Annotated in this window: 45 protein-coding genes and 1 pseudogene (1 of these 46 cut by a window edge); 24 read left to right on the top strand and 22 right to left on the bottom strand. The window is 71.7% G+C overall.

Annotated elements, in window-relative coordinates; translation table 11 throughout:
- The 6 genes in view from AB0J87_RS36465 to AB0J87_RS36440 are tightly spaced (at most 38 nt apart) and all read left to right on the top strand, a layout consistent with a single transcriptional unit that may run on beyond the window.
- Positions 1-1,410, top strand: the 3' portion of a protein-coding gene (locus AB0J87_RS36465) for a tripartite tricarboxylate transporter permease (protein ID WP_363972774.1). 102 nt of this gene lie to the left of the window's left edge; the window shows 1,410 of its 1,512 coding nt (coding positions 103-1,512); the start codon falls outside the window, past its left edge; it ends in the stop codon at positions 1,408-1,410.
- Between the two features lie 27 nt (positions 1,411-1,437).
- On the top strand, positions 1,438-2,442 hold the full coding sequence (locus AB0J87_RS36460; RefSeq protein ID WP_363972771.1) for a tripartite tricarboxylate transporter substrate binding protein: 1,005 nt from the start codon (positions 1,438-1,440) through the stop codon (positions 2,440-2,442).
- A 12-nt stretch (positions 2,443-2,454) separates the two neighbouring features.
- Entirely contained in the window at positions 2,455-3,045 is a 591-nt protein-coding gene (locus tag AB0J87_RS36455) for an RraA family protein (protein ID WP_350739434.1), read from the top strand.
- 37 nt (positions 3,046-3,082) lie between these two features.
- Entirely contained in the window at positions 3,083-3,844 is a 762-nt protein-coding gene (locus AB0J87_RS36450) for an IclR family transcriptional regulator (protein ID WP_363972768.1), read from the top strand.
- 37 nt (positions 3,845-3,881) lie between these two features.
- Positions 3,882-4,655 carry a DUF1932 domain-containing protein gene (locus AB0J87_RS36445; RefSeq protein ID WP_363972765.1) on the top strand — a complete coding sequence of 258 codons (774 nt, stop codon included), beginning with the start codon at positions 3,882-3,884 and terminating at the stop codon, positions 4,653-4,655.
- 38 nt (positions 4,656-4,693) lie between these two features.
- Positions 4,694-5,278, top strand: a complete 585-nt coding sequence (locus AB0J87_RS36440) for a putative glycolipid-binding domain-containing protein (protein ID WP_363972762.1) — start codon at positions 4,694-4,696, stop codon at positions 5,276-5,278.
- A gap of 15 nt (positions 5,279-5,293) precedes the next feature.
- Here the strand turns inward: AB0J87_RS36440 and AB0J87_RS36435 are convergent, their stop codons facing one another.
- Complete coding sequence (locus tag AB0J87_RS36435) at positions 5,294-6,223, bottom strand: slipin family protein (protein WP_363972759.1); 930 nt, start codon at positions 6,221-6,223, stop codon at positions 5,294-5,296.
- Between the two features lie 791 nt (positions 6,224-7,014).
- On the opposite strand from AB0J87_RS36435, the gene AB0J87_RS36430 reads away from it, so the two are divergent.
- Positions 7,015-7,356: an Lsr2 family protein gene (locus AB0J87_RS36430; RefSeq protein WP_185077364.1), complete on the top strand. Its 342-nt coding sequence runs from the start codon at positions 7,015-7,017 to the stop codon at positions 7,354-7,356.
- 78 nt (positions 7,357-7,434) lie between these two features.
- On the opposite strand, the gene AB0J87_RS36425 is transcribed toward AB0J87_RS36430, so the two are convergent.
- On the bottom strand, positions 7,435-8,625 hold the full coding sequence (locus AB0J87_RS36425) for a serine hydrolase domain-containing protein (RefSeq protein WP_363972756.1): 1,191 nt from the start codon (positions 8,623-8,625) through the stop codon (positions 7,435-7,437).
- Between the two features lie 122 nt (positions 8,626-8,747).
- Here AB0J87_RS36425 and AB0J87_RS36420 point away from each other — a divergent pair, with 122 nt between their 5' ends.
- Entirely contained in the window at positions 8,748-9,299 is a 552-nt protein-coding gene (locus tag AB0J87_RS36420; protein ID WP_363972753.1) for a helix-turn-helix domain-containing protein, read from the top strand.
- Between the two features lie 269 nt (positions 9,300-9,568).
- On the opposite strand, the gene AB0J87_RS36415 is transcribed toward AB0J87_RS36420, so the two are convergent.
- On the bottom strand, positions 9,569-10,666 hold the full coding sequence (locus AB0J87_RS36415) for a hypothetical protein (protein WP_363972750.1): 1,098 nt from the start codon (positions 10,664-10,666) through the stop codon (positions 9,569-9,571).
- 97 nt (positions 10,667-10,763) lie between these two features.
- On the opposite strand from AB0J87_RS36415, the gene AB0J87_RS36410 reads away from it, so the two are divergent.
- On the top strand, positions 10,764-13,268 hold the full coding sequence (locus AB0J87_RS36410; protein ID WP_363972747.1) for a LuxR C-terminal-related transcriptional regulator: 2,505 nt from the start codon (positions 10,764-10,766) through the stop codon (positions 13,266-13,268).
- A 7-nt stretch (positions 13,269-13,275) separates the two neighbouring features.
- Here the strand turns inward: AB0J87_RS36410 and AB0J87_RS36405 are convergent, their stop codons facing one another.
- The 7 genes from AB0J87_RS36405 to AB0J87_RS36375 all read right to left on the bottom strand — a co-directional run bounded on the left by AB0J87_RS36405 (position 13,276) and on the right by AB0J87_RS36375 (position 24,634).
- Positions 13,276-14,634 (bottom strand): hypothetical protein, encoded by a 1,359-nt coding sequence (locus AB0J87_RS36405; protein ID WP_363972744.1) that lies wholly within the window; start codon positions 14,632-14,634, stop codon positions 13,276-13,278.
- The gene (locus tag AB0J87_RS36400) at positions 14,634-15,638 is read right to left on the bottom strand and encodes a hypothetical protein (RefSeq protein WP_363972741.1); all 1,005 of its coding nucleotides are present in this window, start codon (positions 15,636-15,638) and stop codon (positions 14,634-14,636) included. The genes AB0J87_RS36405 and AB0J87_RS36400 overlap by 1 nt, the downstream gene beginning before the upstream one ends.
- Complete coding sequence (locus AB0J87_RS36395) at positions 15,635-16,612, bottom strand: hypothetical protein (RefSeq protein WP_363972738.1); 978 nt, start codon at positions 16,610-16,612, stop codon at positions 15,635-15,637. Before AB0J87_RS36395 ends, AB0J87_RS36400 begins: the two co-directional genes overlap by 4 nt.
- Positions 16,602-18,437, bottom strand: coding sequence for a hypothetical protein (locus tag AB0J87_RS36390; protein ID WP_363972735.1), 1,836 nt, complete (start codon positions 18,435-18,437; stop codon positions 16,602-16,604). Before AB0J87_RS36390 ends, AB0J87_RS36395 begins: the two co-directional genes overlap by 11 nt.
- Before the next feature lie 2 nt (positions 18,438-18,439).
- Positions 18,440-21,550 carry a tubulin-like doman-containing protein gene (locus tag AB0J87_RS36385; RefSeq protein ID WP_363972732.1) on the bottom strand — a complete coding sequence of 1,037 codons (3,111 nt, stop codon included), beginning with the start codon at positions 21,548-21,550 and terminating at the stop codon, positions 18,440-18,442.
- Between the two features lie 7 nt (positions 21,551-21,557).
- Positions 21,558-23,654: a vWA domain-containing protein gene (locus tag AB0J87_RS36380; protein WP_363972729.1), complete on the bottom strand. Its 2,097-nt coding sequence runs from the start codon at positions 23,652-23,654 to the stop codon at positions 21,558-21,560.
- 362 nt (positions 23,655-24,016) lie between these two features.
- Entirely contained in the window at positions 24,017-24,634 is a 618-nt protein-coding gene (locus AB0J87_RS36375) for a TetR/AcrR family transcriptional regulator (RefSeq protein ID WP_363972726.1), read from the bottom strand.
- A 74-nt stretch (positions 24,635-24,708) separates the two neighbouring features.
- Here AB0J87_RS36375 and AB0J87_RS36370 point away from each other — a divergent pair, with 74 nt between their 5' ends.
- The 3 genes from AB0J87_RS36370 (at position 24,709) to AB0J87_RS36360 (ending at position 29,097) form a co-directional block, all read left to right on the top strand.
- Positions 24,709-26,187 (top strand): FAD-dependent monooxygenase, encoded by a 1,479-nt coding sequence (locus AB0J87_RS36370; protein WP_363972723.1) that lies wholly within the window; start codon positions 24,709-24,711, stop codon positions 26,185-26,187.
- A gap of 100 nt (positions 26,188-26,287) precedes the next feature.
- Positions 26,288-26,818 (top strand): hypothetical protein, encoded by a 531-nt coding sequence (locus tag AB0J87_RS36365; protein WP_363972720.1) that lies wholly within the window; start codon positions 26,288-26,290, stop codon positions 26,816-26,818.
- Positions 26,815-29,097 carry a bifunctional polysaccharide deacetylase/glycosyltransferase family 2 protein gene (locus tag AB0J87_RS36360; RefSeq protein WP_363972717.1) on the top strand — a complete coding sequence of 761 codons (2,283 nt, stop codon included), beginning with the start codon at positions 26,815-26,817 and terminating at the stop codon, positions 29,095-29,097. Before AB0J87_RS36365 ends, AB0J87_RS36360 begins: the two co-directional genes overlap by 4 nt.
- A 6-nt stretch (positions 29,098-29,103) precedes the next feature.
- Here the strand turns inward: AB0J87_RS36360 and AB0J87_RS36355 are convergent, their stop codons facing one another.
- The gene (locus AB0J87_RS36355; RefSeq protein ID WP_363972714.1) at positions 29,104-29,628 is read right to left on the bottom strand and encodes a helix-turn-helix domain-containing protein; all 525 of its coding nucleotides are present in this window, start codon (positions 29,626-29,628) and stop codon (positions 29,104-29,106) included.
- A gap of 82 nt (positions 29,629-29,710) precedes the next feature.
- Between AB0J87_RS36355 and AB0J87_RS36350 the strand changes: the two genes are divergently transcribed.
- The gene (locus AB0J87_RS36350; RefSeq protein ID WP_363972711.1) at positions 29,711-31,078 is read left to right on the top strand and encodes an MFS transporter; all 1,368 of its coding nucleotides are present in this window, start codon (positions 29,711-29,713) and stop codon (positions 31,076-31,078) included.
- 97 nt (positions 31,079-31,175) lie between these two features.
- Here the strand turns inward: AB0J87_RS36350 and AB0J87_RS36345 are convergent, their stop codons facing one another.
- On the bottom strand, positions 31,176-32,111 hold the full coding sequence (locus tag AB0J87_RS36345; protein ID WP_363972704.1) for an NADP-dependent oxidoreductase: 936 nt from the start codon (positions 32,109-32,111) through the stop codon (positions 31,176-31,178).
- A gap of 313 nt (positions 32,112-32,424) precedes the next feature.
- On the opposite strand from AB0J87_RS36345, the gene AB0J87_RS36340 reads away from it, so the two are divergent.
- From AB0J87_RS36340 to AB0J87_RS36320, 5 genes are all read left to right on the top strand, one after another.
- A complete protein-coding gene (locus AB0J87_RS36340; protein ID WP_363972701.1) occupies positions 32,425-33,792 on the top strand; it encodes an ATP-binding protein in 1,368 nt (455 codons plus the stop codon).
- 131 nt (positions 33,793-33,923) lie between these two features.
- Positions 33,924-34,124, top strand: a complete 201-nt coding sequence (locus AB0J87_RS36335) for a hypothetical protein (RefSeq protein WP_350739375.1) — start codon at positions 33,924-33,926, stop codon at positions 34,122-34,124.
- 143 nt (positions 34,125-34,267) lie between these two features.
- On the top strand, positions 34,268-35,119 hold the full coding sequence (locus tag AB0J87_RS36330) for a redoxin domain-containing protein (RefSeq protein ID WP_363972698.1): 852 nt from the start codon (positions 34,268-34,270) through the stop codon (positions 35,117-35,119).
- Positions 35,029-35,562 carry a hypothetical protein gene (locus AB0J87_RS36325; protein ID WP_363972695.1) on the top strand — a complete coding sequence of 178 codons (534 nt, stop codon included), beginning with the start codon at positions 35,029-35,031 and terminating at the stop codon, positions 35,560-35,562. The genes AB0J87_RS36330 and AB0J87_RS36325 overlap by 91 nt, the downstream gene beginning before the upstream one ends.
- Positions 35,563-35,625: 63 nt before the next feature.
- Entirely contained in the window at positions 35,626-35,961 is a 336-nt protein-coding gene (locus tag AB0J87_RS36320) for a hypothetical protein (protein ID WP_363972692.1), read from the top strand.
- A 17-nt stretch (positions 35,962-35,978) separates the two neighbouring features.
- On the opposite strand, the gene AB0J87_RS36315 is transcribed toward AB0J87_RS36320, so the two are convergent.
- The gene (locus AB0J87_RS36315) at positions 35,979-37,499 is read right to left on the bottom strand and encodes a serine/threonine-protein kinase (protein ID WP_363972689.1); all 1,521 of its coding nucleotides are present in this window, start codon (positions 37,497-37,499) and stop codon (positions 35,979-35,981) included.
- Between the two features lie 117 nt (positions 37,500-37,616).
- On the opposite strand from AB0J87_RS36315, the gene AB0J87_RS36310 reads away from it, so the two are divergent.
- Both AB0J87_RS36310 and AB0J87_RS36305 read left to right on the top strand, forming a co-directional pair.
- Positions 37,617-38,057, top strand: a complete 441-nt coding sequence (locus AB0J87_RS36310; RefSeq protein ID WP_363972686.1) for a hypothetical protein — start codon at positions 37,617-37,619, stop codon at positions 38,055-38,057.
- A gap of 39 nt (positions 38,058-38,096) precedes the next feature.
- A complete protein-coding gene (locus tag AB0J87_RS36305) occupies positions 38,097-38,825 on the top strand; it encodes a winged helix-turn-helix domain-containing protein (protein WP_363972683.1) in 729 nt (242 codons plus the stop codon).
- A gap of 3 nt (positions 38,826-38,828) precedes the next feature.
- Here the strand turns inward: AB0J87_RS36305 and AB0J87_RS36300 are convergent, their stop codons facing one another.
- The 7 genes and pseudogenes from AB0J87_RS36300 to ligA form a co-directional block, all read right to left on the bottom strand.
- Positions 38,829-39,491 (bottom strand): class I SAM-dependent methyltransferase, encoded by a 663-nt coding sequence (locus AB0J87_RS36300; protein ID WP_363972680.1) that lies wholly within the window; start codon positions 39,489-39,491, stop codon positions 38,829-38,831.
- Positions 39,492-39,809: 318 nt separating this feature from the next.
- Positions 39,810-40,748, bottom strand: a complete 939-nt coding sequence (locus tag AB0J87_RS36295) for a cyclase family protein (RefSeq protein WP_363972677.1) — start codon at positions 40,746-40,748, stop codon at positions 39,810-39,812.
- Positions 40,749-41,147: 399 nt separating this feature from the next.
- Entirely contained in the window at positions 41,148-43,496 is a 2,349-nt protein-coding gene (locus AB0J87_RS36290) for a WD40 repeat domain-containing protein (protein ID WP_363972674.1), read from the bottom strand.
- 406 nt (positions 43,497-43,902) lie between these two features.
- On the bottom strand, positions 43,903-44,244 hold the full coding sequence (locus AB0J87_RS36285) for a hypothetical protein (RefSeq protein WP_350739345.1): 342 nt from the start codon (positions 44,242-44,244) through the stop codon (positions 43,903-43,905).
- A 71-nt stretch (positions 44,245-44,315) separates the two neighbouring features.
- Positions 44,316-44,420, bottom strand: a pseudogene (locus tag AB0J87_RS36280) (SAM-dependent methyltransferase); the annotation flags it as partial.
- 671 nt (positions 44,421-45,091) lie between these two features.
- Positions 45,092-45,748 (bottom strand): HNH endonuclease family protein, encoded by a 657-nt coding sequence (locus AB0J87_RS36275; protein ID WP_355198033.1) that lies wholly within the window; start codon positions 45,746-45,748, stop codon positions 45,092-45,094.
- 525 nt (positions 45,749-46,273) lie between these two features.
- The gene (gene ligA, locus AB0J87_RS36270) at positions 46,274-48,349 is read right to left on the bottom strand and encodes an NAD-dependent DNA ligase LigA (protein WP_363972670.1); all 2,076 of its coding nucleotides are present in this window, start codon (positions 48,347-48,349) and stop codon (positions 46,274-46,276) included.
- Positions 48,350-49,164: 815 nt separating this feature from the next.
- Between ligA and AB0J87_RS36265 the strand changes: the two genes are divergently transcribed.
- A complete protein-coding gene (locus tag AB0J87_RS36265; protein ID WP_363972667.1) occupies positions 49,165-49,935 on the top strand; it encodes a hypothetical protein in 771 nt (256 codons plus the stop codon).
- Positions 49,936-50,569: 634 nt separating this feature from the next.
- Here the strand turns inward: AB0J87_RS36265 and AB0J87_RS36260 are convergent.
- The gene (locus AB0J87_RS36260; RefSeq protein ID WP_363972664.1) at positions 50,570-53,215 is read right to left on the bottom strand and encodes an AAA family ATPase; all 2,646 of its coding nucleotides are present in this window, start codon (positions 53,213-53,215) and stop codon (positions 50,570-50,572) included.
- Between the two features lie 187 nt (positions 53,216-53,402).
- Between AB0J87_RS36260 and AB0J87_RS36255 the strand changes: the two genes are divergently transcribed.
- The 3 genes from AB0J87_RS36255 to AB0J87_RS36245 all read left to right on the top strand — a co-directional run bounded on the left by AB0J87_RS36255 (position 53,403) and on the right by AB0J87_RS36245 (position 55,999).
- Positions 53,403-53,633 (top strand): hypothetical protein, encoded by a 231-nt coding sequence (locus AB0J87_RS36255; RefSeq protein ID WP_363972661.1) that lies wholly within the window; start codon positions 53,403-53,405, stop codon positions 53,631-53,633.
- Positions 53,634-53,857: 224 nt separating this feature from the next.
- Positions 53,858-54,538, top strand: coding sequence for a hypothetical protein (locus AB0J87_RS36250; protein ID WP_363972658.1), 681 nt, complete (start codon positions 53,858-53,860; stop codon positions 54,536-54,538).
- A 225-nt stretch (positions 54,539-54,763) separates the two neighbouring features.
- Positions 54,764-55,999 carry a hypothetical protein gene (locus AB0J87_RS36245; protein ID WP_363972656.1) on the top strand — a complete coding sequence of 412 codons (1,236 nt, stop codon included), beginning with the start codon at positions 54,764-54,766 and terminating at the stop codon, positions 55,997-55,999.
- Between the two features lie 631 nt (positions 56,000-56,630).
- On the opposite strand, the gene AB0J87_RS36240 is transcribed toward AB0J87_RS36245, so the two are convergent.
- Positions 56,631-57,386, bottom strand: coding sequence for a hypothetical protein (locus tag AB0J87_RS36240; protein ID WP_363972653.1), 756 nt, complete (start codon positions 57,384-57,386; stop codon positions 56,631-56,633).
- Positions 57,387-57,671: the final 285 nt, after the last annotated feature.

Genomic DNA, 57,671 nt, shown 5'->3' with positions numbered 1-57,671 from the left:
GTGCTGCCGGGCATCGGGCCCGTCGCCGGGGTGGCGCTGCTCATCCCGCTCACCCTCAACCTGGACCCGACCAGCGCCATCATCATGCTGGCCGCCATCTTCTACGGCACCCAGTACGGCGGCACCATCACCAGCGTCCTGCTCAACACCCCGGGCGAGGCCGCCTCCGCGATCACCACGATCGACGGCTACGCCATGACCAAGCAGGGCCGCGCGGGGGTGGCGCTCACCATCGCGGCGGTCGGGTCGTTCGTCGGCGGCACCGTCGCCACCGTCGGGCTCGTCGTCGCCGCCAAGCCGCTCGGCGACCTGGGCCTGCGGATCGGGCCGCCGGAGTTCTTCGCGCTCATGGTGCTCGGCATCTCCCTGCTCGTCGCGCTCGCCGGCCGCTCGATGACCAAGGCGCTCATCTCCGGCGTCCTCGGCCTGCTGATCTCGATGGTCGGCATCGACCCGGTGGCCGGGGCGCCGAGGTTCACCTTCGGCAGCGAACGCCTGCTCGACGGCATCAGCTTCGTCGCCGTCATCATCGGGCTCTTCGGCCTGTCGGAGATCCTCGTGGCGGCCAGGGGCGGCACCGCCCAGGCGGTGGCCCCAGGGCTGCGGGCGCTCCTGCCGGGCCGTGCCGACCTGCGGCGCAGCGTTCCGGCGATCGCCAGGGGCACCGGGATCGGGTTCGCGCTCGGGCTCGTCCCCGGGATGACCGGCTCGGTCTCCTCGCTGCTCGCCTACGGCGCGGAGCGCAGGTTCAGCAGGCACCGCGCCGAGCTGGGGTCGGGCGCGGTGGAGGGCGTCGCGGGGCCGGAGACGGCCAACAACGCGCACGCGAACGGCGCGCTCGTGCCCCTGTTCACCCTCGGCATCCCGGCCTCCCCGACGATCGCCGTGCTCATGGGCGCGTTCCTGCAGCAGGGGCTGACGCCGGGGCCGACCCTGTTCGCCGAGCACGCCGACGTCGCCTGGGGGATCATCGCCAGCCTGTTCGTCGGCAACGTCATCCTGCTGGTGCTCAACGTTCCGCTGGTCCGGGTGTGGACGTCGATCCTGCGCATCCCGTACCCGGTGCTGACCGCGCTGATCCTCACGTTCATGGTCGTGGGCGCGTACACGATCAACTTCTCCGTCTTCGACGTGTTCGTCATGGTCGCCTTCGGGCTGCTCGGCCTCGTGCTGCGCCGCCTGGACATCCCCCTGGCGCCCCTGGTGCTCACCCTCGTGCTCGGGCCCCTCATGGAGCGTTCCCTGCGCGAGTCGCTGGAGCTGTCGCAAGGCGACCTCACCGTCTTCCTGACCCGTCCGATCTGCGTCGTCCTGCTGGTGATCGCGCTCGCCATCGCCGTGAGCCCGCTGCTGAGCCGGCTGCTGGGGCTGCGCAAACCCGCCGTCCTGGCCGAGGACCCCGAGGCCTGAGGCCACCACCCCCCAGAAGGAGCCATCGTGAAAGTCAAGATCGCAGCCAGGGCCACCGTCACAGTCGTGGCCGTGGCGACGGCGCTCGCCGCGTGCGGCGCCCAGCAGTCCGGCGGCGCCGCGGGCGCCTGGCCGCGCAAGGGGAAGCCGGTCACGCTGATCGTCTCGTTCGCGCCCGGGGCGGCCGTCGACGCGGCGGCCCGCGTGGTCGCACCCGTCCTGGAGAAGGAGCTGGGTACGAACGTCGAAGTGCTCAACAAGCCGGGCGCCGGGGGACAGATCGGCTACACCGCGCTCGCCAAGGCCAAGCCCGACGGCTACACCATCGGCGCCACCGGCTCGCCGTCCGTCGTCGTCTCGCCCCTCGACCCGAGCCGGGGCGCCACCTACACCCGGCAGAGCTTCCTGCCGCTGGGCATGCAGGTGCTCGACCCGATGCTGGTGGGGGTCGCGCCCGGCAGCCCGTACAAGGACCTGAAAGCCCTGATCGAGGCCGTCAAGGCCAAGCCGAAGAGCGTCACCGCGACCACGACCGGGGTGCAGACCGGCGAGCACTTCGCCCTGGCCGACATCCAGCAGAAGACCGGGGCGGAGTTCGCGCCCGTGCACTTCTCGGAGGGTGCGTCGTCGGCGATCGCCGCCTTCCTCGGCAAGCACGTCGAGGCGTACGTCGGCAACGTCAGCGACGTCAAGGACCTCGTCGCCCAGGGCAAGATCCAGGTGCTCGGCGTCATGTCGGCCGAGCGGAGCCCGTTCCTGCCGGACGCGCCCACCTTCGCCGAGCAGGGCTACCAGGTCGAGGGGGCGACCGCCCGCGGCTACTCGGCGCCCGCCGGGCTGCCGGACGAGGTCCGCGTCAAGCTCGAAGGAGCCCTGAAGAAGGCGATCGAGGACCCGGCGGTCGTCGCCAAGATGAAGGACCTCGGCCTGGCCACCGCGTACAAGTCCGGCCAGGACTACAGCACGTACTGGGCCGACCAGGAGACCACGGTCAAGCAGGCCCTCCCCCTCGTCCGCAACACCAAGAGCTGAAAGGCGCCTTCAATGAGCGAGACCTCCCAGGACGCGCTGGCCCGGCTGGCCGCCCTGCCCACCGCCAACATCGGCGACGCCATGGACCGCCTCGGCGTCCTCGACTCCCGGATCCGCCCCATCTGGCCGGGCGCCCGCGTGGCCGGGCGCGCCTTCACCATCTGGACCCGATCGGGTGACAACGCGCTCATCCACCAGGCGCTCGACGTCGTCGAACCCGGCGACGTCATCGTGGTCAACGGCGGCGGCGACGAGTCCCGGGCGCTGATCGGTGAGCTGATCGGGCAGCGCGCCAAGAACAAGGGCGTGGCCGGGTTCGTCATCGACGGGGCCGTCAGGGACGCCGACGGGCTCGGGGAGATGGGCATGCCTGTCTTCGCCCGCGCGGTGACGCCCGCGGGGCCGTACAAGAACGGGCCCGGCCACCTCGGCCGCACCGTCGCGGTCGGCGGCGTCGCCGTCGCGCCGGGCGACCTGATCCTCGGTGACGCCGACGGCGTGGTCGTCGTCCCGCTCGCCGAGGCCGAGCGGGTCGCGCAGGCGGCCGAGGCCGTCTTCGTGACCGAGGAGGGCAAACGGGCTGCCATCCTTGAATCCGCGTGACGACAGGTTCATCCGCGTGCGAGAAAGGGTTCCGCCGATGACCGCCGGACAGCCGCAGCCGTCCATGCGCTCGGTCGAGCGCGCGTTCGACGTGATCGAGGTGCTGGAGCGCAGCGACAAGCCGCTTCGGCTGTCGGAGGTCGCGCGGCGGGCCGGGCTGTCCCCGGCCACGACGCTGCGCCTGCTCGGGGTGCTGCAGCGGCGCGGGTTCGTGGTCGCCGGGCAGCAGGCCTACCACCTCGGCCCGGCCGCCCTCGCCATCGCCCACGGCTTCCTCGTCACCGACGGCCTCAGCCGCGCGGCCACCCCCGTGCTCCAGGAGCTGGCCGCCACCACCGGCCTGACCACGACGCTGCACATCAGGTCGGGCCTGGAGCGCATCGTCATCGCCCGCGTCGACGGCGCCGACCCGCTGCGCTACCAGCTCCCCATCGGCCGCCGGCTGCCGCTGCACCTGGGCGCGGGCAAGGTGCTCGCGGCGGCCATGCCGGACGACGAGCTCGACGCCCTGATGGCCGCGGTCCGCGACCTGGGCACCGCGGGCGGCAAGCCGGTCAGCGAGGCCGACCTGCGGGCCGAGCTGGAGCAGATCAGGGAACGCGGCTACCACTTCTCCATGAACGAACGCGTGCTCGGGAGCTCGGGCATCAGCGCGCCCGTGCCGGCCCCGGACGGCCACTCCATGGCGTCCGTGGGCATCTCCGGCCCCGCCGAGCGCCACCCCGAGAGCGAGATGCTCGGCTGGGTGCCCGAGCTGCGCCGCGCCGCCGCCGCGCTCGGCCGGGCGCGCGACCTTTAGCCATGGTTCACATATAAGAGGACTGAAGAGATTGATCATGCGTTGCGCCGTCATCGGACTGGGCGAGGCGGGCGGCGTCTATGCCGCCGCGCTCGCCGCCGCCGGGCACGAAGTGCTCGGGTACGACCCCGGCGACACCCCCACCCCCGAAGGCGTCACCAGGACGGCGACCCTGCGGGAGGCCGTCGAACAGGCCGCGTACGTGCTCGTCCTGACGGGGGCCGCCGCGGCTCCCTCCGTGGCCGAGCAGTGCCTGCCCCACCTGGCGCGGGGCGCCTGCTACGCCGACTTCACCTCGGCCTCCCCGGAGGTCATGGAGCGGCTCGGCCGGATGGTCGGCGAGCGCGCCGACTTCGCCGACGTGGCGATCCTGGGCCCGGTGCCGTTGCACGGGCACCTGGTCCCGCTGCTGGCCAGCGGGCCGGGGGCGGGCGCGATCGCCCGGCTCGTCCGCCCGCTCGGCGGCCCGCGCGAGGTCTCCGTGGAGGTCCTCGACGGGCCTCCCGGGGCGGCCATGGGCCGCAAGCTGCTGCGCAGCGTGTTCATGAAGGGGCTGGCCTCCGTGGTCTGCGAGGCCGTCGCGGCGGGGCAGGCGGCCGGGGACGAGGACTGGATCAGGGTCGAGATCGCCAAGCAGCTCGCGGGTGACGGCCAGGCCGTCATCGACCGGTTCCTGACGGGCACCCGTACGCATGCCGTACGGCGGGCCATGGAGATGCGCGACACCGGCGCCTACCTGGACGTCCTCGGCGTGCCCGCCGAGATGACCCGCGCGGCCGAGCAGACCCTCCGCCGCCTGTCCACCGGCTGACGCGGCTTCTTGTCGGTGGGCGATGACATGATCCGGCCATGACGACCTTCGCGCCACCGCCCGGCACCGCGGCCTGGCGGCACCTCGACGCGCGCACCGGCTTCGAGGTGGTCTACTTCCGGCCGCTGCCGGACGGGCACCGCGTCGAGGGGTGCACGACCGCGGTCGAGGAGGGCCGCACCTGGGTCGTCGACTATGTCGTCGAGCTCGACGCGAGCTGGGCCACCCGCTCGGCCCGGCTCGCGAGCCGTTCCGCCGAGGGCAGGCGCCAGATCCTCCTGGAGACCGACGGCGCGGGCCGCTGGCGGGTGGACGGCGCGCCGGCGTCCTGGCTGGACGGCTGCCTCGACGTCGACCTCGAGTCGTCGGCCCTGACCAACGCGTTCCCCGTGCACCGGATGCGCCTCGGCGTGGGCGCCGTCTCACCGGCTCCGGCGGCCTTCGTCCGGGCCGCCGACCTGGCCGTCGAGCGGCTCGAGCAGCGCTATGCCCGGCTGGCCGACGAGGAGGGGCGGCAGCGCTACGACTACGCGGCGCCGGTCTTCGACGTCGCCTGCCACCTGGTCTACGACGGGTCCGGCCTCGTCCTCGACTACCCGGGCCTCGCCGTCCGAGCCGCCTGAGCCGCCTGCTTCGGCTCACCCTTCGGGCTTCGGCTCACCCTTCGGGCGGACCGGCTGAATGGCGGCGACGGGGTGGCGGTCTGACGGTGGCGGTCTACGGCGGCGACGGGGTGGCGCTCTAACGGCGGCGACGGGCTGCGCGCTCTTCTCGGCCGCGACCGGCCCCGCTGACTCCTCCCGCGCCGGCGAGCCCTGCGCGCCGCGGTCGAAGAAGCGCAGCACCTCCACCGGCAGCGGCATCACCAGCGTGGACGTCTTCTCGGCCGCCACCTCGACGACCGTCTGCAGGAGCCGCAGCTGCAGGGCGCTCGGCGTCTGAGCCATGATCGCGGAGGCGTCGGCGAGCTTCTGGGCGGCCTGGAACTCCCCGTCCGCGGTGATCACGCGGGCGCGGCGCTCCCGCTCGGCCTCGGCCTGGCGGGCCACGGAGCGCTTCATGGACTCGGGCAGCTGCACGTCCTTGATCTCCACCCGGTCGATGTGGATGCCCCAGCCGAGCGCCGGGCTGTCGATCATGAGTGCGAGGCCCTTGTTCAGCTCCTCGCGGTTGGAGAGCAGATCGTCCAGCTCGCTCTTGCCGATGATGGAGCGCAGCGACGTCTGCGCCACCTGCTCCACCGCGAACAGGTAGTTCTGCACCTCGACGGCCGCCCGCAGCGGGTCCTGCACCCGGAAGTAGGCGACGGCGTCGACCTGGACCGACACGTTGTCACGGGTGATGCCCTCCTGCGTGGGCACCGGCATCGTGACGATCTGTACGTTCACCTTCTTCAACCGGTCAACTCCCGGGATGAGAAAGGCGACTCCCGGCCGGCGGATCTCCTTCTGCGCCCGGCCGAAGCGGAACACGATGCCGCGCTCGACCTGATTGACGATCCTGACGCCCCCGAACCCGGTCAATATGGCGATGGCCGCGAGGAAACCCAGGATGATCTCGGTAACCATAATGGCCTCCCTCCCATACTTCGAGAGTAGGTCTGCTCGAACGGAAGAGCGTACCGAGCCGTCCGGACCTCCCCGGGCGCCGGGGTCCGCCGCTTCCGGCGCAACGGCCACGGTGCCGTCAACCGTCAACCGCGATCGTGCGGGGCGCGGTGGCCGGAAACAGTTGGAAATCTACTTTGTAAAGGGCGGATCCTGCTGAGCCGGCGGATGCGTATCTGGTAAACGTCAGTGCGGTGCGTCAGGATCGAGTTGCGGTTCTTGGCCAATACCTGATATGGCTCGGCAAACCTTTGAATCGAACTTCAACATAGCGGATTCATAGCTATTGACCGCGGGGCGCACGCACTTGCGACTAGGTTGCTGACAGCGGAGCCGGGGCGCAGGATCGGCGCGGGTGCGGGCGGTCCGGGGCAAGGGCGTCCCGCGCTCGTGAGGGCGCGCTGCGCGCGAGAGGAGGCGGGAGGGCGGCCGTGGTCTTGCCATGCCGGGGATGTCGCCGGTTGTTGATGGCTTATCACTGGTGAGAAGGGCAGAAGGGATCTCGTGCAGGTCTTTGGGCGAGCCTCGCGCAGGTCGGGTCCCGGTATGTTCCCCGCCCGGCCATGGGACGGGGCGGCGTCGATGAATGCCGGGCACGAGAAGCGCGAAAACCGCGTCACAACAGCGAAAGGCGTTGTAGTGCGAGACGCGATCGTGAAGTTCGATTGTGTCAGCACGGCGCCGCAAGGAGGTGCGTGATCTGCTGAAGGGGGCTACAGTACCTGCAACCATAACGTAATCGGAGCAGCATCATGGCGAAACGCATTGTTGAGTCCTTTGTCGATGACATCGACGGCAGTGACGCCGAGGGGACCACAAGGTTCGCTCTCGACGGCACCAGCTACGAGATCGACCTGTCGGGCTCTAACCGGGAGAAGCTGGAGAAGGCTCTCGCTCCCTTTATCACCAAGGCTCGCGCGGTCCGCGCCGAGCGGGGTGTTCGCGGCCGACGCGGTGGCGCCGGCACTTCGCGGGCCGTCACCCGTGAGAAGTCCACTGAGATCAGGCGGTGGGCGAAGGCCCAGGGGCTGCCGGTGAGCGAGCGTGGCCGCATCGCCGCCACTGTCGTGGAGCAGTACGAGGCGGCCCACTGAGGGAGCGATCCGGCTTCCGGTAGGTCTTTTCAGGACAAGAGCACGGGCGGTCGGGTCCTGGCCGGCCGCCCGGCTCGGTCATCGAATGTCGTCCAGGGCCGCGTACAGTGCCTCGACCAGGGAGCGGACGCGGAAGTCGCCGCCTTCCAGCAGTTCGGAGCCGCGGTTGGGGACGTAGCCGAAGGCGAGGCCGCGGTCCGGGTCGGCGAAGGCGAACGAGCCGGTGGCGCCGCCCTGGCCGAACAGCCCGGTGAGGTGCCCGGGCGCGGGCCAGAAGGGGCCGCCGGGCACGGCGAAGCCGATGCCCCAGGCGGTGTGCACCCGCAGGGTCCGGTCGATCCCGTCGGCCTGCGGGGTGCGGATCCGGTCGACGAGTTCGGGCCCGAGCAGGCGGATGCCGTCGACCTCGCCGCTCAGGGCGGCGAAATAGCGGGCCAGGGAGTGGGCGGAGGCGACGCCGTCCATCGACGGGCTCTCCACCTGGTACGTACGGGGATCGTTGGTGCTGTCCCAGCCGATGGCGACGCTGCCGTAGAAGGCGCGGTAGGACAGGGTGGCGGGGTCGTTGAGCGCTTCGGCGAAGTCGGCGAGTTCGGGGACCTCCATGCCGAGCCGCATGGTCTCGGCGACGGGGACGACCATGGTGGCCATGCGCGGCATGGCGCTGTCGGGGACGCGGACGTGGCAGTCGAGGCCGAGCGGGCCGGTGATCTCGCGTTCCAGGAATTCGCTCAGCGTGAGCCCGGAGACGCGGCGGACGATCTCCCCGGCGAGGTGGCCGATGCTGACGCCGTGGTAGCCGTGCGCGGTGCCCGGGGGCCATTCGGGGGTGGCGGCCGCGAGGGCGTCGGTGATGGGGGTCCAGTCGCGCAGGTCCTCCCAGGTGATGGGGTGGGTGTCCAGGGTGGGCAGGCCGGCGCGGTGGCCGAGCAGCGTCCGTACGGTGATCTCGCCCTTGCCGTTCTGGGCGAACTCGGGCCAGTAGCGGGCCACGGGGGCCTCCAGGTCCACCTCGCCGCGTCCGGCCAGCACCAGCGCGGCGCCCGTGGCGAACGTCTTGCAGGTGGAGGCGATGGGGGCGATGGTGTCGCGCCGCCAGGGCCGGCGTGTCTCCGGGTCGGCGTGGCCGCCCCATAGGTCCACGATCGGGGTGCCGTGCCGGTAGACGGTGAGCCCGGCGCCGACCTCGCCTCCGTGTGTGAAGTTCCGTTCGAACGACTCGCGCACCGCCTGGAATCCGTCGGCGGTGGTTCCTTCGATCCGTGCCATTGTCGCGCTCCTCGCGTCAGAGCCGACCTACCGGTCGGTCGGGCGACTGGGACGCTAGCCTACCGACCGGACGGTTGGCAACCGGGGTATGCTTTCAGCCTGAACCGAGAGAGGGACGGCGATTGGCACCGAACGAAACCTCCGACACCCGGCTGCGCATCATCGAGGCGGCGCGGGAGCTGTTCACCGCACAGACCTACCGTGCGGCCAGCATGCGGGACGTCGCCGAACGGGTCGGCATCAGCAAGCCCTCCCTCTACCACCACTTCCGCAGCAAGGGCGAGATACTCGACTGCCTGGTGCGGCCCCCGATCGACCGGCTCGACGCGACGATCCGGGACGCCGCCGCCGCGCCCACCCTCGCCGAGGTGCGGCAGCGCGTGCTCGGCGGCTGCGTCGACGTCATGCTCGGCCACCGCGAGACCATGGTGCTGATGCTGCGCGACGCCTCCGTCTACGGCGACGAGACCACCGAGCTCATGTCGCGCGTGGTGGGCATCACCAGCCGGGCCGTCGAGCTGCTGGCCGGCCCCGATCCTGACTGGCGCCGGCGCGTGCGGGCCGCCCAGGCCTTCGCCGCGGCCACCGACCCGATCAGCCATCTTCCGGACGTTCCGGACGACGAACTCCGCGACGAGCTGCTGCGTGGCGCGAGCGCGATCCTGTCGCCGTGACGGCAGCGGCGGCCCTGCGGCGTCCGTCTCCGATCGGCCCTGCTACGGCCGCTCGCCCGGCTTGTCGACGATCCCGGCCTCCAGGTGCGCGGTCCATCCGACGGGGGTGCCCGCCTTGACCTCGCGCGGCTGCCCGGCCGTGTAGATACGGGTGGCGACGGTCTCGCTGTACGTCCCCAGGAAGCGGTAGCCCTCCGAGCTCAGGATGATCTCGAAGCGCTCCCAGGGGCCGGTGTAGACCAGCGCGATCCCGTGGCGGCCGGCCGCGTCTAAGGGAGCAGGGAGCGTCCCAGGTCGACGACGAACCGGGCGAGCCGGGCCCGCTTGCGGAACAGGTCGTGCAGCTCGGGGGTGGGCTCCTGGCCCAGGCGTTCGAAGGGGATCGCGGTCCAGGCGCTGCGCAGCACGAGGGTGGCGGCGTAGCCGAAGGAGACCTCGGCGGGGTCCGCGAGGCCGGCCACCGCGGCGGTGTACGCGGCCTCGATCGTCTCGTGGACGGCGGGCAGGTCCGCGGGGTCGAGTTCGCCGGTGTGGGCCCGGCCGACGAGGAGCTGGCCGAGGTCGAAGCCGACGGCCGCCGGGTACGGCCAGCTCCAGTCGATGGCCACGAAGTCCGCCGAGCCGTCGGCCGGGATCAGCAGGTTCGAGGGGCTGGCGTCGCCGTGGACGAGGGTGTGGGGGAGGTGGTCGAGGGTGTCCAGCAGCGGGTCGATGTGGTCGGCGAGGGCCAGCAGGTCGGTCTGCAGCAGGGGGTCGGCGTTCGCGGCGATCAGCGGGTGCCGCCACGTGGCAGGGTCGCGCAGGGTGGGCAGGAACAGGTTGGCGAGCGGGCCTTCGCAGTAGTAGCGCAGGCCGTGGTTGAGCGGTTCGCGCGGCGCGGACGTCCGGCCCGCGACGGGCTGTGTCGTGGCCAGGTCGCCGAGCCGGCGGGCGGCGGCGCGGTAGCGGTCCAGGTCCCAGGCGGCGGGCGCGACCCGCACGTCCTCCAGCCACATGACGAGCCGGTCGTCGCCGAGGTCGTCCAGCCGGTACATCCGGGGCAGCCGCAGCCCGCCGGGGAGCCGGGGGCGGGCCAGGTAGACGTCCGCGTCGGCCCGCCAGGGGAAGTGCGCGAGCGCGGTGGCGCGCAGCGGTTCGGGGATCTCCGCGTACCAGGGTGAGTGCCGGATCTCGTGGATCGCCTTGACGAAGAACGACCAGGTCACGCCGCCGGTCGTGGTGCCGCGCACGCGGTGCAGCGAGGTCGTCGACAACGCCCCCGGGCCGGAGTCGAGGAGGTCGATGTGCTGGTCCGCGATCTCGGCGAGGGGGTCGCCGAGGCTCTCCCGTACGAGGTCTGTCAGGCCGGTGGTCAGCGCCATGGTCATGGGCCCCAGCATGGCGGGCGGGACAACTCGCTCGCATGAGCATGGCCTACTCAAATACGCTTTCGCCGTGGCAGGCTCCTGGCCGTTCATCGGGCGTGTGACGCAATTGTCGGAGATCAGGTCCGCCTCCAGGGGCGTGGTCGTGGCCGGTCCGCCGGGTACGGGCAAGAGCCGGCTGGCGGCGCAGGCCGTGCACGGTCTCGACGGGGTCGCCTGGGCGCGGGCCACGGCGGCCGCCGCGGAGGTCCCGCTGGGCGCCTTCGCCCCGCTGCTCCCCGCCACGCCGCCCGCCGGCAACCCGCTGGGCTGGGCGGCCGCCGCGGTGCGCGTGCCGGTGCTGGTGGTGGACGACGCCCACCTGCTCGATCCGGTCTCGGCCGCGCTCGTCCACCACCTGGTGACGCGGGACGGCACCCGGGTGATCGCGACGCTGCGCAGCCGGACGCCCGTGCCGGACGCGGTGCTCGCGCTGTGGAAGGACGACCTGGTGCCGCGGCTGGAGCTGGAGCCGTTCTCCCTGGAGGAGACGGCGGCCGTCCTGGAGGCCGCGCTGGGCGGCCGGGTGGAGTCGGCGACCGTGGCCCGGCTGTGGCGCGTCAGCCAGGGCAACGCCCTCTACCTGCGCGAACTCGTGCTGTCCGGCATGCTCGCCGCCGACGGTGGCGTGTGGCGGTGGAGCGGGCCGCTGACGATCACGCCCACGCTGCGCGAGACCATCGCGGGCCGCATCGGCGAGGTGACCGCGCGGGAGCGGGAGGCGCTGGAGCTGCTGGCGTACGGCGAGCCGCTCGGCGCCGACCTGCTGGCCGCCTTCGGGTCGCTCGACGCCGTCCAGCAGCTGGAGGACCGGCAGCTCGTCACGGTGCAGCCGGACGGCCGGCGGCTCCAGGTGCGGCTCGCGCACCCCCTGTACGGCGAGGTCATCAGGGACGGCTGCGGCGTGCTGCGCGCCCGCACGATGGTGCGCCGGCTGGCGCAGGCGGTCTCGGAGGCCGGGCTGCGGCGGCACGAGGACGTGCTCAGGGTGGCGGTCTGGCGGCTGGACGGCGGCCTGACCGGCGATCCCGGGCTGCTGCTGGCCGGCTGCGAGCGCGCCAGGGTCATCCGGGACCTGGAGCTGGCCGTACGGCTGGGGCGCGCGGCCGTGGCCGCGGGCGGCGGGGCTCCCGCGCTGGCCGCGCTGGGCACGGTGCTGTTCTACACCGACCGGTACGCCGAGGCCGAGGAGGTGTTCGCCACGGCCTGGGCGGCGGAGATGGGCGAGGCGGCCCGGACCGACCTCGGCGTGCAGCGGGCCATGAACCTGGCCGTCGGGCTCGGGGACGTCGCACGGGCGCGAGCCGTCCTGGAGGAGACCGGCGGGCTCGTCCACGAGGTTCAGCCGCGGCAGGCGACGCTCATCATGCGGGCCGTCCTGGCCGCCCTGACCGGTGACATCGCCGTCGCCGAGGACCTGATGGCGCGGGCGCGGGAGATGGGCCCGTTCAGCCCGCACGGCGCGCGGATGATCAGCGGGGCCGAGGCGGCCGTCCTGGTGGCGCAGGGGCGGGCCGCGGAATGCCTGGCCCACGTGGCGGAGATCGGCGCGGGCCTGGCAAAGGAGCCGGTCGCCATGCGCAGCCTTTCGGCCGCCTTGGCCGGCCATGCCACGCACGCCGCGCTGCTGCTCGGCGATCTGGACACCGCCGAGCGGTTCGCCGGGCAGGGGTACGGCCTGGAGGGGCCCTTCCACACCTGGACGCGGGCGAACCTGGAGTTCGGCACGTGGACGGCCCGCGTGCTGCGGCTGCGCGGCCGGCTCGCCGACGCTCTCGCGTGGGCCCGCGACACCGCCGCGCGGCTGCCCGATCGCAGCGTGCTGGCGGGGTCGTGCCTGGGTGAGCTGGCGCACGCGTACGCGCTGCTCGGCGAGGTCGCGGCGGCCGAGCAGGCGGTGGAGCGGGCGGAGGCGACGGGGACGCCGATCGGCCCGTCCGTCGTCGTGCCGCTGCGCCTGGCCCGGGCGTGGACGCTGGCCGGTCGCGGCGACGCGGCCGGGGCCGTCGAGCTCTGCCTGGAGACCGCCGAGGACGCGCTGCCGTGCGACGTGCCGTTCCTGCTGCACGACGTCGTCCGGCTGGGCCGCGCCGACCTGGTGTCCGCGCGGCTGGCCGCGCTCGACGTGGAGGGCCCGCTGGTGGCGCTGTTCGCGCGGCACGCCGCCGCCCGCGACGGCGCGGAGCTCGACGCGGTCTCGGAGGGCTTCGAGCGGCTCGGCCTGCTGCTGTACGCGGCCGAGGCGGCGGCCCGGGCGGCGGCCCGCTACCGCGAGTCCGGGCTGGTACGCGGGGCGCGGGCGGCGCAGACCCGGGCCTGGCGGCTCTCGCAGCGCTGCCAGGGCGCCCGTACGCTCGCGCTGATGGACCTCGACGTGCCCAGCCTGACGCCGAGGCAGCGCGAGATCGCGGTGCTGGCCGCGCAGGGGCTGACCAACCGCGAGATCGCCGCGCGGCTCGTCGTGTCCGTCCGCACCGTGGCCAACACCCTGTACGCCGTCTACGACAAGACCGGCGTCAACGACCGCGCCGCCCTGGCCGCGCTCCTGAACCGGCTGGCCGGTTGACCGGTGGTCAGCGCAGGATCGTCGTCACGACCTGGAGGACGAGCACGACCAGCAGCACCGCGGCCAGGACGAGCCAGCGGGGATCGAGCCAGGCGGATCTGACGGCCTCGGCGGGGGCGTCGGGGTCCAGCAGGTCGCGCAGGATCGGGTTGACCTCGTCGTCGGGCAGCAGCCGTTCCAGCTCGGGCACCAGTGCGTGCAGCCGGGAGCGTACGTCGGCCGGCGGGCGCGTCCGCGCCCAGGCGTGGACGTCCCTCAGGATGCCCCGGGCCGCGCCTTCGGTGGTCGCCTCTGCCAGCTCCGTCAGGAAGTAGTCGAAGGCGTCGCGCACCGCGACGGGCTGCGGGTCGGGGCGGGCCTGCGGTGTGACCGGTGCGCGGGGCTCCGGCGCGGGCGTGGGGCGGGGCCGTTCCGCGGGCACCCGCCGCCGCGGGCCCGATGTCATCGCGGGCGCCGGTTCTGGAGGCTCTGAAGGCTTGGGAGGCTCCGGCGGAGGAGGCGTCCGGGGCTCGTCCGGTACGGGCTTCGGCGGCTCGCGCAGCGCGGCCCCGAGCAGCTCGACCCGCTCCTCCAGCGCCATCCCGTCGTTGATCCGCAGCCGCTTGACCAGCTCCGGCAGCCGCCGGCCCGCGTACGCGTCGACGACCATGGCCGCGATCTCGCCGTACAGGTCGCTCTGGTCGGGCGCCCGCAGATCCACGCGCCGCCGGTGCGAGGCCCGCGACGACGGCCCCGGCCACTGCTGCAGGAAGATGACCTCGGCCCCCTGCTTGAGGTCGTCGCTCTCGTAGGTGGAGAACGTCTCCGGATAGCGCCCCAACACCAGGTCCAGGATGTCCACCAGCCCCCACAGCCGCACGACGGCCTCCCCCTGGGCCACCACCGAGAGCGACTCCCGGTGCCCGCGCAGCGCTTCCGAGACGATCGGCGCGAGCGTCGCCGCCTCGGCGCGGGCCCGCCGGTCGAGTGCCGCGCTCGCGTCGGCATAGGGGCGCAGCAGCACGGCCAGGTCGAGCGGCTCCGGGTCGGCGGGCAGCAGCGAGCTCCAGCCGGGCGCGAGCGCGAGTGCCTGGCGGACGTTCGGCATCGCCGAGGCGTTGGCGGCCGAGCCGCCCAGGTATGCCTGGACCCGGATGGTCCGCCTGCTGTCCGAGCCGCCGGTGCGCGTGCGCGAGAGCACGACGACGCGACCGTCCACCATGAGCCGGCAGACGCTGACCCCGGGCGCGGGACCGGGGTCGAGCCAGGGGCCGAGCTGGTGGTACCAGCCCCGGGTGTCCTCCAGGGAGGAGCGCACGGGGCCGAGGCCGGTGCGGCGCTCGTCCCACTCGAACAGGATCCAGTCGACGCTGGAGTAACGCCCCATCAGATCCCCACCTCCGGATAGCCGCGCAGGACACCGGTCATCGCGAGGAGCGAGATCAGGGGCGCCAGGACGCGTCGCGGCCGCACGCCCCTGGGGAAGCGCCCGTCGGTCGGGGCGCAGCCCGTCGCCGAGACGAAATGCAGGGTGCACTTGCGGCATTTGTCGTAGGGGCTGAGCCACGCCTGCGCGCCGCGCCCGTGCAGGAAGGCGTAGACGTCGCGGCTCTCCCGCAGGACGTCCACCTGGTCCAGCCGGTCGGGCTTGTCGTACAGCCAGCTGTCGACCGGCGCCTCGAAGCGCACCGAGTCGCTCTTGGTGACCGCGATGACGGCGGGGATGTCCAGCCGCCCGCCGCTCTTGGGCAGCCGGTCGAGCACGGCGCGGAAGGACTCGTCGCCCATCCTGGCCGACCTCGTGGCGGCGTCGATCACGAAGAGCAGCCCGCCGACGGCCGGCACGAACCTGGTCGCCTCGTGGGTGGAGCTGCGCAGCAACTCGCCGGCGATGTCGAAGAACGCCACCGCGGTGGTGTGCCGGCCGTCGTTGACGAGCAGCGCGTCGGCCGGCTCGGCGGTGGCCCGGTGGGTGGTGCGCGAGAGCGCGGTCCGCTCCACCATCAGCGGATGCACGTACGTGTTGACGTACTCGGCGTGCCGCTCGATGTCCACCGCGTCCGCGGTCAGCCCGTACGGCCGCAGGCCGCCCTGCTCGATGGCGCCGATCATCGAGGCCAGCAGGTGGGTCTTGCCCGTCTCCGGCCCGCCGACCAGCCCGATCACCAGCGGGCGGCCGTGCCGTACGTAGGTGTAGGGCAGGTGGTGTTCGAGGCTCGGGTCCGCCACCGGCGCCGGGCAGCGGACGTGGGCGGCGCGCAGCAGGTCCTCGCGGCGGGCCCCGGTCGCGTTCTCCAGGGAGAGCGGCTGGTAGTGGCCCGCGGGGGTGCGTTCGTAGAGCTCGTCCTCGCTCCAGGCGAACTCGTGCAGGCAGATCGGGCAGAGGATCACCGGATCACCATCCAGACGACCACGACGAGGGCGGCCAGCACGGCCAGCGGAAGCCAGCGGGCCCACCACTTCTGCGGCTGCTCCTGCTGCACCTGCTCGATCCGGGTGACGGGCGGAGGTTGTTCCACCTCCTGCTCACGTTTGGCTTCGTGGGCCCGGTCGAAGGCGACGCGGCCCTCCTCGAGCCGGAGGTCCGGTTCGGCGGGGATGGACCGCATGGGGTCCGGCTCCCGCAGCCGGTCGAGCACCTCCAGCGCCGACGGCGGCTGACCGGAGAAGACGTCGTGGATCGGCTGCAGCGCCGGGGCGGCGGTGAGGTCGGGGCGGTCGGCGACCTCGCGGGCGGTGACCGTGCGGTAGATCACCATGCCGGCGCTCCAGAGGTCGTCGGCGGTGGAGGCGCGGCCGGTGCCCGCGCGCTGATCCGGGGCGGCGTAGGGGGCCTCACCCAGCCGCAGCCGGCGGCTGCCGGCCAGCGTGGCGTGGCTGAGGTCGGTGAGCTGTACGGCGGTGCCGTCCCAGCGCACGGTGCCCGGGTCGATGCGCCGGTGGACGATGTCGCAGGCCGACAGGATGCGTACGGCGCGGAAGAGGCTCGCCTGCAGCGCCCGCTGCTCGGCGATCAGCAACGAGCCGGCGAAGCGGGTGACCGGCTCGCCCCGGTGGTCGGAGAGCAGCACGAACGGCTCCTCCTCGTCCAGGCTGTAGCCCATCAGCCGGGGCAGCTCGACGGGGTAGGCCCGCCGCAGCCGGGTGAGCAGCCGGGCGCCCATCCGGGCCTCGTTCTCCAGCAGCTCGTAGAGGTGGTCGCGGTCGCGCCCCTCCGCGCGGGGCACCCGCCGCTGCACGATCTTGGTGCCCGGGACGACGAGGGTCAGCCGGCGCTCGAAGGGGTCGTGGTCCGGCTCCGCCTCCACCTCCCAGGTCACGAGGTCGCCGTCGGGAGTGAAGAAGGTCAGCGGCTCAGGTTCCATCCTCGCTCCAGTTCTCCTCGACCGTCCCGGGGCGCAGCGGCACCAGGCGCAGGGTGCCGGCGTACTGTCCTGACCGGGTCCACACGACGTCGGGCGGGTTGCCCTGCCCCCGCACGGCCCTGGGCGCGAAGCGCACCGCGTACGCCTGCCGCAGCAGCATCGCCAGGTCACGGTCGCCGCACAGTTGCAGCATCTGGCCGTTCGCCTGGGCCCGCAGCGCGCGCACGACCTGCTGGGACTGCCGCCAGACCGCGTCGACGAGCTCCTGGCGGCCCGTGTCGCCGGTGCCGAAGTCGGGGCGTTCCTGGACGCCCCGGTGGGTCAGGTGGTAGCGGTACTGCCGCAGCGTCTCGTCGACCCGGCGGTCCAGCCCGACCTGCGCGTCCCGGTAGGCGCCCTGTTCGAGGGAGGTCCAGGCGGGCTCCAGCCAGCTCGTGACCGCGTCGACGAGGTCGCCGGTGATGACCTCGCGCAGCTGGCCGCCGCGGTCGCGCAGCCGTACGGTGACCTCCTCGTCGAGCGCCGGGCTCGCGGCGGCCTGGCCGGTCTCGGCCTTGCTCCAGTCGGTCAGCGTCCAGGACACCTGCGCGCAGATCTCGTTCAGCGCCGCCGCCAGCGTGCGGGACGCGTCGGAGGTGTGCATGCGGGCCTGGCCGAGCATCCACTCGCTGGCCGCGACCCGTTCGAGCATCGAGCGCAGGTCGTCGAGGGCGGTCCTGGCCGGTCCGAGCGAGAGCTGCTCGCGCCACCACGCCCGCGAGCGCCGCCAGAAGACGAAGCGGGGCAGGAACGTGGCGGGGAACTCGGCGGGCGCGTGCAGCGCGTTGAGCAGCTCGTCCGGGCAGGCCCGCCAGAGGTCGCCGACGAAGGCGCGGCTGCCGATGGGCGCGCTGTGGTCGGCCAGCAGGCGGTAGCGCGAGACCATCCGCTGCATGCTCTTGCGCTCGGCCAGGGCCGCCTCCAGGTCGGCGCGCAGCTCGCCGACGATCTGGGCGTGGCCCATGTCGGCGGGGACGGCGAACCTGATCCCGTGCGCGGCCAGCCGCTCGGCGGCGTTGTCGTCGGCGTGGTCGATCTCCTCGAAGAGCCGCGCGACGGTGTCGCGGAACTCGGCGAGCGCCCGCCCGGCGGCGATCACCTTGTCGACGACCGCGGCCCGGGCGCGGGTGTTGTGGACGTAGCCGAGGTCGTCCAGGGCGCGGACCGCCTGGTCGATGCGCTCGGCGGCGCTCCGGTGGAGCCGGTGCAGCGGGCCCTCCGGGACGAGCGCGTCGAGGAGGTCGGAGGGCAGGTCGACGGTGCCGCTGAGCACGGGCAGCGCGGTGGCCAGCGGCGAGCTGAAGGTGGCCGAGTCCTGCTGGACGGGCCCGTCGAAGCGTTCGGCCACCTCGCGGAAGGCCTGGCCGAGCACCTCGGGGTCGATCCGGCCGGCCACGATGCGCCAGCCGGGCGAGGCGGTGCCGTACGGGATGTCGCCCAGGCTGTTGACCACCTCGTCGAAGACCTCCGGCTGGGTGAGCAGGTCGATCAGGATGGCCTCCGCGCTCACCCCGGGCCCGTGGGCCGCCTCGCCGGTGTCGGCGTTCCACAGGATGCCGCAGGGGTCGCTCACCCAGAGCACCCTGCGGCTCTCCCCGTCCAGGGCGGGGGGCAGGCGCAGGTCGGGTCCCACCGCCAGGACGAGCACCGACCTGACCAGGCGCGAGCTGAAGACGTCCTGGAGCACCCGCTGGGCGCCGGCCAGGCGCTCGGTGTCGGCCACCACCAGGACCTGGGCGCCGAGCCGCTCCAGCTCACCCTTGCGCAGGTCGAGCACGACGACCATGCTCACTCCCCGAGGAGCGCGTCCAGGTCGCGCAGGTTGTAGGCGACCGCCTCGGCGACCCGCTCGAACGGCAGGTCCAGGGCGGCGGGCAGGGTGTGCGCCCAGAAGGCGATCAGCTGGTCGGCCCGGTTGCGCGCGCCCGACGGCAGCTTGGGCACCATGATCTCCAGCAGGCCGAGCTGGTCGGCGGACATGCCGGTGACGAGGTGGTAGAGCGGGTCCGGCACGGTGGGGGCGCCCGCCAGGCCCTTCGGGGTGGCGTTCATGAGCTGCTCGCTGACCAGGCTGCGGAACTCCTCGTCGCCGCCGATCACCCACTGCTCGTAGGCCCGCAGCATGCTCGGCCAGGAGGAGGCCTTGCCGTACCCGGTCAGCGGGAGCGTCATCGAGCCGCCCTCGACGTCGATCCGGATCCGCGCCGGCGAGCTCAGCTCGCCCTCCACCACGCTGACCCGGCCGTTCCAGAGCAGGCAGAGCAGCCGGTGCAGGATCCGGACCCGGTGCTCCTCGGTCGTGGCCAGGTAGCCGAAGTCGTAGCCGAGCCGCTGGCGCCACTTCAGGTGGTCCTGCGGCCGTTCGTCGCGCAGCGCGTCGGCCCAGCTGTGCAGCACTTCGCGCAGCTCGCGGACCTGGGTGACGCTCATCGAGGTACGCAGTTGCACCACGGTCACCGAGTCGGCGTCGATGTTGCGGTAGTCGGGCACGCCCGGCAGGTCGATCCGGTCCTTGAGGAACCGTTCGAGGGCCGGATCCTTGGCCGGCGCCGGATAGGAGACCAGCACCTTCAGGTCGCCGGTGCCGTCGGGGGTGAAGCCGCCCGGCACCAGGTCGGCCAGCTTGAGCTGGAACTGCCGCACGTGCGGGTCGTCGCCGCCGCCCGAGGCGGCCTGGGCGAGGATGTCGGCCAGGGAGGGCAGCAGCGGCTGTTCGCCCAGCGCGGCGGCCTCGTCCTGGTCCTTGAAGAGCTTCTTCACCTCCAGCTTGATCCGGTCGCGCACCCAGGTGAGCGCGTCGGCCGGCTTGCCCGTGCGCCAGGCCAGGTCGTAGGCGTGCCGCCAGCCGTCCGGGCCGATCAGCGCGTTGGCCACGGCGGCCTCCCCGTCGGTGGGGCGCAGCAGCTGCCGGGAGACGAAGACGTCGACGAAACGGCGGACGACCGCGTCGTAGAAGGACTCCGCGCCCGCGGGCGGCAGCAGGTGGTAGACGCCCACGCGGGTCTCGTAGAGCTCGCCGGCCCGGCGCGCGAAGCGCTCGGCGTCGGCCTCGGCGTGCTCGACGAAGACCTGCGTGAACTCGCGCACCTCGCGGATGAGCTGCTTGCGGCGCGGCTCCCAGCGGGGCATCTGGTCGGCCCACGCCCGGTGCCAGAGCCCCTGGCTGCGCCACAGGTACCAGGCGTCCTGGTCGGCGATCGAGGCCTGGACCTCGGGGTCGGTCCACTGCACCTTGCGCAGCAGCCGGTCGCGCATCGGCCGGGGCTGCGGCGGGGCCTCGGTCATGTTGTCGTACGGCTTGCGCGGCTGCGCCCTGCGGTGGTCCAGGAGCCCGGCGAAGCCCAGCCGGTCGGCCTCGTGCACGTCGCCGGGCAGGCCGACCACCACCCGCCGCAGCCGGAACGGGTCGACCTGGCCGAGCGCTTCGAGCGCGCCGCGGCGCACGTCCAGCTCCTGGGCCAGGGTCGGCACGATGCGGTTGAGCTGCCGTTCGAGCGAGGCCAGGTTGTCCTCCATCGCCCGCATCCGGTTGGCCAGCGACTTCTGGATCTCGGCCGCGCCGGTGGCGGGGCGCACGTCCGGCAGCGGCAGCGGCTCGCGGGTGTTGAGCGGCTCGAGGTTGGTGGTGGTGAACATGCGCCGGATCTCGTCGATGTTGCTCTCGGCGGCGCCCGGCGGCACGGCCTCGAGCTGCGTCACCGCGCGGGCCAGCAGCCGGGAGCTGACCAGGTCGGCCAGCTCCTCCACGGGGACGGTCATGGAGGAGACGAAGGCCGTCGAGACGCCCCGGTTGCCGATGCCGGAGGCCGCCGCCACCTCGCGTTCCACGGCCCGGTTGATGAAGTCGTCGGCGAAGGAGGACTCGCCGCGGTCCTCCATGCCGCCGCCGTCGCCCGTGGCGTGCGGCTGGGTGCCGGCCAGCGAGACGATCAGGGAGGCGATCGAGCGGTGCAGGTCGTCCCGCTCGACGCCGGGCGGCATGGTGAACAGGAACGCCGTCTGCACGGTGCCGGTGGCCAGCCGCACCTCGCCCCTGCCCGGGTAGCGCACGCCGAGTTCGCCGGCGATGCCCTGCTCGTCGATCTGCGTGCCGGCGTGCGGCGCGTTCTGGTCGTCGACCAGCCGGAACAGGTCCAGCAGGCCGGCGCCGGCGTTCAGGCGGGCCCGGCGGCCGCCGCCCTTGCCCTCGGCGAAGGCCGACGGCATGACGACCAGCGGGTAGATCCGCGCCCTGATCTGGTTGCGGGCGAAGGCGTCGCCGATCAGGTGCAGATAGTCGTAGAAGATGCCGCTGCCGGTGCCGCCCGCCACCGAGTAGGCCACGAAGACGTCGCAGGTGCGTCGGAGCCGGCCGCCCAGCCCGGCGAGTTCGCCGCCCGAGTTGCTGATCGCGCCGATGGCGTCGTCGATGCCCTGCACCACCGGCCCGGGGCCGTGCCGCATCCGCTCGAACAGCGCCGCCCTGGCCACGGTGGGCAGCTGCCCGGCGCCGCGCATCAGCGGGGCGACCAGCGGCTCCTGCTCACGCGGCGGCAGCCAGTCCTTGACGTGGTCGCTCAACGTCGCCCGCAGGCTGCGGGCCACCTCCGGGTAGGAGTCGAACTTCGGCACCACGTCGTGGATCAGGTGCGCGGTCCGGGCGGCCGCCGGGAACTCCCGCTCGGTCGGCACCACCCGGCGCCGGGTGCGGGTCAGCTCGGCCTCGTTGAGGTCGACGTAGACGAACTGCAGGCAGGAGGGCAATTCGTAGGGTTGGTAGTTCTGCCAGCTGAAGTTTCTGATCAGGTCCATGCCGTCCGGACCGCACAGCTCGTCCCGCAGCCGCCGCTCCAGTTCCACTCCGACCCGGCAGCCGGTGCCGCCGAGCCCCACGAACATCATCGGATCGAAGATCCTCATGCGCCCCTCAAATCAGGTCGTCGCCTGGCATCGGTCTGTGGGTCCCGCTCTGGGACGGCTCCCGCGAGCCGTACACGTGTTCCCCGGTCTTGCCCCGGGCGTCGTCGACGCCGAGGAACACGCCGCCGGTCAGCGGGATCGGGCGTCCCGGGCGCAGCGGCTCCAGCTCCTGCCCGGACGGGTCGCGGACCAGGACGGTCTGGCCGCCGCCCCGGCGGGCCGTGTAGCCGGTGCCGAACGTGCGCACCAGGCGGCCGGCGGAGATCTTGAAGGTGAACTCGGGCCCCTCGCCGAGCGGCGCCTGCATCTTGCTGACGTACGGCTCGCCCGGCCGTTCGAAGAGGTAGAAGGTCAGCTCGCTCGGATCGGCCGCCCGCATCCGCGCGCGCCTCCTGAGGAGCAGCAGCGGCAGGGCCACCGCCAGGATCAGCAGGAGGACCAGGAGGGCCTGGAGCAGCCGCTGCCACAGCGGCGTGGGCGGCTGCACGTCGACGTCGACGAACTCCTCGGCCACCACCTGCCCGGCCGCGTCGACGACCTGGACCGAGCCGCCGACCGGGCCCTTGGGCGCCTCCGCGCCGATCCGCAGCTTGACGGCGTGCTCGGAGGCGCCCGCCGGCGCCTGGAGCCGCTGGACGGACAGGCTCACCGTGCCCGGGACGTCGACGAGCCGCAGGGCGAGCTGGGCGGGCTCGGCGTCGTTGGTCACGCGTACGGTGCCGGCGACCTCCCCGCCCGGCTCGACGGTGGCCGCGTCGAGCTGCACCTGGGCGCGGAGCCGGTCGGCGGGCCCGGCGACGCGGGTCGCGTAGGGGCGCTCGTCGCCGGCCACGCCCGGGCCGGTGACCTTGCCCAGGAAGGACAGGGCGCCGGTGGCCGTGGCCGGGATGGTGACCTGGCCGGAGTATTCGCCGTCGCTCTGGGCACGGTCGGGGCCGTCGCCCGTGTCACGCAGGTCGACGGGGAGCTCCTGGAAGCCGTCGCCGGACATCCGGGCGGTGAAGCGCAGGCCCTCCAGCGCCGCCGGGTCGGTGATCGTGCCGGTCCTGGTCTGCAGGCGCAGCCGGACGGCCACCTGCTCGCCGGGGCGCGGCCGGGGGTTGCTCAGGGAGATCGAGGCGCGCAGCGCGCCCTGCCAGACGACGGTCGCGCTGACGTCCTGGCGGCTGACACCCGGCGGCGAGGTCAGCTGGACCCGCCACTTGCCGGGCAGCGGGTTGCGGATGCGCAGCGACTCGACCGGGCCGGCCTCGCCGGCGACCTGGAAGGTCGAGTCGTTCTGCTCGCCCTGCTTGGGCACCTGGTTGCCGTCGGGGTCGAAGTAGGTCGCCCGGATGCGCCGGTCGCGCTTGACCACCACGATCGAGCCGTCCGTCGCGATGATCGGGATGTTGACCTGGAGGTCGACGGTGGCGCCCGGCTCGAGGGAGTCGGTGACCGACTGCTCGATGCCCGCGCACCGGGCGTAGGCGAACGCCTCCAGCAGCGACCGCTCCACGTCCGCCGAGGTAGCGACCACCCTCGCGCGGGGCGTGGCCGTCTCCTGGTCGCCGCAGGGCTGCCGCCAGCCGCCCGCGGCGAAGGCGTCGAGGCTCGTCTTGTCGGCCGAGCCGAAGCCCAGCGGCCAGATCTGCACGCGCGCCTTCTCGGCGTCCCGCAGGCTCCGGTCGATCTGCGCCCGGGCGTTGCGGTTGCGCGCCTGGGCGTCGGCGCCGTACTGCGGGCTGTTCCTGACGTCGAGGACGCCGTCGGTCAGCAAGAAAACGATCTTCGCCCGCTGCTGGTCGTCGGGCGCGTTCATGATGTCGAGCGCCTGCTCCAGGGCGGCGGCGTGGTCGGTGTCGCCGCCTTCGTCGCTGTTACGGCGGCGCAGCTTCTCCACGCACCGGCTCAGCGACTCGCGGTCCTGGGCCGTCTCCACGCCGGTCAGCGGGCAGGCGATGTCCACGGCCGCCTGGCCCGGGCCGTTGGAGCTGCCGAAGCCGACCACGGCCACCTGCGACTGCGGTGAGAGCTCGCTGAGGGCGATGAGCTGGGAGGCGGCCCGTTCACGGGCGACGTCCTGGCCGGACAGGCTGCCCGACTCGTCGACCAGGAGGACCACGCGGACGGGTTTGACGTCGGAGGGCTGTGAAGCGCTCGCGGCCGTAGGTAAGAGCGCCACAGCAGCGGTCACGGCCAGGGCGAGAAGGGACCTGAGGGATGAAGTGACGCGCACATTTCCTCACAGTTGCCGTTTTACCTATCCGCAGAACGGAGAGAGGCCACCAGAAGTTTCTGCCGCAGTTATGGACGCAATGGAAGTCTGATTAATGGGGTCCGAAATTTAGCCTCGACGCAGACATATGGCAATCCTAAGGGGAGAAATGGCGGGTCAGGCGGCAGATGAGCGATCTGCGAATCCGCTGGTCACATTAGCCACATTAGTCATTTGACTCACAAAGCCGACATAAGGGGCATTTCCTGTCAGGGGCGATGGGCGCGGATGATGAGGTCGGCGGCGTCGGCGGCGATGGCGTGCCGCCGTTCGGGCCGCAGCGGCAGCATTCCGTACGCCGTCTCGACCCGTCCCTCGGTGATCACCAGGTACGAGAACTGGCGCGCAGCTCTGGCCGGGTCCGGGACCCGCAGCCGGCCGTCGGCGTCGCAGTCGCGCAGGTAGTCGACCACCGTACGGTCCGCCGACGCCGAGCTCCCTCGCCAGGTGCGCTGGAGCTCCGGATGGTGCGCCACCTCCGCGATGGTCAGCCGGTGCAGCGCGGACACGCGGGGTGAGAGCGCGATGTCGAGGATCCGCCCGCCGAGCGCGGTGAGGTCCTCGCGCGGATCCCCGCTCAGGACGATGTCCGCCGTGCCGTCCGCGTCGCCTGCGCTCACCGCCGACCTGGCCTCCTGGATCGCGGCCAGGAACAGCTGCTCCTTGTCCCCGAAATGGCCGTACACCGTCTGCTTGCCCACCCCCGCCACCGCGGCGATGGCGTCCACGCTCGCCCGGGCGTACCCCTGGTCGGTGAACACCTTGATCGCGGCGTCGAGGATGGCCCGGCGCTTGGCCGGGGAGCGTCGCGGGCCGTGCTCGGTCATGGTCTGTACCCACTTTCTCCGGATGGGGGCTAGTCTACGAGACGAGACGGTCTAGTCTAGTTTGGGGAGTGACGATGGACGCCGACGTCATCGTGGTCGGAGCCGGGCCCGTGGGGCTGCTGCTCGCCGCCGAGTTACGGCTCGCCGGAGCCAGGCCGCTGGTGCTGGAACGGCTCGCCGAGCCGAGCGCCGAGCCCAAGGCGCGGGGGATCGGCCCGCTGGCCGCCGAGGCGCTGCGCCGCCGGGGGCTGGGCGGGGCTCTGGAGGCGTACCGGGAGCAGGGGCTCGCCGACAAGGCGCGCGACCACGGCAGCGAGAAGGGGCACTTCGCGCAGATCTTCAAGATCGATCCCGCGCTGCAGGAGGAGCCGGACCGGGTCGGCGCGCCGATCTGGCAACGGGACCTCGAACGGGTCCTCGCTTCGCTCGTTGGAGACGAGGGTGTCGTGATGCGTGAATGTGAGGTCGTCTCCCTGGCCCAGGACGACTCCGGCGTCACCGTCACCGTCGCCACCCCGGCCGGGGAGCGGCGGTTCTCCGCGCCGTACCTGGTCGGCTGCGACGGGGGACGCTCGACGGTGCGCAAGCGGGCCGGGTTCGACTTCCCCGGCACCGAGCCCACGAGCGTCGTACGGCGGGTCCTGACCGACGCCCCCGGCCTCGACCGCCTCCCCGCGTCGGGCTGGACCTCCACGGGCAGGCTGATGCGGGCGCCCGGGATGGTGGCCACGATCGAGTTCGACGGGTTCCCCGAGGATCGCGGGCTGCCGCTGACCGCCGAGGAGATGCGCCGGAGCCTGCTCAGGGTGACGGGAGTGGACGTCGAGATCGCGCGGGTGCGCGGCCCGCTGCGGTTCACCGACGGCGCGCGCCAGGCGGCCACGTACCGGATCGGCCGGGTCCTGCTGGCCGGCGACGCCGCCCACGTCCACTCGCCGAACGGCGGCCAGGGGCTCAACCTCGGCCTCATGGACGCCGTCAACCTGGGCTGGAAGCTCGCCGCCACCGTCGCCGGGCGCGCCCCCGAGGGGCTGCTCGACACCTACACGGCGGAACGCCACCCCGTCGGCGCCGCCGTCCTGCACAACACGCGCGCCCAGTCCGCGCTGTCGCTGCCGGGAGAGCACGTGGCGGCGATGCGCGACATCGTGTCGGACCTGCTCGACCTCCCGGACGTCAACCGCTACTTCGGCCGGATGCTGAACGGGCTCGGCACCCGGTACGCGTTCCCGTACCCGGCCACGCACCCGCTGACCGGCCGCGCCTGCCCGGACCTGCGGCTGGTGACGACTCCGGGGGAGACCCGCACGATCTCGGAGCTGTGCGGGGGCGGACGGGCGCTGCTCGTCCACGCGCCGTCGCAGCCGGAGGTCGAGCGGGCGGCGGAGCCGTGGCGCGGGGCGCTGGACGTGGTCGAGGCGACCGTGAAGGATCGCGACGATCTGGCGGCGGCGCTCGTCCGGCCGGACGGAGCGGTCGCGTGGGCGTCCGGCCCCGGTCCCGCCGACACGGTCACGCTGACGGCCGCCCTCGGCACGTGGCTGAGGCCCTGACCGCCACCGCGGCCTTGACTGGGCGTGTCTGGTGGTTTTGAGGTTGATGTCAAGAATGCCCTAGTTTCTCTAGTTTGCTCCCTGTCACTACGATTTCTGCGTGCCTCCTGAGCAACAGAACACGACAGCCGTCTTCGTCAACCAGAGCGGACGGCGTCGAAGGCTGATCATGATCGGCTCGATCGCCGCGAGCGTCCTGGCTCTCGCGCTGCTCGCCGTCGTGCTCGCCGGAATGTTCTCCAGCACCACGCTCTCGGTGAACGGCTGGCCGGGCGACCGCTCAGGAGCCGCGGACGGCACGGCTTCGCCGGATCGCACGCCGACGCCTTCGCCGAAGCGGTCCGAGCGGCCGACCCCCTCCGCCACCCGCCCGGAGACGACACGCCCGCCGTCGCGCCGGCCGACCCCCAGAGCCACCGGCCAGGTCCGGCCGTCGGCGACGTCCGGGCAGTCGTCGCCGCAGCAGGCGCGGCCCACGCCACGGGCCAGCACGGATCCGGCGCCGAGCAGCGACCCCGCCACGGATCCCGCGCCCGATCCCACAGCCGATCCCACGGACAACGAGGCGCCCGGCCAGACCAGGACGCCGCCGGGACTCGATCCGGACCGGACGAAGGGCCCGAAGAAGTGAACGGCCCACCCCAGCGCGACAAGCTGGTCTGGCCGGCCGCGCCGCTCCCCGCCTGGCAGGACCACACCGCCCGGCAAGGCGACGACCGGCCGCACGACCCGCCCGCGCCGACCGCGAGACCCCCGGCCGACCCCAAGGGCCACTGGTTCCCGCTCGCCGTCTGCATGTTGCTGGCCGCCGCCGCGCTGGTGCTCAACGGGTACGTGACCAACGTCAGCGGTGAGACCCAGGCGCCCCCGCCCTCCACGGACTCCCCGACGCCGGAGCTGGAGAAGGCACGGCGCGGCGGCCCCGTCCTCAACATCACGGCGAACGGGCCCGCCAGCGCCCGCCTGCCGGCCAGGACCATCGCGCTGACGTTCGACGACGGCCCCGACCCGGCGTGGACCCCGCAGGTGCTCGACATGCTGAAGAAGTACGGCGCCAAGGCCACCTTCTTCACCGTCGGCTCCAAGGTGGCGCAATACCCCGAGCTGGCGCGGCGCATCGTCGCAGAGGGGCACGAGCTGGGCAACCACACCTACTCGCACGCCGACCTCGCGGTGCTGCCCGCCTGGCGGCTCAAGCTGGAGCTGTCGCTGACGCAGCGGGCGCTGGCCGGGGCGACCGGGCTGCACACGACGCTGGCCCGCCCGCCGTACTCCTCGACCCCCGCGGCGATCTCCGGGCCGCAGTGGGCCGGCATGAAGGCCCTGGCGGCCGAGGGCTACCTCGTCACGCTGACGGACCTCGACACCAAGGACTGGAGCCGCCCCGGGACGGCGAGCATCGTGGCGTCCTCGCTGCCGGCCAGAGGCCGGGGCGCCGTCGTCATGATGCACGACTCGGGTGGTGACCGGCGGCAGACCGTCGAGGCCGTCGGGGCCGTCCTGCGGGAGCTGACCGGCAAGGGCTACCGCGCCGTCACGGTGACCAAGGCGCTCGGCATGCCCTCGGCGCACCAGCCGGCCGGCGGCGCGGAACGGTTCGCCGGCTCCGCGCTCAACCTGGCCCAGCGGGCTTCGGAGGCGTTCGCCGGCGTGCTGGCATGGGTGCTGCTGGCCGCGGGAGCGCTCACGGTGGGGCGGCTCGGCTTCTTCGCCGTGCTCGCCTGGGTGCACGCGGCCCGCAACAGGGGCGGCAGGCGGCGCAAGGGCCGCGCGCCCGTGTGGTCCGCGCCCCCGCCGGTGACCGTGATCGTGCCCGCCTACAACGAGGCGGCCGGGATCCAGGCGACGGTGCGGTCCCTGGTCGAGACCACCTACCAGGGCCCGCTCGAGATCCTCGTCGTCGACGACGGCTCGACCGACGGCACCGCCGAGCTGGCGCAGGCGCTGGGGCTGCCCGGCGTACGGGTGATCCGCCGGCCCAACGGCGGCAAGCCGGCCGCGCTCAACACCGGCATCGCCCAGGCCGCCCATGAGCTGCTCGTCATGGTGGACGGCGACACCGTCTTCGAACCCGCCACGATCGGCCACCTGGTCCGCCAGCTCGCCGACCCCGCGGTCGGCGCGGTGAGCGGCAACACCAAGGTCGGCAACCGGCGCGGCATGATCGGGCGCTGGCAGCACATCGAGTACGTCATCGGCTTCAACCTCGATCGGCGCGCCTTCGAGCTGCTCGACTGCATGGCCACCGTGCCCGGCGCGATCGGGGCGTTCCGGCGTTCGGCGCTCGTGGCCCTGGGCGGGGTGAGCACGGACACGCTGGCGGAGGACACCGACCTCACGATGGCACTGTGCCGGGCCGGATGGCGCGTGGTCTACGAGGAGAAGGCCCTGGCCTGGACCGAGGCCCCGACCTCGCTCGGCCAGCTGTGGAAGCAGCGCTACCGCTGGTGCTACGGCACCTTGCAGGCGATGTGGAAGCATCGGCGCGCCGTCCTCGGGCCCGGCCCGTTCGGCCGCCGCTGCCTCGGCTACCTGACGCTGTTCCAGGTGCTGCTGCCCCTGCTGGCCCCCGTCGTGGACCTCATGGCGATCTACAACACGGTTCTGGGCGATCCGCTCCCGGTCGTCGCGGTATGGGCCGGTTTCGTGGTGGTGCAGGCGCTGACGGGCTGGTACGCGCTCCGCCTGGACGGCGAACGCGCCTCCGCGCTCTGGGTGCTGCCGCTCCAGCAGTTCGTCTACCGCCAGCTCATGTACCTCGTGGTCATCCAGTCCCTGGCGACGGCCCTGCTGGGCGTGCGGCTGCGCTGGCACACCGTACGGCGGGAGGGCACGTTCAGCGACTCCGGGCCCGCGGCACCGGCCCCGCACGGGATCGACGGCGCCGAGCGGTTCGCGGACGCGAGGTGAGACGCGTCAGGCGGTGTGCGGCAGGGGTTCGAGCATGCGGTGCGGACGCCGTAGGGCGCGGCTGACGGGGTCGTCCCGGAGGAGGTCGGCGTCGGGGCCGGGGCGTACCTCGATCTCGGTCAGCTCGGGACGGACGCCGCAGGCCGGGCACATGCCGTAGCCGTCGATCCTGGTGTCGCAGGGCACGTGGCAGAAGATCCGCCGCGGCTTGCCCGACAGGTGGCGTTCGCCCCAGCTGCTCAGGGCGAGGGCGGCCGGCCAGAGCTCCTGCCCCATCTCGGTCAGGACGTACTCCTCGCGCGGCGGCGACTCCTGGTAGCGGTGGCGGCGCAGGACCCCGGCGTCCACGAGCGTGGCGAGGCGCTGGGACAGCACGGCCCGCGGGATGTCCAGGTGGGCCAGGAAGTCGCCGTAGCGGCGCACGCCGTACAGGGCGTCGCGGACGACGAGCATCGTCCAGCGCTCGCCGACCAGCTCCAGAGAGCGGGCGAGCGAGCAGTCCTGGCCGTCGTAGTTCTTGCCGAGCGCCATGACCCCCAGGGTAATTCATTCATTGAACCTTGGCGTGTTAGCGTGTGCCTGCATAGTTCAATGAATGAACCAAGGAGACGCCGTGACACTCACCCGATCGGCTCCCGCCCCGACGACCCCGCACGCGGCGGGCACGGTGGCCGTGGCGGCCTGCGCCGCCGCGCTGCTCGCATTGGTCAACTACACGGTGCCGATGGTCACGCTGTCCCAGGCCGCCGCCGACCTCGGCTCGGGCCCCACCGGTCCCGCCTGGATGCTGAACTCGATCTCGCTCGGCCTGTCCGCGCTCCTGCTGGTCGCGGGCGGGCTCGCCGACGACCACGGGCGCAGGCGCGCCTACGTCGCCGGCACCTGGGCGCTGGCCGCCGGAGCCCTGCTGGCGGCGCTCTCCGTGAACACCGCGATGTTCGTCGTGGCCAGGCTGGTGCAGGGCGGGGCGAGCGCGGCCATGCTGGCGGGCAGCCTGGGCATGCTCGGCCACGCCTACCCGGGCGGCCCGGACCGCGTCCGGGTGACCGGCCGCTACGGCGCGATGCTGGGGCTGGGCATCGCCCTGGGGCCGCTGCTGTCCGGCTCGATCGCCGCCGCCTGGAGCTGGCGCGGCGTGCACGTCCTGATCGCCGTCGCCGGCGCGGTCCTGGCCGTGGCGGCAGGCCGGGTGCTGCCGGAGTCGCGCAGCGACCGCCGCCGCCCGCACGACCTGCCCGGCGCGATCACCCTGGCGCTCGGCACCGCCGCGCTGCTCGCCGGGGTCACCGAGGGCCGGCTGGGCTGGAACCGGCCCGTCGTGTACGCGTCGTTCGCCGCCGCGGTCGTGCTGCTGGCCGCGTTCACGCTGATCGAGAACCGCCGCCGCGAGCCCCTCATCGAGCTCGGCCTGCTGCGCCGCCCGCTCTTCCTGGTGGCCACCTCGGGCGCGTTCGTCACCGGGATCGCCGTCATCGGGATGATGAGCTACCTGCCGACCGTGCTCCAGGTGACCCGCTCGCTCACCCCGCTCACCAGCGCCGTGCTGTTCTCGCTGTGGTCGGGCATGTCGTTCCTGGCCTCCCTGCTGGCCCGGCACCTGCGCGTCCACTCGGGCGTCCGCCTCGCGCTCGGCCTGCTCCTGTCCGCCGCCGGAGCCCTGCTCACGCTCGGGGTCGCGGACGCCGCCCCCTGGACGCGGGTCGTCGCCGGCCTGGTGGTGGGCGGCGTCGGCAGCGGGCTCATCAACGCCTCGCTGACCCATCTGGCCATCGAGAGCGTGCCGCTTGCCCGGGCGAGCATGGGGTCGGGCGCCAACAACACCGCCCGGTACGTCGGCTCCTCCCTGGGCGTGGCCGCCATGGCCACCACGATCGGCTCGCTCGGCTGGCAGCACGGCACCGACGTCACCACGATCGCCTACGCCGCCATCGCCGCCCTCGCCGCCGTCCTCACCCTCACCCTCGGCCGCTCCCGCACATGAGCGCGTCGCGCCGTCGGACCGTGGCGGGCTCAGGGGAGGTCGCGGCGTCGGATCGTGGCGGGCTCAGAGGAGGTCGCGCTGTCGGACCGTGGCGGACTCAGGGGACGAGGACCAGGCGGCCGCGCAGGCCGCCCTTGGCCAGGCGGCGGTGGGCGGCGGCGACCTGGTCCAGGGGCAGCGCCTCGGCCACGCGGAGGGTGAGGGAGCCGGCCTCGACCAGCGCGACCAGGTCCGCGAGGCGGGCGCCGTCGGCGCGGATCCAGTGGTCGAACACCTGGGTGCCGCGCAACGGCAGCGGCGCCCCGCCCGCGACCAGCGCGGCGAAGACGCCGCCCGAGCGGACGGCGTCCAGGGCCGCCGCCCCGGTCACCGCGGCGTCCAGCGCCCCGTCCACGCCGCCCGGCACGAGAGCGCGTACGGCCTCGCCCAGCCGCGCCGTACGCGGCACGAACCACTCGGCGCCGAGCCCGCGCACCAGCGGCTCGTCCTCGGCGCCGGCCACCGCGACCACCCGCAGCCCGCGCGCGGCGGCCAGCTGCACGGCGAACCCGCCCACGGCCCCGGCCGCGCCGGTGACCAGCAGCGTCCGCCCGGCGGCCGGCTCCAGCCGGTCGAGCGCCTGCACCGCGGTGAGCCCGTTGAGCGGCAGCGTCGCGGCCTCCACCGGCGAACGGCCCGACGGCGCGCGGGTGACCGCGTCCGCGTCGAGGACGACGTACTCGGCCTGGGTGCCGAGCGGCACGTCGAGGCGGTCCGACAGGCCGATCACCCGCTCGCCCGGCACGACACCGGTCACGCCGGGGCCCACCGCGTCCACGATTCCGGCCACGTCCCAGCCGATGCCGATCACGTCCCGGGCCGGCAGCAGGCCCGCCTCGCTGAGCGCCCCGGACCGGGTGGCCAGGTCGACGGGATTGACCGTCGCCGCCTCGACCCGGACGCGGACCTGCCGCTCCCGGACCGCGGGCACCGGCACGTCCGCGACCTCCAGCACCTCGGGCCCGCCGAAAGCGTGAATGACGACTGCTCGCATCGATAACTCCCTCATCAGGTTTCGCTGCGACAAACCTACGGAGAGCTGCTCTCCATCGGGAAGTACGCACTTCGAGGTGCGTACCGCACGCGGACGAGCGCGGCTCGGATGGCACTTACAGCCGAACCGGCACCCTCCAGCACCCGCTGATCATGGTCTGTCCCGGACGCGGCGCGCGATGGCCGGTCACCGCTGAACACGGAGAGTATTCGCCAGCGACCCGGTACCCCTATATCCGCAGATCAGCCATCATGTTGCTAAGGGGGTACGCGGGTGAGCGTCACTCGTGGTGATACGGGGAGGCCGGAATGAGATGGTGAAACGGCTGTTTCCACGCTCGATCCGGGCGCGGCTGACCACGGTCGCGACACTGGCGGCGGCGGTCGTCTTCACCATCACGGCCGCCATCACGCTCGCCACCGCGCCCGCCAATCTGCGCGGGGCCGTGCAGACCAGACTGGAGCTGGCCGTCCGCCGGGTGGCCGGCGAGCTGGAGTCGGGAGAGTTCCACACGGTGCTGCAGACCCCGTCGCGGGTCCAGCTCCTGCAGGTGGTCTCGGCCCGCGGCAACGTGATCGCGACCAGTCCCGGCGCGAGTAACATCCCGACCCTGATGAGGTTCCGGGCGGACCAGCCCGAAAAGATCTACACGACCGAGCTCACGCTGTCCCCCCATCTCACCGAGCCCGAGGCCCACTACCTGGTCATGGCCCTGAAGGTGAGCTCGCCGATCGGCGTCACCACGGTGTACGGGGCGGCCTCGCTGACCGACGTGGACAAGGCCCTCAAGTGGGTGGAAGTCCTGATGTTCCTCGGCATCCCGCTCATCCTGCTGAGCGTGGCCGGCATCGCGTGGGCCGTGGTCGGGGCCGCCCTGCGCCCGGTCGAACGCGTACGGGCCGAGATGGCCGAGATCACCGGCCAGGACCTCAGCAGGCGCGTGCCCGTGCCCGACACCGGCGACGAGATCACCGACCTGGCCACCACCACCAATCACACCCTCGACCGCCTCGAACGCACGGTCGAGACCCAGCGCCGCTTCGTCGCCGACGCCTCCCACGAGCTCCGCAGCCCCATCTCGGCCCTGCGCGCCCAGCTGGAGGTGGCCAGCGCCTATCCCGACGAGACGGACTGGAGGGCCACCGGTGAGCAGGCGCTGGCCGCCGCCGACCGCCTGACCGGCATCATCGACGAGCTGCTGATGCTGGCCCGGCTGGACGCCGGCGCGGTCGGCGAGCGCCGCGTGGTGGACCTGGTCCGCGTGGCCGAGGAGCAGGTCAACCGCCGCGCGGGCGGCCGGGTGCCGATCGTCGCCGACCTGTGCGTCTCGGCGCCGGTCTACGGCTCGCCCCTGCAGCTCGACCGCCTGCTGACGAACCTGCTCGACAACGCCACCCGCCACGCCGCCACCCGGATCGACCTGGAGGTGGCCGTGGACGGCGACAAGGTGACCGTCACGGTGACCGACGACGGTGACGGCATCCCGCCACAGGACCGGGAGCGGGTCTTCGAACGCTTCACCCGCCTGGCCCCCGCCAGGGCCAAGGACAAGGGCGGCAGCGGCCTCGGCCTGGCCCTGTGCCGCGACATCGCCGCGGCCCACGACGGCACCCTCAGCCTCGCCGACCACTCACCCGGCGCCCGCTTCGTGGCCGTCTTCCCGGTGCCCGAGCGCTCCTGACACCGCTGTTCGGAACTTTTCGGAACACGGCGTATTCCTTGTTGGGCCCGGGCACCCGGGCCAAGGTGAAGGTCATCCAGGTTCCCGTACCTCCAGCCATCCGTGCAGAGCACAGGGAAGGAATCACCCCGATGACCGCGACGATCGCAAGACTCGCCGACAACCTGCTCCAGCGCCTGGTCCCGCGCGCCGAGGCCGCGGCGGCCTGCCCCGGGTGCGGCTCCGACTGCCAGACCCGCTGCTGCACCACGGGGGCGCGCGTCATGTACATCACGTGCTGCCCGAGGATCGGCAGCACCGGCTGCAACTGCTACTCCCGAGGCGACTGCTGACCGACGAGGGCGACGGCCGTCACCCGTGCCCGGCACGCGGTGACGGTCGGGTGAGCCCCGGGCGCGCCGGCTCGCCATGATCGTCTCCCGTCTCGACGAGCTCGTGGAGCTCTTCTCGCCCACCCACAACGAAGGGGAACAGCATGACCGTGCTCGTCGTCGCTGTGGTCCTCGTGGCAGCGCTCTGCCTGCTGGATCTGCTGCTGACGTTCGGGGTGATCAGACGGCTCAAACAGCACACCGTCCACCTCGAGGACCTGCTGCAGCGCCGCTACCTCGGCCAGGACATCCTGCCGGTCGGCTCGCGGATCGGTGAGTTCGAGGCGGTGACGGCCGACGGGCGGATCGTGTCCGGCGGCACGCTGACCGGCAACACCGTGGTGGCGTTCTTCTCGACGGAGTGCGGGCCGTGCAAGGAGGCGCTGCCGGGCTTCGTGGAGGCGGCACGGGAGACGCCGGGGCAGGTCCTCGCCGTCGTCGCCGGTGACGCGGAGCGCGCGGCCGAGATGGTCGAGCGGCTGGCGGCCGTGTCGCTGGTGGTGGTGGAGGAGATGGGCGGGCCGGTCAGCCGGGCGTTCGAGGCCAACGCCTTCCCCGGGTACTGCGTCGTGGACGCCGAGGGGTACGTGATCGCGACCGGCCCGACATCATGCGGTCGCCGGTCGTGGCGATCGGGTGAGGTCGACCGCCGGACAGGCCCTGGCGCTGGTGTGGCGGGCCGCCTCCGGCACCCTCCTCGCCTACCTGGCGAGCGTGCTGCTCGCCTCGGCCGTACCCGTGGTCATGGCGTGGCTGACCAAGCTGATCCTGGACGGCCTCGTCACGGGCGGCGTACTCCTGCCGCTCGCGGCGGGCCTGGCCGCGAGCGGGCTGGCGGGGGCTGGCCAGGTTCGAGGACCCGGCCATGCTCGACCGGCTGCGGCTGGCCGAGCAGAGCGCCGCCGTGCCGGGCCGCGTGGTGGACGCGCTGTTCGGCCTCGGGCGCGGGGCTGTGACGCTGGCCGGGTTCGTCGGCTCGCTCCTGGTGATCAGTCCCGCGTTCACCGCCGTCGTGATCGGCTCGGCGCTGCCCGCGCTCGTCGCGGAGCTGCGCCTGGCGCGGGGGAGGGCGCGGGTGCAGTGGGAGATCGGCCCGGCCGAACGCCGCGAGCTGTTCTACGGCACCCTGCTCGGCAGCGTGGACGCCGCCAAGGAGATCCGCCTGTTCGGCCTCGGTGGCTTCCTGCGCGGCCGGATGATCGCCGAGCGGCGGTCGGTGGACGCCGCCAAACGCGGCCTGGACCGGCGGGAGCTGGCCGTGCAGAGCGCGCTCGCGGCGCTGTCCACGCTCACCGCCGGAGGAGGGCTGATCTGGGCGAGCTCGGCGATGACCTGGCGGGCCGCGGCCTCGGTGATCGGGTCGGGGGTCCTGCTCGCCGCCGCCACGATGAGCCGGTAGCCGAGGACGGCCAGCTCCTCTCCCAGCGGCCAGACCGGGTCGTCGGGCCGTGAGGTGGCCGGGGTGCGTACGGACCGGGCGGCGACGCGGCGGTGCGCGTCGAGCCAGGCCGCCGTCTCCTCCGCACGGCAGCCGCAGGCCCTGGTGAAGGCCACGACCAGCTCCCGGCGGGGCAGCCGGTTACGGCCGAACGCCGAGGCCAGCGTGCTGTACGGCAGGAAGTCCCCGGCGGCCGCCGCACGGGCTTCGAGCTGCCGGTACGTCAGCCCCGACCACGCCTTGAGGCTGCGCAGCCCCGCGACGAACTCGGCGGGCGTACGTAATCCGATGGACGGGATGGCGGCGGCATGGTCGGTCACGGGTGAAAGAGTCGATCAAGGAATGTTGAGCCCGCCTTGAGCATGCGTCGAGCACCCTCAGTCCGGCCGGTAGTCGTGCATGTAGCGGGAGACCTTCTCGGTGTAGTCGCGCCACCGTTCGGGGATGCCGCCCGCCCGCTTCAGCGGGTCGACGCCGCTGCGGTAGAGGGCGGCGAGCTTCAGCGCCGGGTCGCCGGGCAGGTCCGCGACCCTGGGGCCCAGCGTGCACAGGAACCGTCCCATCGACAGGATCGACAGCTCCGGGCTGAACGGCGGCGCGGGCTTCGGGCTCTGCAGGCCGCCCGGCTGCCAGTACCACAGCACCGACGGGGTCCACCTGGAGATGCCGTACTCGTCCTTCACCGGATCGGACAGGCCGGGGTCGTAGCCGGACTCCGCCTTGAGCATCGCGGCGATCAGGGCCGGGCTGAGCCCGGGCTCCTGGCAGTACGTGCCCGCCTGCACGATCAGCTCGCGGTACCGGCTGGGGATGTCGGAGCCGTCCCGCAGCCACCGGCTGGTCGAGCCGCTCGCGGGCGGCGTGCTCGCGGCCGCGCGGGTGCCGCCGGGCTGGTCCGGGCTCCGGGCGAGGTTGACGGCCACGACGGTGACGGCGGCCGCGGCCACGACGGCCGCCGCACCCCCGGCGATCGCCCTGCGCCGGCCCGTTTCGGACGGCCGCATATGCGCTTCCCCACCCGACAGCCGTACCTGCGCTTCCCCGCCGGGCGACCGTACCTGTGCTTCCCCGCCCGGCGGCCGTACCTGCGGTTTCCAGCCCGACGGCGGCACGGCGGTGGACGATGACAGGGCCGCGGCGTAGGCGGCGGCGTCGGGCCAGCGGGCCTCTCTGCCGGGATCAAGGGCGCGCATCACGGCGGCGTCGACCGCCTCCGGCACCTCGGGACGCAGCGCGCTCGGCGGCACCCGCTGCTCCGGCTTGGCGGGCACCCTGCCGGTGAGCATGTGGTAGGTCAGCGCGCCCAGGCCGTGGACGTCGGCGCGCGCGTCCGGCGCGCCGTCGAAGTAGAGCTGCTCGGGAGCCTGGTAGCCGGGCGAACCCGCGGGCAGCGTCAGCCCGCTCAGGTGGTCGGTGGACCGCGCGATGCCGAGGTCGGCCACCATCACCCGCTCACCGCCCTCGGGACGCGAGCAGAACAGCACGTTCGACGGCTTCAGGTCGCGGTGGACGACCCCGATGCTGTGCAGCACGGACATGCCCTGGCAGATGTCGCGCATCAGGCCGAGCGCCTCGTCGACGGTGAGCGCCCCGCCGGACAGGCGGTCCTCCAGCGTGCCGCGGTCGGCGTAGGTCATCACGAAGTACGGGCGGCCGTCGTCGAGCTCGCCCACGTCGAAGACCTGTACGAGCAGGTGGGAGTCGGCCCTGCGCAGCAGCCGCGCCTCCTGGAGGAAGCGCCCGCGCACGTCGGGCCGGCGGGCCCAGTTGTCGGCGAGGATCTTGACGGCCACCGGCGAGCGCAACTCGTCGTCATGGGCCAGATAGACGGAGGCGAACCCCCCGACACCGATGAGCTGCTCGATCCGGTAGCGACCTGCTTGGGACGGAGCCGTCATTCAGCTCATCATCGCCGATCATCGTGGATCCGTCCACGCGCCCTGGTAGCTACCAGGTTACGGAATGGCCCCGCGCCCCGCAGGATCGACGCGGATACCGACATCGGGAGGAAAAGCATGATGAGTATCCGACGGGCCGCGCTCGCCGCGGCCTTCGGGCTGGCGATCGCGGGGGTCGCGGGCCCAGTTGCGGGGACCGCCACGGCCGCCGCGGGCGACGCCAGCCCGTGCGGGAAGCCGTTCCGGCACGGTGACGACACGGTCCAGAACTGTCCCGACTGGTCGCCGAGCGGGAGCATCCCGGTCTACGAGTCGCCGGCCAAGGGCAAGATCGTCGGCTACATCGATCCGGCGGGGGACGACTGGTACCTGTGCGAGAAGGCCGGGGCGAGCTACACGCTGGGCTCGTACCGGAACTACTGGTGGGCGGCCACCATGGCTGACAACGACAGGTGGGGGTACGTCAGCGAGGTCTACTTCCGCGGGGGCGGCAACGACGAGTCCGACGGCGGCCTGCGGGAGTGCAGGCGCCCGGGTGGCAAGCCGTTGCCCGTATGACCTGGACACCTTCACCGGCACGCGAGTAGGGTCCCGCGGATGCACAGCACCATCTTGATCCAGATGGCGGCGGCGCCGACCGACGACCGGCCGTACTCGCTGGAGCTCGCGCCCGGGGAGCAGGCGCTCTTCGGGCGCGGGGCTCCCGGCTCTCCCGTGGATCTCCGGCTGGACGACGCCGCGGTCTCCCGGCGCGCCGGCGAGATCGTCGCGGTGGGGGACTACTGGCTGCTGTCCAACCTCAGCACGTCGAAGACGTACGTCGTGGAGAACCCGGAAGGGGGCGGGGAGTTCGTCAAGGTGCCGCCGGGGCGGATGGGGGCGCCGATCCCGTTCGAGTTCTCCAGGGTGAGCCTGCCGGCGGTCGACGGCACGGTCTCGTTCCTGGTGTTCGCGCCGCAGCACGTACATGTGCCGCCGCACCGCGCCGACGAGGGCGCGGCCACGCAGGTCGCCTACCCGCTCGACCAGAACGCCAAGTACTTCCGCATCCTGGTGGCGTTGTGCGAGCCGCGCCTGCGCGACCCCTCGACGTCGCGCATACCGACGATCCCCGAGATCGCCGAGAGGCTCCCCGAGCTGGAGCTGAGCCGTACCGCCATCGGCTTCCACATCGGCTACCTGGCCGAGAAGAAGCTGCACGTCAAAAGCCCGCAGGGCGGTGAGGGCAAGGCCGACTGGCAGCGTCACGCGCTGGTGTCGCTGGCGCTGAGGTTCGACCTCGTGACCAGCGAGCACCTGGCCCTGCTGCCGGTGCCCGGCCGCTGAGCGTCAGCCCGGCCGGAACGCCCTGACGGCCAGGACGGACGGTACGGGGCGCTCCTGCGGCTCGTACACGCGCCCGACGGCCAGCCCGGCGTCGACGAAGGCGTTCATCAGGTCGGACAGCGGTACGTGGCTCATCCCGACCCGGTCCCGGACCCCGCCCTTGCGCCACCACGGCGAGCGCTTGTGCCACCCCTTGATCCGGTACGTGGGATGGATGATCACCGCGCCGTCCTCGCGGGATTCGATGTGGGGGCCGTTGAAGCACGGGTGCACCCCGTAGAACAGCAACTGGCCGCCCGGGCGCAGGACCCTGGCCGCCTCCCGCAGCAGCCCGGCGAAGTCGGGGATGTCGGTCGAGACCCAGATCGCGGTGACGGTGCCGAACGTGCCCGTGGCGAACGGCAGGGCCGTGGCGTCGCCCTGGAGGAGGGGCGCGGGGTCCCGGCGGCGGGCCAGTCGCAGCTGGTCGGCGGAGCGGTCGAGGCCGATGACGGTCCGGCCGGTGGAGCGGATGGCGTCGAGATAGAGGCCGGTGCCGCAGCCGACGTCCAGGCACGGCCCCTCGCCGGGGCCGAGGAGGTCGACGATGTCCTGCGTGGTGACGTGGGCGCTGGAGCCGATGTACTCGTCGTACCAGTCGGCCTGGCCGTCATAACGCGCGGTCATGATCTATTCATACCTGCCGTGGCGGGGCATCGAGGGGCGTCCTTGCAAGGGCGGTCAAGGAAAATTACTCGCCAAAGCTATACAAATCGGACTTAAGGCCATAATCTCGACATGCCCCAGCCCGGGGAGCTGGCTGGGGCACCAAAACCTCATGGCGCGTCACCGGTAAGCCGAGCGGGTCGAGCGGATCGCCCGCACCATCGCCTCGGAACACCGGCAAGCGGAGGCCATCGCCTCGATCGCCTCGATCGCCGAGGTCGCCGTCCCATCCCGGCGCCTGTTCGCCGAGGTGGCGTCGCACCTCCTCGTGAACCGCGGTCAGAAGGTGGCGATCGGGTTGACCGGACTGCCGGACGTGCCGGCGAAACGGACCGGCGCGACCGCGAGGTGGAAGTCCCACTGGCCGAGCTCGGCGGCCGTCGTCGCGCACGCCTCCAGGTCGCAGTTGTCGAGCATCCACAGACCCATCGCGACGAGGCTCACGGCGTGAACCGGCATCAACACGTCTTCGTACCCCGACGGCTGAACGTCCTGGGGGGTGTCAGCGCCGATCAGCGCGACCTCCCGTTCCTGCAGCCACGGCAGGCAGGACGCGTGCCAGCCGGCCTGCGTGAAACCGCTGACCGCACCGCTCTCGTGCCGGGCGCGGCCATAGCCGGTCCGCAGGAGTACCGCATCGCCGGATCGCACCCGCACACCCTGGCGACGCTCGGCCTCCTCGAGGTCGTCGGGAAACACACCCTGCCCGGGCTCCAACCACGGCACATCCCGCACGCTCGCAATGTCCAGCAGGACACCACGCGTGATGATCCCGTTCGCCGCCGCCGTGACGGACGCCCACGCCGATCCGGTTGCGGCGTCGACCAGCGAGTGCGACCGCCCGTTGTACATCGTGCCGTCCCAGAAGATGTGGCACGGCGAGTCGATGTGGGTGAGGGTGTTGCCGTGGAACGTGATGCCGAGCCGCTCGGACGAAAAGCCCCAGCGCCGGTCGTTGTGGAATGCGGCCACCGGCATGTTCTCGGCACCCGGCATGTCGGCGGCGCACGGGCACGTCGTCGTCGACCGCTCCATGTCTTCCGGTACGGCGACCTCCCATGCGCACGACACGCTCCTGCCGTGGCGCACGGCCCGCGCCGCCGCCAGGCGGACGTCGTCGGTGATGTGGTTCAGAGTGCCGAGCTCGTCGTCGTCGCCCCACCGTCCCCAGTTCGACAGCGTGTCGAAGTACCCGAGCACGTCGTCCTGTGTGGGCATCGGTCGCCCTGCCGTCATCCCAGCATCGACTCCTCCGGTCACGTGGTTCGAGGCACCGCAGGCAGGCTATCCCGCCCTCTCCTTTGATATGACCTCTTTGATATGACCTCGCCGGGGCCGGAGAGACGGTGTGACCTCGATTCGCGTCTGAGGGCGACCCCGACCTCCGAAAGAACCCGGCAGGAAAGATCATCCAGGCCATCGCCGTGACCTTCTCCGCCATGGTGCTCGGCGTCGCCCTCCTCGCGGGTCCGGGCTTCTTACCTTGCCGGAGCGGCTGGCAGTCGCTGTGAAGACGGCCAGAAGCCCCCACCACCCCCGCCCGTCTCAGCACGGAGAGTCCACATCTCCGGCTGAAGATCGGCGCTCAGCGGATAGAGCTGGATGAACCCTGACATCTCACCGCTCAGCCGCCAGGTGCTGGGGGGACATGACGGCGATGTCGTCACCGAACGCGACGACCAGCCGGCCGCCCGACGCGACGGCGACATGCGACACCGCGCCGGGCAGATCCGCCCGTCGCAGCCGGCGCCCGCTGTCCAGATCCCACATCCGGACGGTTCGATCCGCGCCGCCGGTCACCACGGCGGGGCGGCCGTCCAGTTCGGTCACGGCCACGGCCATAACCGGTGCCGTGTGCCCGATCAGGGGGTCTCTGACCAGTTTTCCGCTGTTCAGGTCCCACACCCGGACTGTCTGATCCGCACCGGCGGTCACCGCGACCGGGGCGCCGTCCAGGTCACTGATCGCGACGGCGTTCACGGCTCCGCTGTGACCTGTCTCCGCCTGACAGACCGGGCGGCCGCTGGACAGCCACCACACCCGGATCTCGGGCGTGTCGGATCCGTGTCCGGCGGTGACCGCCACGGCGCGGCCTCGAAGCGAGCCGACGGCTGCGGCGGTGACATGGGTGTACCCGCCGCCGCGCCCGGCGACGGCCGTACACATGGAGCCGCTGTCCAGGTACCACACGCGCGCCTGGTTGTGCCGTCCGCCGGTCACCACCACGGGGCGGTCGGTCAGCCGGCCGGTGGCGAGCGCGGTGATCCGGCCGTTGTGGTCATGCCGGTAGTCCGAGGTGGTGAACGTGATGTCCAGCTCCTGACCCTCAGGCAATCGCAGCAGCCGCGGCACGAATCGCTGATTACAGGTGATCACCGCTACGGGGCCCCCGTGGAAGTCGGCCAGGGCGAGCTGTGTCCGTCCTTCTCCGGTGGGGATGGCGGGGGTCACCGCAGTGCCGTCGGCCAGGTCGGTGACGCACACGTATCCCTCGCCCCATCTGGGGTCGTCGGCGGGGCCGTCGTGGTGGGCCGTGACGATGACCTCGCGGCCGTCGACCTCGCAGACCGTCAGGGCGGTGATGTCGCCCGGCAGGCCGCGCGGCGCTCCGGCGGCTGGGGCGGCGCACGCGGCGGTCAGGTCCCACGCCTGCACCACGGACGAGAGCATGCCGCTGGTGACGGCGATCGGACGGCCGCCGGCCTCGGCCACGCGGATCGCATCAGGTTTTCCGCGCCCCGGAGGCAGGGGAGCGCACAGTGGCTCGCCTGTGGCGAGGTCCAGCACTCGTACGCGCCCGTCGCGGTCGAGGGCGACCACGATCGAGCGGCCGTCGAGTTCGGCGGCGGCGAGCGAACTGCTGCCACGCGCCAGCACGTCCTCGGGCAGCAGTTCGCGAACGAGAGTCCCCTCGCGCAGATCCCGCACTTCGACCGGGCCGTCGTAGCCGCCGGTGACCACGACGGGGCGGCCGTCGAGAGACAGAGCGAGCAGGCTTTCAGGCCGGCCGGAAGTCTCTGTCGGCGCTGCGACCTCCGTCCCGTCGAGGGGATCCCACACCCGCACGAAGCCGTCGTAGTCACCGGTGACCGCGACCGCGCGGCCGTCCAGGGTCGTCGTGGCGATCGAGACCACCCTCGTGTCGCCGTGCGCCTTGTACGGCGTGCCCAGAGGGCGCTGCGCGAGCAGCTCCCAGACTTTCACCGCCGATCCGCCGGAGATCACCACCGGACGGCCCGCCACCGTGGTGACGGCCAGCGGATCGCTTACGTGACCTTCGGTGACGAACGGCGGACCGACGCGCTCCCCGGAGCCGACGTCCATCACCCACACGCTCGCCCGTACGAGGTCGTCGACGATGCTGTACCCACTGACGACCAGCGATCGACGACCGTCGAGCACCACGCTCTCCAGGGCTTCGACGCCTCCGTCGCCGAACATGGGCCTGCCGACACAACTGCCCGACGCCAGGTCCCAGGTCCAGCCGTCACGGCCGAAGGCCGCGACCGTCACCACGGCTTGGCCCGGCGACCCGCCGGCCGCCATCGCCCAGACTGCGGCCGGCCCGAGCCTTTCGTGGTCCGGCAGATCGGCCGACCACAGCAGCGCGCCCTTCAGCGACGTGCCCGTCGCCCACTCCACCCGGTACGGGGCGGCCGCGCCGTGCTCGTCCGGCGCCTCGGCGAGCCGTCGCCCCAGATCATCGGCTTGCCACCGGGCGGCGTCCACGGTCAGGACCTGACGGCGCGCGGCGGGAGGCAGGTCACGATGCCGGCCGGCGGACGTGCGGTAGACCGCCGCGGCCAGCCGCGCCTCGGCGCCGTCTGCTCGCGACGCGAGCGCCATCACCTCGTCGGGGTCGGCGTGGATCAGGAAACGCGGATCGCCCAGCGTCTCGTCGGCCGACGCCCGGCCCGAGGCGTGTGACTGGCCGGGGCCGGGTAAGTCATGATCGCCAGTAGACACGACGAGCAGGCTAACACCGGCCCGTGCCGGTGGTGCCCGGATGCGGCAACCACCCCTCGTCCACGACCTCGACGATCGACTCGCCCGGCACCGCGCGCAGCCGGATCACGTTCCCTTGCCCTTGCCCGTGGCGCGCTTACACCCTCAAGGCCCCCTGCGCCCGTGCTGTGTGAGCCGGTCAGTGCGCCTTACGCGCCTGAAAAGATCGTCTCGCTTTGACCTGCAAGGAAGTCGTGTCCTCATCAAGGCCGCCGACCCAAGCCGCGACACCCGCTGTACGGCGGTGCCGGAGAACCTCAGCGAGATGATCAAAGCCTGCGCCTGCAAGGGGCAGCAATGCCGCGACGAAATCATCTCGCGCTGACGCCGACCGATGCCGGGTGAAGGCTGCCCCCGAGAGTGAGGGTCAGCCCGCTATGCCCTCCTCCTCACCCGTGGGCTCGGTGCCCGTCATGAGCCCGGCGTTCGTGGTGCCGAACTCGTACAGATAGACCGGCTTCTCCTCGCGCAGCAACTGCAGGATCCCGGTGAGCTGCGACAGGTTGAGATGGATGAAGATCTGGCCCGCGGCCGCGTCGATCACCGGCGGCGCCAGCGGGGTGCCGTCGGGGTAGAAGTAGGCGTAACCGCGGTAGGCACCGCCCTCGTACAGGTAGATCCCGGTGACGGCGACGCCGGGGCTGAGGTTCGTGGTCGGCCTGGAGGACCAGACTCGCACGCTGTAGCTGTCGATCGTGTAAGTGGCCATCGTCTCGCTCCTTTCCGCTCCTTAGGAGGGACACCCACGACGGCTGATACGTGATGCGTGTCCGCATGCGGCCAGGACACGCGGCGCTGGACATCTGTGGCGGCAGCGGCGGCGCGGCACAGGGCGACCTCGGAGATGCCGACCGCGGTGACCTGCCAACCGCGGTGGGCCAGCCACGGTGGGCCAGCCAGGTGGGCCAACCACGGCGGGCAGGCTGTGGTGGGCCGGCCACGGCGGGCAGGCTGTGGCGGGCCGGCCACGGTAGGCAGGCTGTGGTGGGGCGGCCACGGTGGGTCGGCTCCAGTGGGTTGAGTGCGGTGGGTTGAGTGCGGTGGGTTGGCTGCGGTGGGCCGCCCGGAGCGCGTCGACGCCCTCGCCGCATCCCACGTCGAGTGCCTGGCACGGCGGCAAGATCCTCGGCCCTGGCTACGAGCACGTCGTTGGGTTGGCACTGAATACCTGGTCACGGCTGCGGTGCATCGTGTCCGAGGGCTGGGTGCTCATGTCGCGTGGACCTTGCGTGGGACGTCGGGGGTGCTCGCGTGTTGTGCCCGCTACCGCCCCGACGACCCTCGCTCCCTCTGAACTGCCCCGCAGACGCCTGCGACAAGAGAGAGCCCCGAGCCTTGGACGTCTCCCCGCCGAGCGCCTGCTGGAGGACTTCCTTGGGCCTGCTTCCCTGGACACAACCGCCCCGTACTTCCGCGCCGGTACCGCCGAACAGGCCGCCGTCGCCGACCGCATCTTCGGGCAGCGACAGCCTTTCGGGCCGCGACAGCCCCTCGGGCCGTACCGCCAATTCCTGCGCGGTTCCTCCTCGATCCCGAGCCAGGTCACAGCCGATATGTCAACGTCCCCGGCAGGTGCGGAGCATGTTGAGCAGAGCCTTCTTCTCCTTTCTTGTCACGAAGAGCCGGTAGTGGTGCTTCACAGTGATCCATGAGGTCGCGTAGCGGCACCAATAGGCGCGGCGCGCCGGACGCCAGCTCTGCGGCCCCTGGCCACCCTTGGCGATGTTGGCGGAGTGGCTGACGACGATCAGTTCGGGTCGGGTGAGGTCATTCGCGAAGGCGCGCCTGCGTGCCTGGCTCCATCTGCTGGCGCCGGAACGCCAGGCGTACGACAGCGGCACGACGTGGTCGACGTCCACATGCTTCTCGCTCTTCAGCCACTTGCCGTCGTACGGGCTGTACCAGAGGCCCTTGACGGGGTAACACGTGGCGTTCTTGCGCACGCGTCGCGCGTCGCGGGCCAGCACCGTCTCCCGGGTGTCGCACTTACCCCTGTGGTGCGCCCATCGGGGCAGGAAGCGCCGGTGGGCATAGCCGCGGATCGATAACGCCCTGGCGACCTTCAACTGGGACAACATACGGCGGGCGAGCGCGGCGCCGGCTTCGGCCTGCGGCCGCTTGCGGGTGTCGGCCGCCGCCGGCGGGATGGCGATGATCGGGAGGACTAAGAGGGCGAGCACGGTCACGTGGATTGTCCGCCTCAAAAGGATCATGGTTCCATCCATACCCGGTAACTCCCCGTTGCGGGCGGCGCTACTCAGTGCGTCACGTTCCTGTGGCGCGGCGGCACACTGTGCCCTGCGAGGCTGATCAGTACGGCCCGGTGAAGATGGCCCCAGGACACCTGCGCAGCCCCCATCCCCGCTGAGCGCCCGACTTTCCGGCCGCCGCCCGCCAACCCGTGCCCAGCACCCCCACGCCGCCCCAAGCGCTCCAGCCGAGGAAGTGCCGGTAGCGCATTAGCCTGGCACGGCGGCTCGTCGAGATCACCAAAGTTCATGTCCATCGGGCACTTCTGCGTTGACGGGCGCAAGATAGGCAACCGGATTCGGGGCGGCCCAGATGGGGTTCCACGGGGTGTGCCCCCGGTGAGGGCGACGCCGACGCTCCAGCTCGCCCCGCCGAGGACCGGGCTGCGCTGTGTGCTCATCCAGTCAGTCGTAGCCGCGGCGCGAAGAGCCGGACGGTCCTCGAGCCGGCCAGCCGGGACACCGCGTCCCGGCGTGGCGCCAGGGTGCTCACAGGAAGGCGCTGACCTGGGTGGCGAACTCCTCCGGATCGACGATCCGCACGCCCAGGCTCTCGGCCTTGGCCCGCTTGGACCCGGCCTTGTCGCCGGCCACCAGCAGTGATGTCTTGGCCGACACGCTGGAGGACGCCTTGCCGCCCGCGCGCTCGATCAGCTCGTTCATCTGGTTGCGGCTCAGCGCCTCCAGCGCTCCGCTCATCGCACCGGTCACCACGACGGACATCCCAGCCAGCGGCAGCTCGGACGCGCCGTCGGCCTCCGCGGCACCAGGCTCGGCGGGTGGTGTCCAGCCCGGCTCCGCCATGGAGACGCCGGCCTTGACCAGCTTGTCGATCAGCGGGGCCAGCTCGATCAGCTCGGCCACCACGACCGGGGCCTTCTCCGGACCGATGCCCTCGACCGCCTGGATCGCCTCGGCGTCGGCGGCGCGGATGGCCTGCATGCTGCCGAAGTGGCGGGCGATGCGGCGGCTCATGGACCGGCCGGTGCCACGCACGCCGAGCGCGCAGAACACCCGGCTGAGCGGCTGGCCCTTGGCCCGATCGAAGGCGGCCAGCAGGTTGTCGGTGCTGGTCTCGCCCATGCGCTCCAGGCCGAGCAACTGATCGCGGGTCAGGAAGAACAGGTCGGCGAAATCGGCGATGAGGCCCGCGTCCAGCATCTGCTTGATGCGGTTCTCGGCCAGGCCCTCGATGTCGAGCTGGTCGCGGCCCACGGCGTAGACGATGGAGGCGATTGCGCGGCACTGGCGCCCGCGCACGCACCGCCACCGCTCTTGCGAGTTGTCGATGGCGTCGCCACAGGAGGGGCAGGCCACCGGGATCTCGATCGGCTGCTCCTCACCCGTGCGCAGATGCACGACCGGCGCTTCGACCCTCGGGATGACGTCGCCCGCCTTGTAGACGGTCACGCTGTCGCCGAGCATCAGCCCGCGCCGGGCGATGTCGGCCGGATTGTGCAGGGTGGCGTAGGTGACGATGCTGCCGTCGAGCTCCACCGGCTCCAGCACGGCGCGCGGGGCGATGATGCCGGTGCGGCCGGTGTTCCACTCCACGGCGAGCAGTTTGGTGATCTTCTCGGTGGCGGGCAGCTTGTAGGCGATGGCCCAGCGGGGCGCCCGCGAGCTGAACCCGGCCTCGGCCTGGTCGGCGGCCAGGTCGCACTTGATCACGATGCCGTCGATGCCGAACGGCAGCTCGGCGCGGACCGCCGCGATCTCCCCCACCCGCTCCTGCACGCGCTCAACGCTGTCGGCCACGATCCCGGCGACCGGCGTGACGGCGGTGGTCTGCACACCCTGCGCGGCCACCCAGTCCATGATCTGGCTGTGCGGCAGCTCCCGCAGCCGTACCGCCAGTTCAGAGCCGTCGTCAGAAGGTGGCAACACCCCATAAGCGAAGAATGTCAGCTCGCAGACGTACGGCCTGTCCTGGGCACGCAGCGTGCCCGCCGCCGCGCTGCGCGGGTTGGCGAACGTGGTGCCGTCGTGGGCTTGCCGCTTGGCGCAGGCCTCCTCGAACTGGGAGGCGGTCATCATGACCTCGCCGCGCAGCTCCACCGTGACCGGCTCGGCCAGCCGATCGGGCAGGCCGACGATGGTGCCGATGGCGTGCGAGACATCCTCGCCCGCGCTGCCGTCGCCCCGCGTGACCAGCTGCGCGAGCCGCCCGTGCCGGTAGCGGGCCGAGATCGCCAGCCCGTCGAGCTTGGGCTCCACGCTCCACGCCGTCACCGGACGGCCCAGCCGGCGCTCCAGCGAGGCCGCCCAGTCGGCAAGCTGCTCGGCGCCGAACACGTTGTCCAGGCTCAGCATCGGCACCGTGTGCGGCACGTCGCCCACCACGGCCCCGCCGGCCACCTTGCCCGTCGGCGAGGACGGCAGCACCGCCTCGGGGTGGGCCTCTTCGTACGCCTGGATGCCCCGCACCAGCCGGTCGTAGGCGTCGTCGTCAAGCGTGGAGGTGCCGTCGGCGTAGTAGGCGGCGGCGGAGTCAACGGCGAGCTGAACGGCCTCGGCGTAGGCCGTGTCATCGGCGAGGACGGTGAAGGGCGGCGTCTCGGTCATGGCACCACCATGCCGGTAGCCACCGACAATTCCGAGACCCAGATCCCTTCCAAACCGGCGATCGGACTGCGGCGCCTCGGACGCTGCCTCGACACGGATCGGCGGTCATGACGACGCAGCGGCCGCCAGGCTACCCCGCCCCCTACGCCAGCCCGAAAAGTCTCCTCATGCGCCATGGTGACACGGCGCGAGGTCCATCGGTGCTGCGTGGCCACAGGTTCGCGCCCGCCTTGATCGTCGGTTCCATCGACTCACCGACATGGTGATGGTGAACGTGCCGACAACTCCGCAACCAGCAGTGAAAGCCAGTAAGAGGAAGAGGGATAAAGCGGTTGTACGTACGCGAATCACCGGGGCATTGTCCCGAACGGTGAGCCCCGCGAGGGCCATGCCACGGCCACGCCTGCCGAACCGCATGGTGGCTGGCTCACTGACCGCGAAAACCCACAGCAACCTGGCCGTGGCCAAGCTCAACGCCCGTGACCGCGCCCAATTTGCGGTTTTCGCATTCAACGCCTGATATCCGGGGCACGGCTCGGCAGACCCGCGCGGCACGACAGCGAACGGGTCGGCTGTGACGGCGGCCTCGTGGTGCTCGGCCGCAGGTACCGGGGCGCAGGGCGACGGCGGTGATCAAGCCGGTCACGAACTCCACGGCTGGGCGGGCTGCTCGGGACCGTGCAGGAGCCTGCCACCGACAGGATCGACCAGCCTGTATCTGGTGCTCGAGTGCGACCTGCCGATGAAGGACTTCGCGTTCACCAGGTCGTGATCAAGGAACGGCAGAATCTGCGATCTCCATGGAAAGGAACCTCATGAATCGGATGATCGTGGGCGCCGTCGTGTCGGCCATGACCATGCTCATAGCCGCCACCCCCGCCCAGGCCGCCGCGGCGGACCCGGTCAAGACGTTGCAGGGCAAGCTGAAAGCGGGCAAGGGGGTGAAGTTCACCGACGTCACGTCCTTACTGCAGGACTCGGAGAAGATCACGTTCCTTCGGCGGTCCGGGAAGTGGCAGTTCGGCAAGAAAGGCATCGCCGCGTCCGACATCACCACCGACTACAACAAGCACACCGGCGGCATCTTCGACTACATGTACTCCCTGAGCGGCGGGCGTACGATCTGGGTCGGCGGCAAGAGCTGGACCACGCACCCGATGCACGGCGAGGTGCCCAATGGCAAGAAGTACCTCGTGGACCCCCTGCGCATGACAGGCAGCTACATCGGCACCTTTTCCCAGCTCGTGAACCCGGCCGAGCCCGCCACGCTGAAGGTCCTGCTCAGGGGCAAGAAGCAGGGCCGTACGTACTCCGGCAAACTCACCTACGCGGCACTGGCGAAGGCGTCACCCTGGTTCCGAGCGTCATCGCCGCTCAGCGAGGGCGACAAGACCGTAGTGGAGTACAAGCTCACGCTCGGCCCTGACAATCTCCCTCGCAAGCTCCTCACCTCGCACCTGGCCTCCACCCACGTCGCCGACGGCGTCGAGGTAGGGGACGGGCGCTTCAGCACCGAGACCAGCTACTCGGGATGGGGCTCGAAGGTCAGCGTCTCCGCGCCACCGAAAAGCCAAGTCGCCGGCTGAGCCCGGAACCGGCTTCGCTACTTCCGGGCATCACTAAAGGCCGCTTACCAGTACGAATCCCGGAGAACGTCGGCCACAACGCCGCGCCGGGAGATCGCGCCTGCTCGGCCTGGCGTCCACGCGTGCGGCCCGGCCACGCCGAGCTCAGCCGGCTCGGCGTGGCCCGGTTCGCTGCGCGACCGCGACGAGTCCACCCTCAGGGTCCGTCACTCCTACAGCAACGGTCGGCCGCCGCTGAGCCGATCGTCTGGGAAGGCGGCCCTCGTCCAGGCGGCACTGCGTGGGGGACGGTTGGCGGGGTGGTACCCGGCAGCGATGCGGGCTGAGGCCTCCTCACCCAAGCGCATGTACCGGCCGAGACCGGTCAGCCACTGGTCGTGGCTTGCAGACCGGCTCAGGTGTTCACCGCGCAGGGCCGTCTGGATGCCGGCGGCCGGGTCGCCGCGTCGGCGGGCGCGCTCGAGCACCGCGTTGATCTGGGCGAGCAACAGCCGGGCGGTCGCGGCCGGATCTCATCCTCGAGGTGCTCGACGGTCGCGCCGAGATGCTCAGCGAGCATCGCATACGGCCGGGACTTGCCCGCCACATTGGTCTGAACCGTCCTGGTAGCAATGCTGCGACCGACCCCAAGGCATCACTGGTGATCGAGCTTCGTCGACACTGCACAGACGTTGCGAAACTCCTGGTTGGCCGGCACGTATTGGGCCCATTCCTCACGCGTCAGCGCGCGATTCGCCACAGCGCAGGCGGCTCCGACGAGATCAGAAGGCAATGCCACGTCCCACAGCCGTATCGTGTTGTCGAAGCCGACGGTGGTGAGGGTGCGGCCATCCGAACTGAAGGCCATCGCGAGGATTGATTGGGTGTGGCCGGTAAGTGGGGCGCCAAGCTGGTGACGGGTGGCGATGTCCCATAACCACACCTCGCCATCGTCACTGCCGGTAGCGAGGGTGCGGCCGTCCGGGCTGAAAACCATCGAGGAGATTCCCCCGACGGCGCCAGTGAACGGTGCGCCGAGCTGGCGGCGAGTGGCCGTGTCCCACAGCCGTATCGTGTGGTCGTCGGTGGTGGCGAGAGTGTGGCCGTCGGGGCTGAAGGCTACCGAGAAGACCTGCGTGGTGTTCCCCGTGAAGATACCCCGGTACGGTCGGCTGAGAGCCGTGATGAGGCTGGCACGGGCGTCGCTGGTGGGGGCAATGTGCCAGGCCGCGGCAGCAAGGAGGGCCGAGGTTGCGGGGTCGCTGCTCAGCAGTTCGCTTCGCGCGGCGAGCTGCCGGGAGATGGCGAGGTCTCGTTCGTGGCTGGTGTTCTGCTGGGCTCGGATGGCAATGGTGGACGCGACGAGGGAAACGACGAAGGCTCCGATGAGCGTGGCCAGAACGGTCCTGCGACGCCGTTTCGCGCGCGTTGCGGCCTTGGTGCTGGCGTTGAGGAAATCCTCCTCGGTCCGGCTGAGAGGAGGGTAGCGGTCGAGCGCCGTGTGCCAGTGCTGTCGGGTCTTGAGGGTCGCGGTGAGACGTTCGGCTCGGTACAGGTAGGAAGCGGGACGGCCGTTGTGGGCCCAAGCAGCGGCGTCATCGACGAGCTGGCTGTAGAGGGCACGGTTGGCCGGGTCGTCCTCCAGCCAGCCACGCAGGCGCCCCCAGGCGTGCAGCAAAGTGTCGTGGGTGATCTGCGCTGTTTCCCCGTCCACGACAATCAGCCGCTGCGCGGCGAAGGCCTCGACCACATCCTCGATCCCGAAGGCTGACTCAACGCACCGGCCCCCGGCCGCAGTAGGTGCCTCGGGCCGGTCAAGGGCGTCGAGCTCCGGGTTGGGACGGCGGCGGTAGGGGATCGGCCGGCGGACGGCCCGCCCATCGCGGGTGACAGTGGTCATGCGGTGAAACACCTGGCGGGCGATGGCCTGCCGGCCGGGGGTCAGGGCGGTGTAGACGGCTTCGGCGCTGGTCTGGACGGCACGGGCGACTCCACCGGAAAGCTCATAGCCGTGGCTGGTGAGCTGGTCGCCTTCGCGGTGCTGCCAGGTCACCCGCATCGCCTCCGACAACAACGGCAACGCCCCCACCTCGTACCCGCCGTCAGATGCCGAGGCCGGCAGATCCGCCAGGATGGCGTCGATCAGGGCGGGGGCGATGTGCAGGCCCGCCTGCTCGGCGGGCCCGGTAATGGTCAGCCGTAGCTGCGGCGCGCTCATCGGCCCGACCAGGAACACCCCGTCCCTGGCCGCGTCGGCCAGTTGGGGATAGGCCGCGCAGGAGGACAGGAAATCGCTGCGGATCACCGCGATCACCAGCGCGGCCGGCTCCCCGTCAGGGCCGCACGGATGGGCAGCTGCCGCGTGCAGGGCCGTGATGAAGTCGGCGCGTTGCCGTTCGGCCGGGCTGTTCAGGCCAGGGTGGACGTCATCGGGAAGGGTGAAGATCTGCTCGAACTGGTCGATCACCAGGATCAGTCGCTCCCCGGTGCTGGCGACGACCGTGCCCGGTGCGGCGTGTGCGTCCACAACGTCGCGCACCACCGTGTGCGCCTGGTCGGGGGTGGCTTCCAGCAGTGTGCGGATGGCCGCAGGGTCTCTGCCCGCGACCCTGGCCAGCGCCCGCGCCAGCTCATCGCGTGGCTGGGTGGTCGGACGCACCACCGCCACCGGCCAGCGGGCCGACTCAGCGCTCAGTCCTCCGGTGGCCAGTGCCGGCAGCAGGCCCGCGTGCACCAGGGAGGACTTGCCCGCTCCCGACGCCCCGCTCACCACCAGAATCCCGGGCTTATCCAGCCGGTCGGCCAGGGCGTCCACCAGCTGCGCGGTCAGCTTCTCTCGCCCGTAGAACACCTCTGCCTGGCTCTGCCCGAATGGCGCCAACCCCAGATAGGGGCACCTGCTCGCCCACCGGTTGGCGACAGCAGCCGGATCGGCGTGTCCTGCCGGCCGCGCTGTGTCGACGGGATCGGGCGGGGATTCGCGGGCGGAGCGCAACCAGCGCCGCCACTGCTCCTCATCCAGCAGACCTGCGCTGACCCGACTATGAAGCACCCGGCGGCCACGGCAGTGCTCGATCAACACCCGGATCAAGACGAGGAAGGCCGCTTCCGATTCGGGCGGATGCCGACCGCGCTTCCAGTCGCTGACCCGGCGATCTGACACCGGGCGACCTCGCCCGCCGGGACGGCGCCGGTTGGCCTGGGTGATCGCGCTCTTGAGAGGAAGGTCGGCGGTCAGCTCCAGCAGTTCGGCCAGCCGGTCGGCGAACAACTGCCGCGGTGTCGTCTCCGTCTCGCTCATCACCACCCCAGCCGCTGGGCCCTGCCTCCGGACCGGACCGGACCGGGAAGACCACCGTAAAGCCGCTGCCAGCGGCAATACACCCGCCGTGACTCAACCGGTATGACCCGTCACGTAGTGGGGTGCGTCAATCGGCGGTGACCGGCACTCACGTCCGCGACCACCCACCTGCCGACAGGAGCACCCTGTGTCCACGACCATCCTCAACCTGATCGGCGGCATCGCCGCCGCCCTCGCCGCTGCGGCCTGTCTTCCCCGCGCCGCCACCCACCTCATCAAGGCCTGCGTCCCGCTCGTCGCCGCACTCACCGAACTGCGCGCCGCGATCATCCACGCGACCCGCCAGGACGCTTCCACCGCCTCCAACAGCCGGGCCGACCTGCTGGCCGGCGGCAAGCCTCAAGGCCCCAAGGCGTGAACGTCTGCTCACCCGGGCTCGTCAGCCCGCAACGCCACCTCGAGAGCCTGGCCTCCCGCCGGTCCATAGCGGCCACCACAGGTCGGCGTCACACGGCTTACGCACGAGTCTCGACGCATGACCAGAACCCACAGCTCCAACTCGACGCTCCGCGACGAACTCAGGCGTGCGGTATCACGGCGGAGGGCTTGCCATGCGCTGTCCCCGGATCGCACTCTGTAGCAATGACGTCGCCCTCTGAAGACGAGCCTCCGGCCGACAACCCGTCCAGCGGCCAGCCCGGCGCTTCTGCCGAGAAAGCGCAGGCCGGGTCTGCGGCTGATGACGACACCAAAGTCGGCCTCTGGCTTGTGGGCGGCCTCATCGCATGGGTGGTGGTGGGCACGCCGTTCGTCATCGGCCTGGTCGGGTCGCTGGCAGGCGTTGACATGGAGAAACCGGCGGGGCAGGCGCTGCTCGACAGGTTCTACTGGTGGGTCGCGCTCGGCGTGCCAGGAGCGATCGCCGCGGTCGGCGGTTCCTTCTGGGGGGTGACCACGCTGCTGGCCCGTCGCCGGGAACGGGTGGCGCGGCGGGAACTTATCCTGACCGAGCGCGTCAAAAGGCTGCAGGACATGGTCAAAGAGGCGCAGGCGGTCTCGCGCGAGCTCGAGCGCTACCTGCAGGAGCGGCTGGTCGCGCTTCAGCAGCTCAGCGCGCAGGTGGACAGTACCGAACGGCTGGCGGCGCTGACGCCCGAACAGGTCAAGGCGCTCGACGACGTCTTGCGACGCCAGTTCACCGGACAGAACCGCAGGGGATTCGTCACTCAAATCGTCTTCTTCCTCTTGGGCATCCTGGTCGCATTCGTCGTCAATTGGCTGTCCAACCCGATGCTCGCCCTCGTGCGAAACTGGCTGTCCTGAGCAGCTGGTGCAGGCGTGGCGCCGCGAGCCGACCAGGTATGCGGGTGGGTTCCGCGCTGTTCGGGCTGCAGATCGCCGATGCATGCGGCGCGTTGCCGCGCGGCCGCGACATGCCTTGAAGGCCGGTCCACGTGCGTGACCTGCGAGAAGGGGCCTCGAACCCGAGGAGGAGCAGCTGAGCCGAGCTGCCCACTTTGTGCGTTGGAGACCTCTACAATGCCGCGGGTGGATCGTGACCAGATTCTCCTGACTCATCCCGGTGCCTCGAAGCCCAAGTACCTGGAACTCCGGATCGACGGGGCCGAGCTGCACCGGAACTGGTGGGCCGGCACTGGGAAGCCTCAGGGACGCACGAAGTCGTTCGATCACGGAGACGCGGCGCGCGAGGCTCTGGAGAAGGTCGTCACCGAGAAGATGCGTGACGGGTACGCCCTCCTCCGCGACGTCGCGGCAAGCGAACCGGGCGACGTCGTCGTACAGTGCGCGACACAGGCGAAGAACGGCGTCGTGGCGATCGCTCTGCACCCGGACGGCCACACCGCCGCGGTCGCCCGCGGCATCCCCGACCGGATCGGGGCGGCCGGCTCCGATGTGCAGACAGTCGACCTACGGACCGGCGCGCGCCAGGTGGTGTACACCGATGCGTACCAGTACTCACTGATCCATACCGTGATGTTCGAACCGGACGGATCGCACCTGACGTTCACCGTCCGCGACACGATCTCCATGGCGGAGGTGAGCTACACGGTGGCGCTCGCCACCGGTCATGTCCAACGCCTGCCCCACACCCGGCCAGGGTGGGATGCCGCCCGCCGGCGGATGCTGGTGGTCGACAACGATCACGCGCTGCGAGTGCTGGGCCCGGACGGCGATTCGTGCCTCGATCTTCCGGCAGGCAAGCGCTTCCAGACCACCGCCGCGCTGTCGCCGTCGGGCCGGCTCCTCGGCCTCGCCCACGACCCGGACAACCGCGATACGGAGTACGACCTCGAGATCTGGGATGTCGACGCAGGTCAGCGAGTGCTCGCCGCCCCGTTCCCCTTCCCGGCGGGATTCCAGGGGATCAGCCACCGGTTCGACAAGCTGGCGTTCGACGGGGCCGAGCAGATCCTTGTCGCGAGCGGCGCGACGTCAGGATGCTTTGGCGTCTCGGTGGAATCCGGTGCCTTGTGCTGGGCGATCGAGGACGAGTGGGAGGGGTGCGAGCGGTTGGGTGACTTCGCGCTGTCACCCAACGGCACCCTGCTCGCAGGCGTTCTCCACCGCGGCCCGGTGGTCGTTTATGACGTTGCGACCGGACAACCGCTGGAGCCGCACTTCGCCGTACCCGGCGAGCGGTCGGGCTGGTACCAGGAGGTTGGTTTCTCCGCCGACGGCCGACTTCTGGCGGTCAGCGACTACCCCGGTCGCACCACGGTGTTCCGGTTCGACGGTGTGGAGTTCACCAAGCCCGGCGGCTGATCGCCGGCACCCGGGCGACTGCGGTCGTAACCGCATCCGTTGACTGTGCGGTTGCCGTTTTTGGCGAGCGGTGGGCGATCTGCTTGCCTGCGAACGGACCATCGCCAGGTGCTCGATGGGCTGCTTGGGGGTCGGTGACTCGGATTCACCGGTGCTGTGCAGCTCGGAAAAGTGGCCGGGGAGCCGGTCGAGAATGACCGTGCTATTGGCAGCCCAGACGGCCCATGAGAGCGGATGGATGTGCCAGTCGACGCAGAGCGGTAGCCCGTCGACCTGGCCTTCCATGACGACCGGCGGCTTCTCCCCGCGGCGAACCGGATACCCGCCGACGTACGCCGAGACGATCCGCCGCCGCTGTTGCCGTACCACCGCTTCAGTCCCGACTGGCAGGTGTTCCGCGACACGCTTGTGCGACTGCCGGCGGTTCGCCGGCCGTGGTTACGCGCGATCTATGACCGGGCGGCGGCCCTCTGATTCGAGCACCCGCTCTCCTGGCCCATCTCGGAGACGAAGAGGGGTCGCAGCAGGAGGCGAACATACGGCCGAGGGTACGTTGGCAGGCGATCCCACGGCGGAGCCTTACGCAGCGGGCGCGACCGGGCCGGTCATCCGGCCCGGTCGCGGAGGCAGATCAGCCGGGCGGCACGACTCCGTTCTTGGAGACGGGGACGGCCAGTTGCGCGGCGCCGGTGAGCCTGAGCTCCTCGGGGGGCAGGTTCCCCAGCACCGGGTTCAGGTGTCTCAGGGTCAGCGGCACCGGGGAGATGGCCGGGCTGCCGACGTCGAACTTCTCCAGGTCGATCCAGCGTACGACGTTGAGCACGTCCGCCGGGATATCGTCGCGGGCCTTCTGCACCGGGACGCAGAGTTGGCGGGCGGCGGTGACCTGGACGGTCTGGGTGGGGATCTGGTTGACCAGCACGGGGTTGAGCTGGGTGAGGGTCAGGGGCAGGTTCATGGACGGGTTCGGCTGGTGCGCGTAACACAGCAGGTCGATGTGCGAGATGACCCGCAGGATGTCCGGGGCGGGCACCACGCCGTTCTTGGCGACCGGCACGCACAGATGCTGGGGCACGTTCAGCGTGACACTGATGCCCGGTACGTTCTGCAGGACCGGGTTCAGGTGGCGCAACCCCAGATTCTGGTTGATCGAGGGCCCGGTCACCCGGTAGCACGACAGGTCGACGAACCTGACGTAGTCGAGGACATTCGGCGGTGGGATGACGTTGTTCTTGGCCACCGGGACGCAGAGCTGCTCGCGCTGGCCCAGCGTGACCTGCACGGTCGGCAGGTTACCGAGCACGGGGTTGAGGTGGCGCAGCACCAATGTGGTGGCCGGCGGCTGGTACGTGGTGGTCTTGAAGCACTCCAGGTCGAGATTCGACACGAATTCCTTCGGCGTCGGCAGGGCCAGGGCCGCTGCGGGCGGCGCGACGAGGAAGGCGGCAGCGAATATCGCGAGGCCAGCGGATAAGAGACGTCTTATTGCGATTCTGCCGCGGGGATTTGGTGCGCCCTTTTTGTTCATGTACCCTCCAGGGCCGGATTGTTTGCTTTGACTGTGCGCTTGTGAATCCGGCTTGACAAGGCTCGTGTCCGCAATGTGCCACGGGTTTGTAAGCATGCATATCCGGCAATTTAGAGTGACCTAAAATTTCAGCCGTCCACTTCC

This window comes from Nonomuraea sp. NPDC049625 (assembly GCF_040675285.1).
Taxonomy (GTDB): domain Bacteria; phylum Actinomycetota; class Actinomycetes; order Streptosporangiales; family Streptosporangiaceae; genus Nonomuraea; species Nonomuraea angiospora_A.
Note: the sequence above shows the minus strand (reverse complement) of the source record. Positions and strands in the feature narration are given on the sequence as shown.

What these genes read in the sequence shown, in the direction of transcription:
- AB0J87_RS36455 (WP_350739434.1), top strand. Translation starts at nt 2,455, where the DNA reads ATGAGCGAGACCTCCCAGGACGCGCTGGCCCGGCTGGCCGCCCTGCCC.
- AB0J87_RS36450 (WP_363972768.1), top strand. Translation starts at nt 3,083, where the DNA reads ATGACCGCCGGACAGCCGCAGCCGTCCATGCGCTCGGTCGAGCGCGCG.
- AB0J87_RS36445 (WP_363972765.1), top strand. Translation starts at nt 3,882, where the DNA reads ATGCGTTGCGCCGTCATCGGACTGGGCGAGGCGGGCGGCGTCTATGCC.
- AB0J87_RS36440 (WP_363972762.1), top strand. Translation starts at nt 4,694, where the DNA reads ATGACGACCTTCGCGCCACCGCCCGGCACCGCGGCCTGGCGGCACCTC.
- AB0J87_RS36435 (WP_363972759.1), bottom strand. Translation starts at nt 6,223, where the DNA reads ATGGTTACCGAGATCATCCTGGGTTTCCTCGCGGCCATCGCCATATTG.
- AB0J87_RS36430 (WP_185077364.1), top strand. Translation starts at nt 7,015, where the DNA reads ATGGCGAAACGCATTGTTGAGTCCTTTGTCGATGACATCGACGGCAGT.
- AB0J87_RS36425 (WP_363972756.1), bottom strand. Translation starts at nt 8,625, where the DNA reads ATGGCACGGATCGAAGGAACCACCGCCGACGGATTCCAGGCGGTGCGC.
- AB0J87_RS36415 (WP_363972750.1), bottom strand. Translation starts at nt 10,666, where the DNA reads ATGACCATGGCGCTGACCACCGGCCTGACAGACCTCGTACGGGAGAGC.
- AB0J87_RS36405 (WP_363972744.1), bottom strand. Translation starts at nt 14,634, where the DNA reads ATGGGGCGTTACTCCAGCGTCGACTGGATCCTGTTCGAGTGGGACGAG.
- AB0J87_RS36395 (WP_363972738.1), bottom strand. Translation starts at nt 16,612, where the DNA reads ATGGAACCTGAGCCGCTGACCTTCTTCACTCCCGACGGCGACCTCGTG.
- AB0J87_RS36390 (WP_363972735.1), bottom strand. Translation starts at nt 18,437, where the DNA reads ATGGTCGTCGTGCTCGACCTGCGCAAGGGTGAGCTGGAGCGGCTCGGC.
- AB0J87_RS36385 (WP_363972732.1), bottom strand. Translation starts at nt 21,550, where the DNA reads ATGAGGATCTTCGATCCGATGATGTTCGTGGGGCTCGGCGGCACCGGC.
- AB0J87_RS36375 (WP_363972726.1), bottom strand. Translation starts at nt 24,634, where the DNA reads ATGACCGAGCACGGCCCGCGACGCTCCCCGGCCAAGCGCCGGGCCATC.
- AB0J87_RS36370 (WP_363972723.1), top strand. Translation starts at nt 24,709, where the DNA reads ATGGACGCCGACGTCATCGTGGTCGGAGCCGGGCCCGTGGGGCTGCTG.
- AB0J87_RS36355 (WP_363972714.1), bottom strand. Translation starts at nt 29,628, where the DNA reads ATGGCGCTCGGCAAGAACTACGACGGCCAGGACTGCTCGCTCGCCCGC.
- AB0J87_RS36345 (WP_363972704.1), bottom strand. Translation starts at nt 32,111, where the DNA reads ATGCGAGCAGTCGTCATTCACGCTTTCGGCGGGCCCGAGGTGCTGGAG.
- AB0J87_RS36340 (WP_363972701.1), top strand. Translation starts at nt 32,425, where the DNA reads ATGGTGAAACGGCTGTTTCCACGCTCGATCCGGGCGCGGCTGACCACG.
- AB0J87_RS36335 (WP_350739375.1), top strand. Translation starts at nt 33,924, where the DNA reads ATGACCGCGACGATCGCAAGACTCGCCGACAACCTGCTCCAGCGCCTG.
- AB0J87_RS36330 (WP_363972698.1), top strand. Translation starts at nt 34,268, where the DNA reads ATGACCGTGCTCGTCGTCGCTGTGGTCCTCGTGGCAGCGCTCTGCCTG.
- AB0J87_RS36325 (WP_363972695.1), top strand. Translation starts at nt 35,029, where the DNA reads ATGCTCGACCGGCTGCGGCTGGCCGAGCAGAGCGCCGCCGTGCCGGGC.
- AB0J87_RS36315 (WP_363972689.1), bottom strand. Translation starts at nt 37,499, where the DNA reads ATGACGGCTCCGTCCCAAGCAGGTCGCTACCGGATCGAGCAGCTCATC.
- AB0J87_RS36310 (WP_363972686.1), top strand. Translation starts at nt 37,617, where the DNA reads ATGATGAGTATCCGACGGGCCGCGCTCGCCGCGGCCTTCGGGCTGGCG.
- AB0J87_RS36305 (WP_363972683.1), top strand. Translation starts at nt 38,097, where the DNA reads ATGCACAGCACCATCTTGATCCAGATGGCGGCGGCGCCGACCGACGAC.
- AB0J87_RS36300 (WP_363972680.1), bottom strand. Translation starts at nt 39,491, where the DNA reads ATGACCGCGCGTTATGACGGCCAGGCCGACTGGTACGACGAGTACATC.
- AB0J87_RS36295 (WP_363972677.1), bottom strand. Translation starts at nt 40,748, where the DNA reads ATGCCCACACAGGACGACGTGCTCGGGTACTTCGACACGCTGTCGAAC.
- AB0J87_RS36285 (WP_350739345.1), bottom strand. Translation starts at nt 44,244, where the DNA reads ATGGCCACTTACACGATCGACAGCTACAGCGTGCGAGTCTGGTCCTCC.
- AB0J87_RS36275 (WP_355198033.1), bottom strand. Translation starts at nt 45,748, where the DNA reads ATGATCCTTTTGAGGCGGACAATCCACGTGACCGTGCTCGCCCTCTTA.
- ligA (WP_363972670.1), bottom strand. Translation starts at nt 48,349, where the DNA reads ATGACCGAGACGCCGCCCTTCACCGTCCTCGCCGATGACACGGCCTAC.
- AB0J87_RS36265 (WP_363972667.1), top strand. Translation starts at nt 49,165, where the DNA reads ATGAATCGGATGATCGTGGGCGCCGTCGTGTCGGCCATGACCATGCTC.
- AB0J87_RS36260 (WP_363972664.1), bottom strand. Translation starts at nt 53,215, where the DNA reads ATGAGCGAGACGGAGACGACACCGCGGCAGTTGTTCGCCGACCGGCTG.
- AB0J87_RS36250 (WP_363972658.1), top strand. Translation starts at nt 53,858, where the DNA reads ATGACGTCGCCCTCTGAAGACGAGCCTCCGGCCGACAACCCGTCCAGC.